Source organism: Acidovorax sp. 94 (assembly GCF_003634645.1).
Classification (GTDB): domain Bacteria; phylum Pseudomonadota; class Gammaproteobacteria; order Burkholderiales; family Burkholderiaceae_C; genus Acidovorax; species Acidovorax facilis.
In genome coordinates, this window is record NZ_RBJA01000001.1 from 1,742,826 (window position 1) to 1,797,936 (window position 55,111).

At 63.4% G+C, this 55,111-nt stretch carries 57 protein-coding genes, 1 tRNA gene and 1 other RNA gene (2 of these 59 only partly in view); 14 read left to right on the forward strand and 45 right to left on the reverse strand.

The window, feature by feature from the left end; all coding sequences use genetic code 11:
* From C8C94_RS08060 to C8C94_RS08140, 16 genes are all read right to left on the reverse strand, one after another.
* Positions 1-139 carry the start of an acyl-CoA dehydrogenase family protein gene (locus tag C8C94_RS08060; RefSeq protein WP_121420365.1) on the reverse strand. 1,532 nt of this gene lie to the left of the window's left edge, so only the first 139 of its 1,671 coding nucleotides appear in the window; it begins with the start codon at positions 137-139; its stop codon lies beyond the left edge, outside the window.
* 9 nt (positions 140-148) lie between these two features.
* Complete coding sequence (locus C8C94_RS08065) at positions 149-607, reverse strand: GNAT family N-acetyltransferase (protein WP_121420366.1); 459 nt, start codon at positions 605-607, stop codon at positions 149-151.
* Positions 608-875: 268 nt separating this feature from the next.
* Positions 876-1,892, reverse strand: a complete 1,017-nt coding sequence (locus tag C8C94_RS08070; RefSeq protein ID WP_121420367.1) for an NADP-dependent oxidoreductase — start codon at positions 1,890-1,892, stop codon at positions 876-878.
* Positions 1,893-1,987: 95 nt separating this feature from the next.
* Positions 1,988-2,419 (reverse strand): PaaI family thioesterase, encoded by a 432-nt coding sequence (locus tag C8C94_RS08075; RefSeq protein WP_121420368.1) that lies wholly within the window; start codon positions 2,417-2,419, stop codon positions 1,988-1,990.
* A gap of 146 nt (positions 2,420-2,565) precedes the next feature.
* Positions 2,566-3,357, reverse strand: coding sequence for an SDR family oxidoreductase (locus C8C94_RS08080; RefSeq protein ID WP_055394014.1), 792 nt, complete (start codon positions 3,355-3,357; stop codon positions 2,566-2,568).
* A gap of 387 nt (positions 3,358-3,744) precedes the next feature.
* Positions 3,745-3,954 (reverse strand): hypothetical protein, encoded by a 210-nt coding sequence (locus C8C94_RS08090; protein WP_121420369.1) that lies wholly within the window; start codon positions 3,952-3,954, stop codon positions 3,745-3,747.
* Positions 3,954-5,807, reverse strand: a complete 1,854-nt coding sequence (locus C8C94_RS08095; protein ID WP_121420370.1) for an acyl-CoA dehydrogenase — start codon at positions 5,805-5,807, stop codon at positions 3,954-3,956. The genes C8C94_RS08090 and C8C94_RS08095 overlap by 1 nt, the downstream gene beginning before the upstream one ends.
* A 55-nt stretch (positions 5,808-5,862) precedes the next feature.
* Positions 5,863-6,345, reverse strand: a complete 483-nt coding sequence (locus tag C8C94_RS08100; RefSeq protein WP_121420371.1) for a hypothetical protein — start codon at positions 6,343-6,345, stop codon at positions 5,863-5,865.
* Between the two features lie 343 nt (positions 6,346-6,688).
* Positions 6,689-7,864, reverse strand: coding sequence for an acetyl-CoA C-acyltransferase (locus C8C94_RS08105; RefSeq protein ID WP_055394022.1), 1,176 nt, complete (start codon positions 7,862-7,864; stop codon positions 6,689-6,691).
* A gap of 33 nt (positions 7,865-7,897) precedes the next feature.
* Positions 7,898-9,997, reverse strand: a complete 2,100-nt coding sequence (locus C8C94_RS08110) for a 3-hydroxyacyl-CoA dehydrogenase NAD-binding domain-containing protein (RefSeq protein WP_121420372.1) — start codon at positions 9,995-9,997, stop codon at positions 7,898-7,900.
* Between the two features lie 190 nt (positions 9,998-10,187).
* Positions 10,188-10,883: an ABC transporter ATP-binding protein gene (locus tag C8C94_RS08115; protein WP_121420373.1), complete on the reverse strand. Its 696-nt coding sequence runs from the start codon at positions 10,881-10,883 to the stop codon at positions 10,188-10,190.
* A gap of 1 nt (position 10,884) precedes the next feature.
* Positions 10,885-11,679: an ABC transporter ATP-binding protein gene (locus C8C94_RS08120; RefSeq protein WP_055394028.1), complete on the reverse strand. Its 795-nt coding sequence runs from the start codon at positions 11,677-11,679 to the stop codon at positions 10,885-10,887.
* Positions 11,680-11,681: 2 nt separating this feature from the next.
* Positions 11,682-13,010, reverse strand: coding sequence for a branched-chain amino acid ABC transporter permease (locus C8C94_RS08125; RefSeq protein WP_121420374.1), 1,329 nt, complete (start codon positions 13,008-13,010; stop codon positions 11,682-11,684).
* A gap of 4 nt (positions 13,011-13,014) precedes the next feature.
* Positions 13,015-13,968 (reverse strand): branched-chain amino acid ABC transporter permease, encoded by a 954-nt coding sequence (locus tag C8C94_RS08130; protein WP_055394032.1) that lies wholly within the window; start codon positions 13,966-13,968, stop codon positions 13,015-13,017.
* Positions 13,969-14,036: 68 nt separating this feature from the next.
* On the reverse strand, positions 14,037-15,269 hold the full coding sequence (locus tag C8C94_RS08135) for a branched-chain amino acid ABC transporter substrate-binding protein (RefSeq protein WP_055394034.1): 1,233 nt from the start codon (positions 15,267-15,269) through the stop codon (positions 14,037-14,039).
* 187 nt (positions 15,270-15,456) lie between these two features.
* Entirely contained in the window at positions 15,457-17,100 is a 1,644-nt protein-coding gene (locus C8C94_RS08140) for a 3-(methylthio)propionyl-CoA ligase (protein WP_121420375.1), read from the reverse strand.
* 216 nt (positions 17,101-17,316) lie between these two features.
* Between C8C94_RS08140 and C8C94_RS08145 the strand changes: the two genes are divergently transcribed.
* Positions 17,317-18,003: a Crp/Fnr family transcriptional regulator gene (locus C8C94_RS08145; protein WP_121420376.1), complete on the forward strand. Its 687-nt coding sequence runs from the start codon at positions 17,317-17,319 to the stop codon at positions 18,001-18,003.
* Between the two features lie 40 nt (positions 18,004-18,043).
* Here the strand turns inward: C8C94_RS08145 and C8C94_RS08150 are convergent, their stop codons facing one another.
* Entirely contained in the window at positions 18,044-19,750 is a 1,707-nt protein-coding gene (locus C8C94_RS08150) for a carboxylesterase/lipase family protein (protein ID WP_121420377.1), read from the reverse strand.
* 194 nt (positions 19,751-19,944) lie between these two features.
* Between C8C94_RS08150 and C8C94_RS08155 the strand changes: the two genes are divergently transcribed.
* From C8C94_RS08155 to C8C94_RS08180, 6 genes are all read left to right on the forward strand, one after another.
* A complete protein-coding gene (locus C8C94_RS08155) occupies positions 19,945-20,994 on the forward strand; it encodes an AraC family transcriptional regulator (protein WP_121420378.1) in 1,050 nt (349 codons plus the stop codon).
* Positions 20,995-21,056: 62 nt separating this feature from the next.
* Entirely contained in the window at positions 21,057-22,541 is a 1,485-nt protein-coding gene (locus tag C8C94_RS08160) for a YdiU family protein (RefSeq protein ID WP_121420379.1), read from the forward strand.
* Positions 22,538-22,951 carry a peptide-methionine (R)-S-oxide reductase MsrB gene (msrB, locus tag C8C94_RS08165; RefSeq protein ID WP_121420380.1) on the forward strand — a complete coding sequence of 138 codons (414 nt, stop codon included), beginning with the start codon at positions 22,538-22,540 and terminating at the stop codon, positions 22,949-22,951. Before C8C94_RS08160 ends, msrB begins: the two co-directional genes overlap by 4 nt.
* A gap of 25 nt (positions 22,952-22,976) precedes the next feature.
* On the forward strand, positions 22,977-23,525 hold the full coding sequence (locus C8C94_RS08170; RefSeq protein WP_055394047.1) for a septation protein A: 549 nt from the start codon (positions 22,977-22,979) through the stop codon (positions 23,523-23,525).
* Positions 23,526-23,538: 13 nt separating this feature from the next.
* A complete protein-coding gene (locus C8C94_RS08175) occupies positions 23,539-23,799 on the forward strand; it encodes a BolA family transcriptional regulator (protein WP_121420381.1) in 261 nt (86 codons plus the stop codon).
* Between the two features lie 67 nt (positions 23,800-23,866).
* Positions 23,867-24,652 carry a peptidylprolyl isomerase gene (locus tag C8C94_RS08180; protein ID WP_055394051.1) on the forward strand — a complete coding sequence of 262 codons (786 nt, stop codon included), beginning with the start codon at positions 23,867-23,869 and terminating at the stop codon, positions 24,650-24,652.
* Positions 24,653-24,803: 151 nt separating this feature from the next.
* Here the strand turns inward: C8C94_RS08180 and C8C94_RS08185 are convergent, their stop codons facing one another.
* From C8C94_RS08185 to C8C94_RS08200, 4 genes are all read right to left on the reverse strand, one after another.
* The gene (locus C8C94_RS08185; RefSeq protein ID WP_121420382.1) at positions 24,804-25,598 is read right to left on the reverse strand and encodes a DUF1624 domain-containing protein; all 795 of its coding nucleotides are present in this window, start codon (positions 25,596-25,598) and stop codon (positions 24,804-24,806) included.
* A 171-nt stretch (positions 25,599-25,769) separates the two neighbouring features.
* A tRNA-Pro gene (locus C8C94_RS08190) sits at positions 25,770-25,846 on the reverse strand.
* Between the two features lie 206 nt (positions 25,847-26,052).
* Positions 26,053-26,304, reverse strand: a complete 252-nt coding sequence (gene infA / locus C8C94_RS08195) for a translation initiation factor IF-1 (protein WP_010465645.1) — start codon at positions 26,302-26,304, stop codon at positions 26,053-26,055.
* Between the two features lie 226 nt (positions 26,305-26,530).
* Entirely contained in the window at positions 26,531-27,556 is a 1,026-nt protein-coding gene (locus tag C8C94_RS08200) for an HPP family protein (RefSeq protein ID WP_121422770.1), read from the reverse strand.
* A gap of 688 nt (positions 27,557-28,244) precedes the next feature.
* Here C8C94_RS08200 and C8C94_RS08205 point away from each other — a divergent pair.
* From C8C94_RS08205 to asd, 7 genes are all read left to right on the forward strand, one after another.
* Positions 28,245-29,432: an ABC transporter substrate-binding protein gene (locus C8C94_RS08205; RefSeq protein ID WP_121420383.1), complete on the forward strand. Its 1,188-nt coding sequence runs from the start codon at positions 28,245-28,247 to the stop codon at positions 29,430-29,432.
* Positions 29,433-29,587: 155 nt separating this feature from the next.
* Positions 29,588-30,229 carry a LysE family translocator gene (locus C8C94_RS08210; RefSeq protein WP_121420384.1) on the forward strand — a complete coding sequence of 214 codons (642 nt, stop codon included), beginning with the start codon at positions 29,588-29,590 and terminating at the stop codon, positions 30,227-30,229.
* Positions 30,230-30,250: 21 nt separating this feature from the next.
* Entirely contained in the window at positions 30,251-31,114 is an 864-nt protein-coding gene (locus tag C8C94_RS08215) for a branched-chain amino acid ABC transporter permease (RefSeq protein WP_121420385.1), read from the forward strand.
* Between the two features lie 73 nt (positions 31,115-31,187).
* Positions 31,188-32,186 carry a branched-chain amino acid ABC transporter permease gene (locus C8C94_RS08220; RefSeq protein ID WP_121420386.1) on the forward strand — a complete coding sequence of 333 codons (999 nt, stop codon included), beginning with the start codon at positions 31,188-31,190 and terminating at the stop codon, positions 32,184-32,186.
* Positions 32,179-32,952, forward strand: coding sequence for an ABC transporter ATP-binding protein (locus C8C94_RS08225; protein ID WP_121420387.1), 774 nt, complete (start codon positions 32,179-32,181; stop codon positions 32,950-32,952). Before C8C94_RS08220 ends, C8C94_RS08225 begins: the two co-directional genes overlap by 8 nt.
* Position 32,953: 1 nt before the next feature.
* On the forward strand, positions 32,954-33,667 hold the full coding sequence (locus C8C94_RS08230) for an ABC transporter ATP-binding protein (RefSeq protein WP_121420388.1): 714 nt from the start codon (positions 32,954-32,956) through the stop codon (positions 33,665-33,667).
* Between the two features lie 62 nt (positions 33,668-33,729).
* Positions 33,730-34,581 carry an archaetidylserine decarboxylase gene (gene asd, locus C8C94_RS08235; RefSeq protein ID WP_121420389.1) on the forward strand — a complete coding sequence of 284 codons (852 nt, stop codon included), beginning with the start codon at positions 33,730-33,732 and terminating at the stop codon, positions 34,579-34,581.
* Between the two features lie 60 nt (positions 34,582-34,641).
* Here asd and C8C94_RS08240 read toward each other — a convergent pair whose 3' ends face one another.
* The 24 genes from C8C94_RS08240 to ubiG form a co-directional block, all read right to left on the reverse strand.
* On the reverse strand, positions 34,642-34,851 hold the full coding sequence (locus C8C94_RS08240) for a hypothetical protein (protein ID WP_055394068.1): 210 nt from the start codon (positions 34,849-34,851) through the stop codon (positions 34,642-34,644).
* Between the two features lie 130 nt (positions 34,852-34,981).
* A complete protein-coding gene (gene hutG, locus C8C94_RS08245) occupies positions 34,982-35,800 on the reverse strand; it encodes an N-formylglutamate deformylase (protein WP_121420390.1) in 819 nt (272 codons plus the stop codon).
* A 21-nt stretch (positions 35,801-35,821) separates the two neighbouring features.
* Complete coding sequence (locus C8C94_RS08250) at positions 35,822-37,204, reverse strand: formimidoylglutamate deiminase (protein WP_121420391.1); 1,383 nt, start codon at positions 37,202-37,204, stop codon at positions 35,822-35,824.
* A 3-nt stretch (positions 37,205-37,207) separates the two neighbouring features.
* Entirely contained in the window at positions 37,208-38,047 is an 840-nt protein-coding gene (locus tag C8C94_RS08255) for an alpha/beta fold hydrolase (RefSeq protein ID WP_121420392.1), read from the reverse strand.
* Positions 38,044-39,327 (reverse strand): imidazolonepropionase, encoded by a 1,284-nt coding sequence (gene hutI, locus C8C94_RS08260; protein WP_121420393.1) that lies wholly within the window; start codon positions 39,325-39,327, stop codon positions 38,044-38,046. The genes C8C94_RS08255 and hutI overlap by 4 nt, the downstream gene beginning before the upstream one ends.
* An 89-nt stretch (positions 39,328-39,416) precedes the next feature.
* Positions 39,417-40,031, reverse strand: a complete 615-nt coding sequence (locus C8C94_RS08265) for a HutD family protein (RefSeq protein ID WP_199731221.1) — start codon at positions 40,029-40,031, stop codon at positions 39,417-39,419.
* A gap of 33 nt (positions 40,032-40,064) precedes the next feature.
* The gene (locus C8C94_RS08270; protein WP_121420394.1) at positions 40,065-40,946 is read right to left on the reverse strand and encodes a phytanoyl-CoA dioxygenase family protein; all 882 of its coding nucleotides are present in this window, start codon (positions 40,944-40,946) and stop codon (positions 40,065-40,067) included.
* Between the two features lie 58 nt (positions 40,947-41,004).
* The gene (gene hutU, locus C8C94_RS08275) at positions 41,005-42,729 is read right to left on the reverse strand and encodes a urocanate hydratase (RefSeq protein ID WP_121420395.1); all 1,725 of its coding nucleotides are present in this window, start codon (positions 42,727-42,729) and stop codon (positions 41,005-41,007) included.
* Between the two features lie 39 nt (positions 42,730-42,768).
* The gene (gene hutH / locus C8C94_RS08280; protein ID WP_121420396.1) at positions 42,769-44,310 is read right to left on the reverse strand and encodes a histidine ammonia-lyase; all 1,542 of its coding nucleotides are present in this window, start codon (positions 44,308-44,310) and stop codon (positions 42,769-42,771) included.
* A 65-nt stretch (positions 44,311-44,375) separates the two neighbouring features.
* Entirely contained in the window at positions 44,376-45,188 is an 813-nt protein-coding gene (gene hutC / locus C8C94_RS08285) for a histidine utilization repressor (protein WP_121420397.1), read from the reverse strand.
* An 18-nt stretch (positions 45,189-45,206) separates the two neighbouring features.
* Positions 45,207-45,986, reverse strand: coding sequence for an ABC transporter ATP-binding protein (locus tag C8C94_RS08290; RefSeq protein WP_121420398.1), 780 nt, complete (start codon positions 45,984-45,986; stop codon positions 45,207-45,209).
* Positions 45,983-46,819 (reverse strand): ABC transporter permease, encoded by an 837-nt coding sequence (locus C8C94_RS08295; protein WP_121420399.1) that lies wholly within the window; start codon positions 46,817-46,819, stop codon positions 45,983-45,985. The genes C8C94_RS08290 and C8C94_RS08295 overlap by 4 nt, the downstream gene beginning before the upstream one ends.
* A 22-nt stretch (positions 46,820-46,841) precedes the next feature.
* Positions 46,842-47,807: an ABC transporter substrate-binding protein gene (locus C8C94_RS08300; protein WP_121422772.1), complete on the reverse strand. Its 966-nt coding sequence runs from the start codon at positions 47,805-47,807 to the stop codon at positions 46,842-46,844.
* Positions 47,808-48,202: 395 nt separating this feature from the next.
* Entirely contained in the window at positions 48,203-49,615 is a 1,413-nt protein-coding gene (locus tag C8C94_RS08305; protein WP_121420400.1) for a HAMP domain-containing sensor histidine kinase, read from the reverse strand.
* Positions 49,612-50,340 (reverse strand): response regulator transcription factor, encoded by a 729-nt coding sequence (locus tag C8C94_RS08310; protein WP_121420401.1) that lies wholly within the window; start codon positions 50,338-50,340, stop codon positions 49,612-49,614. Before C8C94_RS08310 ends, C8C94_RS08305 begins: the two co-directional genes overlap by 4 nt.
* Positions 50,341-50,357: 17 nt before the next feature.
* Positions 50,358-50,684: a hypothetical protein gene (locus tag C8C94_RS08315; RefSeq protein WP_121420402.1), complete on the reverse strand. Its 327-nt coding sequence runs from the start codon at positions 50,682-50,684 to the stop codon at positions 50,358-50,360.
* Between the two features lie 17 nt (positions 50,685-50,701).
* Entirely contained in the window at positions 50,702-51,169 is a 468-nt protein-coding gene (locus tag C8C94_RS08320) for a Spy/CpxP family protein refolding chaperone (protein WP_121420403.1), read from the reverse strand.
* A gap of 151 nt (positions 51,170-51,320) precedes the next feature.
* On the reverse strand, positions 51,321-51,596 hold the full coding sequence (locus C8C94_RS08325) for a hypothetical protein (RefSeq protein ID WP_121420404.1): 276 nt from the start codon (positions 51,594-51,596) through the stop codon (positions 51,321-51,323).
* Positions 51,597-51,636: 40 nt separating this feature from the next.
* Positions 51,637-51,840, reverse strand: coding sequence for a hypothetical protein (locus C8C94_RS08330; RefSeq protein WP_121420405.1), 204 nt, complete (start codon positions 51,838-51,840; stop codon positions 51,637-51,639).
* Positions 51,841-52,005: 165 nt separating this feature from the next.
* On the reverse strand, positions 52,006-52,317 hold the full coding sequence (locus tag C8C94_RS08335; RefSeq protein ID WP_055394110.1) for a hypothetical protein: 312 nt from the start codon (positions 52,315-52,317) through the stop codon (positions 52,006-52,008).
* A 149-nt stretch (positions 52,318-52,466) separates the two neighbouring features.
* Positions 52,467-52,727 (reverse strand): hypothetical protein, encoded by a 261-nt coding sequence (locus tag C8C94_RS08340; protein ID WP_121420406.1) that lies wholly within the window; start codon positions 52,725-52,727, stop codon positions 52,467-52,469.
* 868 nt (positions 52,728-53,595) lie between these two features.
* Positions 53,596-53,982, reverse strand: a transfer-messenger RNA (tmRNA) gene (ssrA, locus tag C8C94_RS08345).
* Positions 53,983-53,994: 12 nt separating this feature from the next.
* Positions 53,995-54,660 carry an HAD-IA family hydrolase gene (locus C8C94_RS08350; RefSeq protein WP_055402499.1) on the reverse strand — a complete coding sequence of 222 codons (666 nt, stop codon included), beginning with the start codon at positions 54,658-54,660 and terminating at the stop codon, positions 53,995-53,997.
* Positions 54,661-54,670: 10 nt separating this feature from the next.
* Positions 54,671-55,111 carry the 3' portion of a bifunctional 2-polyprenyl-6-hydroxyphenol methylase/3-demethylubiquinol 3-O-methyltransferase UbiG gene (gene ubiG / locus C8C94_RS08355; protein ID WP_121420407.1) on the reverse strand. It continues 270 nt past the right edge of the window, so only the last 441 of its 711 coding nucleotides appear in the window; its start codon lies beyond the right edge, outside the window — the gene reads right to left on this strand; its stop codon occupies positions 54,671-54,673.

Here is a 55,111-nt window from a genome sequence, read left to right on the forward strand (position 1 = left end):
GGCCCGCCAGCGGCAGGCTGGGGGCATGCAGGCGCAGCGCGTCCTGCAAGGGCTGGTTGGCGGTGAAGAGGTTCACATCGGCCCAGGGCGTGCTCTGGTTGAACACCTCATGGGTGACGGCAGGGCTGGCAGCGGTCATGGCGGCTCCTCAGGCAGTGGGGCTGTCACCCCGTCTCAGCATTTCGATGTGGGGGATATCGTCTTCCAGGTACTCATCGGACACGGCCTCAAAACCCAGGCTGCCGTAGAAGCCCTGCAGATGGGCCTGCGCGCTGATGCGGATGCCCCGCCCCGGCCATGCCTGGCTGCAGCGAGCGATGCCCTCGGCCATCAGCGCCCTGCCCGTGCCGTTGCCCCGCGCTTCCTTGGCGGTGACCACGCGGCCGATGGAGGGCTCAGGGTAGTTCACGCCCGGGTCCACCACGCGCAGACAGGCTTGCAGCGCACCCGCCTCGTCGTAGCCCAGCAGGTGGTAGGACTGCTTGTCCGCCCCGTCCGGGTCCTGGTAAGGGCCCTGCTCCAGGATGAACACCTTGCAGCGCAGCGCCAGCGCATCGTGCAGGGCGTGCACGCCGAGGTCGTCGAAGCGGGCCCAGGTCCACCGCATTAGAACCTGCTCCCGGCCTTTTCATGGGGTGCGTTGCCCCACAAAGGCAGTGGATGCAAGGCGCCCACCGCAAGCCGCACCGATGTGCGGCGAGGATGGGCAACGCAGCAGACGCTGCCTTTGCGGGGCAACCCGGAGGGCATGGCAGCAAACAGCCACGCTCGTCGTTGCCCACCTTGCCCAGGCGGCCAGCATGGGCTGCGGTGGACGCCTAGATCGTGACTGTTTGCTGTCATGCGCACCCCATGAAAAGGCCGGGAGCAGGTTCTTAGATCAGCTTCACCAGCTGTTTGCCGAAGTTCTTGCCCTTGAGCAAGCCCAGGAAGGCCTCGGGCGCAGAGGCGATGCCCTGCGCAATGGTCTCGCGTGGGCGCAGCTTGCCGGTGCCGACCAGCGTGCCCAGTTCCTTGAGCGCATCAGGCCAGACTTCCATGTGCTCGCTCACAATGAAGCCTTCGACCTTCATGCGGTTGATGAGCATGAGCGCGGGGTTGGCCATGGGCAGCGGTGCGCCGTCGTAGCCAGCGATCATCCCGCACAGGGCAATGCGGCTGAAGGCGTTCATGCGCAGCATGACGGCGTCCATGATCCAGCCGCCCACGTTTTCGAAGTAGCCATCGATGCCGTTGGGGCACGCTTCCTTCAGGGCCTTGGACATGGCCTTCACGTCGCTGTGTTCCTTGTAGTCGATGCAGGCGTCAAAGCCCAGCTCTTCCACTGCGTACTTGCACTTGTCGGCGCCACCGGCAATACCCACCGCACGGCAGCCGCGCGCCTTGGCCAATGCGGCAAACGCGCTGCCCACCGCGCCGGTAGCGGCGCTTACCACCACGGTGTCGCCTTCCTTGGGCGCAATGATCTTGACCAGGCCGTACCAGGCGGTCACGCCAGGCATGCCCACGGCGCCCAGGTAGTGCGACAGCGGCACATGGGTCGTATCGACCTTGCGCAGCGCGCCGGGCTGGTCGGCATTGACCACGCTGTACTCCTGCCAGCCACCCATGCCCACCACCTTGTCGCCCACCGCGTACTTGGGGTGCTTGCTTTCGGCCACTTCGCCCACAGTGCCGCCGATCATGACTTCGCCCAGCGCCTGCGATGCGGCGTAGCTCTTGCTCTCGTTCATGCGGCCGCGCATATAGGGATCCAGGCTCAGAAAGTGGTGGCGTACCAGCACCTCGCCGTCCTTGAGCGCGGGCGTGTCGGTGGCCACCAGCTTGAAGTTGCTGACCACGGCTTCGCCTTGGGGGCGGTTGTCGAGAACGATTTGTTGGTTGCGTGGCATGAGAGGCTCCTTCAGAATGTCTATCACTATAAATTCAATAGCTGCCAGCGCTTATAGATAAAGCGCTAGAGGCCAATTTGACTTAAAAATCTGACTCAATCGGTGGAAATGACCTTGAGGTCATTCACATTGCGCCCATCGACTGGCAGGCGCCGCACGTACTTGAACGTGCCGGTGGCATGGCAACACACCTTGCCCTGCGCGTCATACACCGTGCCTTCGGTAAAAGCCATGGTGGCCGTGCGGTGAATGAGCCGCCCCTTGGCCACCAGCGGCCCGCGTGCGGGCTGCATGAAGCTGGTCTTCATCTCAATGGTGACCACGCCCATGTCGGGCGTCTCGCTGCGCGCCGCCGTGGCCATGGTCACGTCCAGCAGCGTCATCGACGCACCGCCGTGGGTCACGGCAAACGAGTTCAAGTGCTCGGGCTGGGCTTCGTAATGCAGCTCAGACTCGCCGCCTTCCATACGCTGCAGCGTGAAGCCCAGGTGGTGGACAAAGGGAATTTCGACACCGAAACTTTTCAAGGGATTTCCTCAGAACACAAACCTCAAATACTGGCGCGGCCCAGACCAGGGCAGCCGAGCAAGGGCCGCCCCGCAGCGAGGGCTGCGTTCTCCTTCCCGGCGAAGCCGAGAGAAGGGGGAAGGAGCGCAGCGCCTCAGGGGGATGCTCACCCGCCGGTGACGATACTCACGCCCCCGTCCACCGCCAGCCATTGGCCGGTGATGTGCTTGCCCGCATCCGACGCGTACAACGCGCACAGGCCCTTCAAATCTTCATCATCGCCGAGACGGCCCAGCGGGGCGTGGGCGGCCAGCGCTTCCTCGCCCATGGCCTTGAGCGTACCCACCGTCATTTTGCTCGGGAAGAAACCCGGGCAGATGGCATTGACGCGGATGTTGTACGCGCCCCATTCAGCGGCCAGCGCCCGTGTGAAGTTGATCACCGCGCCCTTGGAGGTGTTGTAAGCAATGGTGTTCATGCCCTTGGGGTTGCCGCCCAAGCCTGCGATGGACGCTACGTTGATGATGCTGCCGCTGCGGCGCGCGATCATGCTGTGCTTGGCGATGTGCTGACTCAAGATGAAGTAACCGCGCACGTTGAGGTTCATCACCTTGTCCCACGCGTCCACGGGATGGTCTTCGGCAGGGGCCCCCCAGGCTGCGCCTGCGTTGTTGACGAGGATGTCCACATGGCCCAGGCGCTCCAGGGTCTCGTCGGCCAGGCGCCGGATGTCGTCTTCCTTGGCGCAATCAGCGGCGATCCACCGTGCGTCGATACCCGCAGCCTGCAGGTCGGCGGCAGCCTCTTCCAGGTCAGACGCCTTGCGCGAGCTGAGCATGATCTTGGCACCCGCTTCGCCCAGCGCGTGGGCCAGTTGCAGTCCCAGGCCGCGCGAGCCGCCGGTGACCAGTGCGGTCTTGCCGGTGAGGTCAAACAGTTGTTGGATGGTACGGGTCATGCTGAAAGTCTCCTTCGGTTTTGGATGGATCTGTCGTTGGGTGTTTGCCCCACGCGCCCGAGGATTGTGCGATGCAATGCGGGCGCTTTGTGTCGCGGGGGTGTCGGGTGTTCAGCTAAGAGCCTGCTCAAAATTTTTCTGGAGCCGCACAAGTGCCTTGCCGGGATGGGATGCAAGGCGCGGTGCGCCGCCGATAGCCCGTGCTATCGGCAAGCGCCGCAACGCCGTAGACCGCCCGGCAAGGCACTTGCCCGAAGGGTTGGAGTGAAATCGGGCGATTGGACGCCCCGGCTGCTTGCATGGGCATGAGCCCATGCGGCGCATCCGAAGCATCCACTCATCCCGATTGCACTCCAATGCGGTCTCCAAAAAGACTTTGAGCAGGCTCTAAGGGCCGGGGTCGGTGTGCAACCGGGCCCGCACCGGGATCAGCACCACACCCACCACGGCCAGCACCCCGCCGCCCACGATGAGGCTCCAGCCCAGAGCCTCATCGGTGCGGGCGGTGGCGATGCCCAGTATCAGCGTGAGCAACCCGCCGTAAATCAGCAGCCAGATGAGCTTGTGCAGGCGTTGCAGGGTCAGTTGCGCCGCCATCAAAACGCCTCTTCAGGGAAGGCCGCGCAGGTGGCATCGCGCGTGCTCACCACCTGCAGCCAGGCACCGATCTTGGGCAGCTCGTAGTGGAAGAAAAAGCGCATGCCGCCCATGCGTCCCACGCTCGCGGGCTGGGCCAGATCGGCATCCCGGGCCAGCGTGGCCAGGGCCACGTCCAGCCAAACCCAGGCGAGCACCGTGTGGCCAAAGGCCTGCATGTAAGGCACGGCATTGGCCAGCGCATCGGCAGGCTGGCCCGTGGCCCAGGCGGCCTTGGTGGCGGCGCCCACGTCCTGCAGCGCCTTGCCCAGCGCGTTGGCATGTGCCGCCAGCGCGGGCACCTGGATCGCGCGCTCGATGGTGGCATTGATGCGCCCGGCCAGCAGTTGCAGGCCGCGGCCGCCTTCCATCAGCACCTTGCGGCCCAGCAGGTCCATGGCCTGGATGCCGTGCGTGCCCTCGTGGATCATGTTCAGGCGGTTGTCGCGCCAGTACTGCTCCACCGGGAAATCGCGCGTATAACCGTAGCCGCCATGGATCTGGATGGCCAATGAGTTGGCCTCCAGGCAGAACTCGCTGGGCCAGCTCTTGGCAATGGGGGTGAGCACCTCCAGCAGCAGGCGGGCTTCGTCGGCCGTCGCCGCGTCGCCCGTGTGCTGCTCGTCCACCAGCTTGGCGCAAAACAGGTTGAGCGCGAGCGCCCCTTCGCCATACGACTTCTGGGCCAGCAGCATGCGCTTGACGTCGGCGTGTTCGATGATGCGCACCTGGGGCTGGGCGGCGTCCTTGACCACGGCAGCGGCGCCATCCTTGGGGCCCTGCACCGGGCGCCCTTGGGGCCGGTTCTTGGCGTAGTCCAGGCTGGCGTAGTAGCCCGCCAGCCCCAGCATCGTGGCGGCCATGCCGATGCCGATGCGCGCCTCGTTCATCATGTGGAACATGCAGTGCAGGCCCTTGCCGGGCTGGCCCACCAGGTAGCCCACGGCCCCGGCCTTGCCCTCAACCGGGAACCTGCCTTCACCGAAATTAAGCAGCGTGTTGGTGGTACCGCGCCAGCCCAGCTTGTGGTTGAGGCCCGCCAGCGCCACGTCGTTGCGCACGCCGGTGAGCTTGCCTTCGGTGTCCACCAGTTTCTTGGGCACGATGAACAACGAGATGCCCTTGGTGCCCGGCACCAGCTTGCCGTCCGGCCCCGGGATCTTGGCCAGCACCAGGTGCACGATGTTTTCGGTCAGCTCATGGTCGCCCGAGCTGATCCACATCTTGTTGCCCGTGAGGCGATACCTTGCACCCAATGGGTCGGCCTCGAAGCCATCGCCATCAGGCACTGCGCGCGTGGCCACATCCGACAGCGAGGAGCCCGCCTGCGGCTCGGACAGACACATGGTGCCCGACCAACGCCCGTTGAATTCATTGAGTGCAAACACCTGCTTTTGCGCCTCGGTGCCATGCACCATGAGCAGGTTGGCGTTGCCCGAAGTCAGCAGGTTCGAGCCGATGCTGATGGACGCCACCGCAAAGAAGCTGTTGGCGGCCGCCTCGACGGCATAGGGCAGCTGCATGCCGCCGACCTCGTAGTCCTGCGCGGCCGACAACAGGCCGGATTCTGCGTAGGCCTTGCGCGCCTCGTAGGTCGCCTGGGGCAGGATGACCTTTTCACCGTCGAAGTGTGGCTCCTCGATGTCTACGGTGCGGTTGAAGGGCGCGTACTTCTCGCGAGCGATGCGCTCGCAGGTGTCGAGCACCGCATCGAAGGTTTCGCGCGAGTGGTCTGCAAAACGCGTGCGGACCGTGAGGGACTGGGCATCGAGCCAGTCATACAGCAGAAAGTCGAGCGTGGAACGCAGGGTCATCAGAAGGTCTCCTTGTGGCTGCGTGCATGCCCGATCTCCAATGGCCTGATAGGGCTCAGCGTGCAGGCAGCACGATGTTCTTGAAACACCAGTAGTCCATGTCCGAATCGGGCTTGGGCTGGCAATTGGCTTCTCCGAGCTGCAGGCGTGTGGCACCTGCAGGCAGTGGCGGGAACGTGATCTTGACGAGCTTGTTGCGGCCGGGCTTGACCACATCCATCTTCACGTTGCAGAAAGACAGGCCTCCAATCGACAGCTGCGGCAGCACAGTGCCGGTGCCCAGGTCCTTGAGCGTGAACGCATCGGGCGAGCCAGTGGGTTGCGCACAGGCCTCGAACGATTCATCGGTGGTGTTCTTGACGGCAAGCGTCACCCGCGTCTGTTTGGCGTCCACCACGATGTCCTGCAAAACCACGTCGGAGTCCGACTCCAGCGGCAGCTGGAGCTTGTAGGTCTGGCTCTGGGCATGGGCACCGCATGCAACGGCAAGGGCCGAGAGGGCGACACAGTGGCGAAAGGAAGGAAGCAGACAACGCATGGGAGGTACCGGGTTCGGGATGGAGAAAGGAGACAGGTTCAGTGCCACAGGCAAGCCGGTGGTCGCGCGGATTCTGCCCGCGCCAACCGCGCCGAGGGGCGCATCATGCCCCGGCAAAGCAACAATTTGTAGCCAGCGTCTCTTCACCCCCTCGGCCCTGGTGTCTTCCTCTCATCCCCTTCTACCGGCAGTTCAGGCATCCATCTGAAATTTGCTGGGCGGAAAGCCAACGCATGTGGTCCGCCCATGGGCCTCACCACCGCTGCTTGCGCCACCCACAAAGGGGCAAGCGCACAGCGAACCCGTGAACGTGTCGCCTGTTGCGCAGCCCCCAAGCCAAGTTTTACAGCACTTCGAAAATGCCCGCAGCGCCCATGCCGCCACCAATGCACATCGTCACGCACACCTTCTTCGCACCACGGCGCTTGCCTTCGATAAGCGCGTGGCCCGTGAGGCGCTGGCCCGACACACCGTAGGGGTGGCCCACGGCAATCGCGCCGCCGTTCACGTTCAGGCGGTCGGCCGGAATGCCCAGCTTGTCGCGGCAGTACAGCACCTGCACGGCAAAGGCTTCGTTCAGCTCCCACAGGTCGATGTCCTGCACGGTGAGGCCCAGCTTTTTCAGCACCTTGGGCACGGCAAACACGGGGCCGATGCCCATTTCGTCGGGCTCGCAGCCTGCCACCGCAAAGCCGAGGAAGCGGCCCAGGGGCTTGAGGCCCTTCTTGCTGGCGTACTCTTCGCTGGTCACCACGCAGGCGCCGGCGCCGTCGGAGAACTGGCTGGCGTTGCCGGCAGAGATCAAACCGCCAGGCAGCGCCGAGCGCAGGCCGCTGATGGCTTCTACCGTCGTGCCTTCGCGTGTGCCTTCATCCTTGCTCACGGTGACCTGCTTGGTGATCAGGCCCAGCGTTTTGTCGGCCACACCGGCGGTCACGGTGATGGGGGCGATTTCTGCGTCGAACAAGCCAGCGGCCTGCGCTGCGCAAGCCTTCTGCTGGCTGGCGGCACCGTATTCGTCCATGGCTTCGCGGCCGATGTTGTAGCGCTTGGCCACTTGCTCGGCGGTCTGCAGCATGCTCCAGTAGATCTCGGGCTTTTGCTTGGCCAAGGCCAGGTCCTGGATCATGTGCAGGTTCATCTCCTGCTGCACGCAGGAGATGCTTTCGACACCACCGGCCACGAACACATCGGCTTCGCCAGCGATGATGCGCTGGGCGGCCATGGCAATGGTCTGCAGGCCCGACGAGCAAAAGCGGTTGACGGTGACACCCGACGCCGTAATGGGCAGGCCCGCCTTGAGCGCGATCTGGCGGGCGATGTTGCTGCCGGTGGCACCTTCGGGCGTGGCGCAGCCCATGATGACGTCGTCCACGTCAGCGCCATCAATGCCTGCGCGCAACACGGCGTGCTGAACAGCGTGGCCGCCCAGGGTAGCGCCGTGCGTCATGTTGAAGGAACCCTTCCAGCTCTTGGCGAGCGGGGTGCGGGCGGTGGAAACAATCACTGCGGAGGTCATGTGGAATCCTTTGTTCGGTAAGAAGTTGCGCGCTTACTGGAAGGACTTGCCTTCAGCGGCCAGCTTGGCCAGCAGCGGAGCGGGCTTCCAGAACGCTGCGTCATCCAGCGGGTTCTTGGCGAAACGGTCCATGGCCTGCACCACGTTGAACAGACCCACTTCGCTGGCGTAGTGCATGGGGCCGCCACGGTGGATGGGGAAGCCGTAGCCGGTCAGGTACACCATGTCGATGTCGCCGGACTTGCTGGCAATGCCGTCTTCCAGGATGTGCGCGCCTTCGTTGACCAGTGCGAACACCAGGCGCTGCACGATTTCTTCATCCGAAATCTTGCGCGGCGTGATGCCCAGTTCCTTGCGATGGTCTTCGATCATCTTGTTGACCAGGTCGCTCGGGATCGCGTCACGCTTGCCGGCCTGGTAGTCGTACCAGCCTGCGCCGGTCTTCTGGCCGAAGCGGCCCAGTTCACACAGCTTGTCGGCCGTGCGGCTGTACTTCATGTCGGCACGTTCGACGGAGCGGCGCTTGCGGATGGCCCAGCCAATGTCGTTGCCCGCCAGGTCGCCCATGCGGAACGGGCCCATGGCAAAGCCAAACTTTTCAATGGCCTTGTCCACTTGCTGGGGCGTGCAGCCTTCGTCCAGCAGGAAGCCAGCCTGGCGGCTGTACTGCTCGATCATGCGGTTGCCGATGAAACCATCGCACACGCCCGAGACCACTGAAGTCTTCTTGATCTTCTTGCCGATGGCCATCACCGTGGCCAGCACGTCCTTGGCGGTCTCCTTGCCACGCACCACTTCCAGCAGCTTCATCACGTTGGCAGGGCTGAAGAAGTGCATGCCCACCACGTCCTGCGGACGCTTGGTAAACGCTGCGATCTTGTCCACGTTAAGCGTGGAGGTGTTGGAGGCCAGGATGGCGCCGGGCTTGGCCACGGCGTCGAGTTGCTTGAACACGGCTTCCTTGACGCCCATCTCTTCGAACACGGCTTCGATGATGAGGTCGCAGTCCTTGAGATCGTCGTAGCTCAGCGTGGTGCTCAGCAGGGCCATGCGCTGCTCGTACTTGTCCTGCTTGAGCTTGCCCTTCTTGACCTGGGCTTCGTAGTTCTTCTTGATCGTGGCCACGCCACGGTCCAGGGCTTCCTGCTTCATTTCCAGGATCTTGACGGGGATGCCTGCGTTCAGGAAGTTCATGGAAATGCCGCCGCCCATGGTGCCCGCGCCAATCACGCCCACCAGCTTGATGTCGCGCTTGGGGGTGTCGGATGCGACATCAGGGATCTTGCTCGCCGCACGCTCGGCCATGAACAGGTGGCGCAGTGCGCGCGACTCCGGCGTCCACATCAGGTTGATGAAGATCTCGCGCTCGACCAGCATGCCTTCTGCGAACTTCTTCTTGGTGGCGGCTTCAACAGCGTCCACGCACTTGGCGGGTGCGGGGAAGTTCTTGGCCATGCCCTTGACCATGTTGCGCGCGAACTGGAAGTACGCGTCGCCTTCGGGGTGCTTGCAGGGGAAGTTGCGCACCAGGGGCAGCGGGCGGGCATCGGCCACGCTCTGCGCGAATGCCAGGGCTTCTGCCGCCAGCGACTCGACCGACGCTGCCATCTTGTCAAACAGCTTCTGGCCGGGCACGGCACCAATCATTTCACTCTTGACGGGCTCGCCGCTCACGATGAGGTTGAGCGCGGCTTCAACACCGATCACGCGTGGCAGGCGCTGCGTGCCGCCCGCGCCGGGGATCAGGCCCAGCTTGACTTCTGGCAGTGCAATCGAGCAGCCAGGCGCCGCAATGCGGTAGTGGCAACCCAGGGCCAGCTCCAGCCCGCCGCCCATGGCGACGCTGTGCATGGCAGCCACGACGGGCTTGGCCGAGTTTTCAATGGCGGCAATCACCGACAGCAGGTTGGGTTCTTGCAGTGACTTGTCGGTGCCGAACTCCTTGATGTCGGCGCCGCCAGAGAACGCACCACCGGCACCGGTGATCACGATGGACGTGACCGCTGCATCGGCATTGGCACGGCCAAGGCCGTCCACGATGCCCTGGCGGGTCGCCAGACCGAGTCCGTTGACGGGAGGGTTGGCCATGGTGATCACGGCAACGGAGCCGTGGACTTTGTATTCAGCGGTCATGGTGCTGTTGTTCCTTGGAAAGTGAAAAAGAACGATCGTGCGTTTTTATTGTAGAGACTTCAAACCCATTTGGCGTGTCAATTTGTCCCGGGCGGGACAAGGGGGTTTGCAGTGCAACATTTGGCAAAGCAAAAAAAGAGGCGCCTTCAGCTATCGGGCGCCTCTTTTAGCCATGGTTCTTCAGAAATCGTCAGACTTCAAGCCATTCCTTGCGGATGTAGTTGTCGGCCCGCAGGCTGTCCGGCGTGCCCTGGAACACGATGGAGCCGTGGCCCATCACCAGTGCACGGTCTGAGATCTTCATGGCGATGGTCAGCTTCTGCTCGATCAGCAGCACCGAGATACCCCGCGCCTTGATGGTCTGCAGGTACTGCCCCACCAGCTCGACAATCTTGGGGGCCAAGCCTTCGGTGGGCTCGTCGATGATGATCAGGTCGGGGTCGCCCATAAGCGTGCGGCACAGCGTAAGCATCTGCTGCTCGCCGCCCGACATCACGCCCGCCTCGGTGTGCTGGCGCTCCTTGAGGCGCGGGAACATCTCGTACATGTCGTCAAACGACCAGCGGCTACCCTTGCCTTTGCCCTTCTGGCCCAGCAGCAAGTTCTGGTGCACGGTGAGGTTGGGGAACACATCGCGGCTTTCGGGCACGTAGCCCACCCCCAGGTGGGCGATCTCGTAAGCCTTCTTGCCGTTGAGGTCCTGCCCCTTCCAGTTCAGCGTGCCCTCCCAGTCCACCAGGCCCATGATGGCCTTGGCGGTGGTGGAGCGGCCCGAGCCGTTGCGCCCCAGCAGGGCCACGATTTCACCGGGTTGTACGTCGAAGGTCACGCCATGCAGCACATGGCTCTTGCCGTAATAGGCGTGGAGATTTTCGATTTTCAGCATGTCAATGTCCCGCCCCTTGCTCGTCCGCAACGACAGAGCCCAGATAGGCCTCCTGCACGCGCTGGTTGGCGCGCACCTTGTCGGGCGTGTCATAGGCAATGACCTCGCCATAGACCACCACAGCAATCTTGTCCGCCAGGCCAAAGACCACGCCCATGTCATGCTCCACCGTCAGCAGCGTGCGGCCTTCGGTCACTTCCTTGATGAGGTGGATGAAGCGCGTGGTCTCGGTCTTGCTCATGCCGGCCGTGGGCTCGTCGAGCAGGATCACGTTGGCACCACCCGCGATGGTGATGCCGATCTCCAGGGCGCGCTGCTCGGCATAGGTGAGGTTCATCGCCAGCGTGTCGCGCTTCTTGTCGAGCTTGATCATTTCCATGAGCTGCTTGGCGCGCTCATTGGCATCGTGCAGGTTCGACAGGAAACGCAGGAACGTGTACTTGTAGCCCATGCTCCAGAGCACACCGCAGCGCAGATTCTCGAACACCGAGAGCTTGGGAAAGATGTTCGTGATCTGGAAGCTGCGCGACAGCCCCTTGCGGTTGATCTCATACGGTGCCAGCCCGTTGATGCGCTGGCCGTTGAGAATCACATCCCCGCTTGTGGGCGCAAAACGCCCACTGATGAGGTTGAACAGCGTGGACTTGCCCGCGCCATTGGGGCCGATGATGGCCACGCGTTCGCCCGAGGCCACGGACAGGTTCACGCCACGGATAATTTCCGTCTTGCCAAAGCTCTTGCGCAGGTCGCGCAGTTCCAGGGCATAGGTGGTGTTGGTTGGGTTGTCAGCTGCCATGTTTACAGCGCCTCCCCACGCTTGATTTCATGTTCGATCTCTTCCTGGATCGTGCTCCACTGCCGCAGGAACTGGCGGCGGCAGAGTTCAAAAAGTCCAAAGCCCGTGACCATCACGAAAATGGCGCCAAACCAGCTCGTAAAGCCCGCGGCATTGAGCGTGGCCCCCAGGAACGTCAGTTCTGGCCCCAGGGCCGCGTTGAGCTGCAGGTGGTAGGTCATCTCGATCATGCAGGCTGCGCCCATCACCCCCACCAGCGCCGTGCCGCCCAGCGCCAGGTAAGAACTCCAGAGCTGGCGCAGCTTGCCGTACTTGGCCAGCCGCAGGTTCATCATGATCAGGCTGGCAATCCCTCCGGGCGCATACATCACCATGAACAGGAACACCAGGCCCAGGTACAACAACCATGCCTTGGACAGTTCGGACAGCAACACCGACGCCAGCACCAACAGCACCGCGCCGATGATGGGGCCGAAGAAGAACGTTGCCCCGCCGAGGAAGGTAAACAGCAGATAGCCGCCGGAGCGAATCACGCTCAGGCTGTCAGCTCCCGTGATGATCTCGAAGTTGATGGTGGCCAGCCCACCTCCGATGCCAGCAAAAAAGCCCGCGATGATGAACGCGAAGTAGCGCACACGCTGCGTGTTGTAGCCGATGAACTCGACGCGCTCGGGGTTGTCGCGCACAGCGTTCAGGATGCGGCCCAGCGGCGTGCCGGTGAATGCAAACATGGCGGCAGTGCAGACAAAGCAGTACGCTGCAATCAGGTAGTACACCTGAATCGCAGGCCCGAAACTGATGCCAAAGAAGGCTTTGCCATACACCCGGTCCGTGGTGATGCCGCCTTCTCCGCCGAAGAACTCGGGGAACATCAGCGCCATGGAAGCCACCAGTTCGCCAATACCCAGCGTGATCATGGCGAAGGTGGTGCCCGACTTCTTGGTAGTGACAAAACCGAGCAGGATGGCAAAAAATGCCCCTGCCAGTCCGCCCACCAGTGGGATGAAAACCAGCGGAATGTGCACAGAGCCCTTGGTCGCCATGTTCATTGCATGAATGGCGATGAACGAACCCAGGCCCGTGTAGACCGCATGGCCAAAGCTCAGCATGCCGCCCTGCCCCAGCAGGATGTTGTAGGACAGGCAGATGATGATCAGGTAGCCGATCTGCGAGAGCATGGTCAGCGCCAGGCTGCTGCGAAACAGCATGGGCGCCACGATGAGCATGACCGCGAACAACGTCCAGATGATGAGGCGCCCGACGTTCCAGGGCTTGAACCGGTAGTGCGACGTGGCGCTGGAAGCGACAGTAGTGGTTGTAGTGGAATTCATGGCATCAGTCCTCCCGCGTGCCCAGCAAGCCCTTGGGGCGGAAGATCAGGATCAGCACGAGGAACAGGTAAGGCAAGATGGGCGCAACCTGGGAAATCGTGAGCTTGAGCAAGGGGTAGCCGAAGGTTTGGTCCGTCACCGCCACGCCCACGGCCTTGAAGACATGGATCAGAGAGTAGTCCAGCGCCACGGCAAAGGTCTGCACCAGACCGATGAGCAGCGATGCCAGGAAGGCCCCTGCCAGCGAGCCCATGCCACCCACCACCACCACGACAAAGATGATGGAACCCACTGAGGCCGCCATCGCAGGCTCGGTGACATAGGTGTTGCCACCGATCACCCCCGCCAGGCCGGCCAGCGCGGCACCACCGCCAAACACCAGCATGAAGACGCGCGGCACGTTGTGGCCCAGCGCCTCGACCATCTCAGGGTACTTGAGGGCGGCCTGGATGACGAGACCGATGCGCGTGCGTGTGAGCAGCAGCCACACCGACACCAGCATCAGCAGGGCCACGAGCATCACAAACGAGCGCGACTTGGGAAATTGCGTGCCATAGAGCGAAAACAGCGGACCCTGCAATTGCTCGGGCAGGCCATAAGGCACGGTGGAACGGCCCCAGACCAGTTGCACCACTTCCAGAATGAGGTAGGACAGGCCGAACGTGACCAGCAGTTCGGGCACGTGGCCGAACTTGTGCACCCGGCGCAGGCAATAGCGCTCGAACGCGGCCCCCAGCGCAAACACGACGAGGGGTGCCAGCACCAGCGCTGGCCAGAAGCCCACCACCCCGGAGATGGTGAACGCGAAGTAGGCACCCAGCATGTAGAAGCTGGTGTGTGCAAAGTTGAGCACGCCCATCATGCTGAAGATCAGCGTGAGGCCGGAACTCAGCATGAACAGCAGGAGCCCGTAGCTCACGCCGTTCAGCAAAGAGATCACGAAAAACTCAGGATTCATTGGAATTTTTCACTGCAGGGGTAAAAAAAAGGCCCGAGTGGTCGGGCCTCGAAGCGATTGCGCAAGGCTTACGGGCGCTTCATCTGGCACGACGTGGGCGTGCTCGCCACATAGGGCTCGTAGTACTTCACAGGCACAAAGGTGTAACCCGTGTTTTCAGAGTCGATCGGGAACTTGCCGCCAGCCTTCTCCCACTTGGAGATGAACAGGCCCTGCTGCAGTTGGTGATCGGTCTTGCGCATCTCGACTTCGCCATTGAAGCTCTTGAACTTCATGCCCTCGAACGCAGCAGCCACCTTGACCGGATCGGTCGACTTGGCCTTGGTAAAACCTTCGGACAGCATCGTGAACGCGTGGTAAACCGCGCCTGTGTACATGTCGTCGTTGAACTTCTTCTTGTAGTCCACCACGATCTGGTTCAGCGGCCCGGGCAGGTTCATGTGGGCATAGGCCACCATGTAGACGCGCCCTGCTGCGGCCGATCCCATAGCGGTGGGGCTGCCAGTGACCGAGCCGTAGTAGGTGTAGAAGTTGACGTTGTTCAGGCCCGCGTCGTTGGCGGCCTTGATCAGCAGCGCCAGATCAGAACCCCAGTTGCCGGTGATCACGCTGTCGGCGCCCGACTGCTTGATCTTGGCAATGTAGGGAGAGAAATCACGCACCTGAGCCAGCGGGTGCAGATCGTCGCCGACGAACTGCACGTCAGGGCGCTTGCGCTGCATCATTTCCTTGGCGAACTTGGAGACCTGGTGGCCGTGCGAGTAGTTCTGGTTGATCAGGTAGACCTTCTTGACCTCGGGCATGTCCTTCATGTACGTGGTCAGGGCTTCCATCTTCATGGAGGTGTCAGCGTCCAAGCGGAAGTGCCAGTAGCTGCACTTGCTGTTGGTGAGGTCGGGGTCCACGGCAGCGTAGTTCAGGAACAGGACTTCCTTGCCAGGGTTGCGCGCGTTGTGCTTTTCCAGCGCATCCATGATCGCCAGTGCGGGGCCGGAGCCGTTGCCCTGCACCACGTAGCGCGCACCCTGGTCCATGGCCGAGCGCAGGGCGCTGGTGGTTTCCTGGGGACTGAGTTTGTTGTCGATGCCGATGATTTCGAATTTGACGCCTGCAGGGTTCTTCTTGTTGAACTCTTCTGCGATGAACTGGAAGCTCTTGAGCTGGTTCGTTCCCACTGCCGCCATCAGGCCAGACAGGGGGTCGAGCCAGGCGATTTTCACCGTCTCGCCCTTTTGAGCGAAGGCCCCGCCAGCGCTTGCCAAGATTACCGAGGCTGCTACAGCCTTAATAGCGAACTTCATGCTTTTGTCTCCTTGTAAATCGACACAACGCAGCGTACCGCGTTGCAACAAAGCGATGCTCAGGGATTGCCCCTACCAGCGTCGCACACGTGACTGGCGCAGCACTCCCCCGAGCGCGCACCAGCCTGGGGCAATGCAAAAAATGGCGTTCGCAAGCGATGCGCGCATGTGCACTGCCCCACCCTGATCACAGGCCTGGAAGCTTGTAATCCTTGAGCTGCTCACGCAGCTTGGTCTTGAGCATCTTGCCGGTGGCGCCCAATGGAATGGCATCGACGAACACCACGTCATCGGGGATCTGCCACTTGGCAGTCTTGCCTTCGTAGAAGGCCAGCAGCTCTTCGCGCGTCACCTCGGTGCCCGGCCGCTTGACCACGGCCACGATGGGGCGCTCGTCCCACTTGGGGTGGGGCATACCCACACAGGCCGCCATGGCAATTGCGGGGTGGGCCATCGCAATGTTCTCGATGTCGATGGAACTGATCCACTCGCCACCGGACTTGATCACATCCTTGCTGCGGTCGGTGATCTGCATGAAGCCGTCAGCGTCGATGGTGGCCACATCGCCCGTGGGGAACCAGCCCCGGCCCTGCGCGTCTTTGACGAGTGGATTGCCGCCCTCGCCCTTGAAATAGCTGCCGACGATCCACGGCCCCTTGACCAGCAAATCCCCGTAGGTCTTGCCATCCCAAGGCAACTCGCTGCCGTCGCCCCCCACGATCTTCATGTCCACACCGTAGATCGCGCGGCCCTGCTTTTGCAGGATCTTCATCTGGTCATCCTTGGACATGGCCAGGTGCTTGTTCTTCAAGGTGCACAGCGTGCCCAGCGGGCTCATCTCGGTCATGCCCCAGGCGTGCAGCACCTCCACGCCGTAGTCTTCCTTGAAGGCATGGATCATGGCGGGCGGGCAGGCTGAGCCACCGATGACAGTGCGGCGCAGCGTGGAGAACTTCAGACCCGCAGGCTTCATGTGGCCCAGCATCATCTGCCATACGGTGGGCACGCCAGCTGCGTAGGTGACCTTCTCGCCTTCGATCAGTTCGTAAATCGACTTGCCATCCATGGCGGGACCAGGGAACACCAGCTTGCAACCCGTGAGTGCCGCCGAGTAAGGAATGCCCCAGGCATTGACGTGGAACATGGGCACCACCGGCAGCACGGAGTCGCGTGCGGAAAGGCACATCACATCAGGCAGCGCTGCCGCATAGGCATGCAGCGTGGTCGAACGATGGCTGTACAGCGCGGCCTTGGGGTTACCTGTGGTGCCGCTCGTGTAGCACATGCTCGACGCGGAGTTCTCGTCAAACTCGGGCCAGGCGTAGTCGGGCGACTGCGCACCGATCCAGGCTTCGTAACTGGTGAGGCCAGGGATGCCTGAATCCGCAGGCAGCTTGTCGGCATCACACAGCGCCACCCACTTCTTCACCGTGGGGCACCTGGCATGCACGGCCTGCACGAGGGGCAGAAAGGTCACGTCAAAACACAGCACCTGGTCTTCGGCATGGTTCATGATCCACGCAATCTGGTCGGGGTGCAGGCGCGGGTTCACGGTGTGCAGCACACGGCCCGAGCCGCTCACACCGAAGTACATCTCCATGTGGCGGTAGCCGTTCCAGGCCAGCGTGGCTACGCGGTCGCTGAACTGCAGCTTCATTTCATCCAGCGCATTGGCCAGGCGGCGTGCGCGGACAGCCAGGTCGCGGTAGGTGTAGCGATGGATGTCGCCCTCGACCCGGCGGGACACGATTTCGGCGTCGCCATGGTGGCGCTCGGCGAACTCGATCAGCGACGAAATCAGCAACGGTTGGCTCTGCATCAGGCCCAGCATGTGTGCTCCTTGGATGTTGTAGTGAAGGGAACGATCATCGTAGCGCGGGGGTTCTCATGGCGGTGTCGCCCAGGCAAGCGGCCCCGCCAGACCGACACCCCCAACAGGGGTTCAGTGTGCGCGTGTCCAGCGTGCCTGCCAACACCTGTCGTCCCGTTGACAAAGGGCAAGGGAATACCCTGAACGTACGGCCCCCGAACAACGACAATCACGCCCATGCTCAGCTCCGCGCCGTCCGCACAGCGATTCATCGAAGCCCAGCCCTGGTTTGCAGGTGTCCCCGTGGCCCTGCAGGAGAGGCTGCGCGACGAGGTGTCCGTGCAGCACGCCGACAAGGGCACAGTGATGATGCCGGCCGGCAGCGCGGTGCAAGGCTGGCACGCAGTGTTGTCAGGCTTGGTGATGCTGCAAAGCCCCGCCAGCCAGGGCCGCGCCTCTGCGTTCATCGGAGTACCCGATGGCGAGTGGTTTGGCGAAGGCTCAGCCATGAAACCCGAGCCCCGCCGGTACCACGTGGTGGCGTTGCGGCCCACCACGCTGCTGTGCCTGCCTCTGCCACTGTTTGTCACGCTGCGCGAGACCAGCCTGGGCTTCAACCAGTTTCTGGTGCAGCACCTGAACATGCGGCTGGGCCAGGCCATGACGATCATCGAGGCAGGGCGCACGCAATCCCCCGAACACCGCGTGGCGCTGTACCTGAGCCGCCTGTTCTGGCGCAGCACACGTCGGCTGAACCTCACGCAGGAAGAGCTCGGCCAACTGGTGGGCCTGTCACGCCAGACGGTGAACAAGGTACTGCGTGTGCTGGAAGGCCGGGGCATCGTGTCGCTGGACTTCGGCCGTGTGGCTATCGTGGACGACGAGGCGCTGAACGCGTACCTCGCCGCCACCGCGGCCCGCTGACGCATTGCAAAGTGCACAGGCACGTTCACCCTCATCCCTCTCACTGCACGCTCAGGCGCACGGCCTTCTGGTCGGCGTCGAACACGAGCCGACTGGGCCACGGCGTCCAGTTTTGGTTGACCGTTGCGTTGTTCGGGTTGCCCGTGTGCACAAATGCACGCATGGTGTCCATCATCGCGCGCGACAGCGCCAGTCGGCCGGGCTGATTGGCCGTGCTGTTGGTGGCCTTGGCAAAGACCGAAGGTCCAAAGTTGCCGAACAGGAACGGCAGGTCAAACGCATGCGCCGCGCCGTACACATCGTTCCAGGGCGCGGGCTGCTGGGCCCAGTTGAACTGGTAGCTCCATACCGTGGATTGCTGACTGCGCAGGGTATTGAGCAGGTTGTCGCGGCTCGGATCGATGAACACACTGCCCAGCAGGCGGGTGCGCGCGTTGTAGCCCGTGCCGGGCGCCGTGACCGGCAGGTAAGAGGCATCCAGGATGTCGCCAGCCGTGAGCGTGGTAGGAGCATCGGGGTTGAAGTTCTGCATCATCACAAAGCGCTCGGCGTCGGAGATCTTCATGCCCGGCTTGCCGCCCAGCAGTGCCAGGAAAGGCGCAAACAGCTTGCCCTCCTCGCCCGTGTAGCCAGACAGCACGGGCACCTTGTGATAGCGGCCAGCGCCCATTTCTGCGATCGGGTCTGCGGGCACCACCACGCCATCAGGGATGGGGCCCGAGCCCGTGAGACCGTTCTTGAGCGCCGTCTGCAGCACTACCCGCGCGTCCTTGCCACGCAGGTAGCTGGCTACCTGCGCAGGGGGCCATCCCGCAACGAGCGCCTGTGCATCGGCAAGCGCAGGCGCCAGGCCATCAGCCAGCGCCAGATGCGCCAGCAGCATGCCCGCCTGCGCGGTGTACCGGGAGGCCGGGTTGAGCGTGGGAATCGAACCGGGCGGCAGGTTCGTCGCCAGCGAAATTCCGCCGCTGACCGGTACGAGCTTGTGGAACAACCCCGCGGCCTGGGGCGCGACCAGCAGCGCCAGCGCGTTGATGGCGCCCGCGGACTGCCCCATCAGCGTGACATTGCCAGCATTGCCGCCAAAGCTGGCAATATTGTTCTGGATGAAGCGAAGTGCCTGCACGTTGTCGAGCAGCGCGTAGTTGCCGGTGTAGGGCTGCGTGCCGGTGTGCAGTAGCGGCATCTGGAAGTAGCCCAGAACGTCGAGCCGGTAGTTGGCCGTGACCACCACGGCGTTGGCAGACCGTGCCAGCGCAGCGCCGTCGTAGACGGGATCTGCCGTATAGCCCGAGATGGCACTGCCGCCATGGAGGAACAGCAGCACAGGCAGCTTGTCTTGCGAGGTGGCTGGGCGCCAGATATTGAGGGTCAGGCAGTCCTCGCTGCCTACCGGCGTGCCCAGGGTCTCGCCAATCGTGTTGTCAAACCGGTTGTTGGCACCGGGGCCGTAGATGCGGCCCATTTGCAGGCAGGCACTGCCAAAACGTGTGGCGTCACGCTCTCCGGACCAGGCGGCCGGGGCTGCGGGCGGTTGCCAGCGCAGCTCGCCCACGGGTGGCTTGGCAAACGGAACACCTTTCCATGCGTAGGTGCCAGTCACCGCACTGTCGTCCACGCCGCGCAAGGTGCCGTACACCGTCTCGCGCACCTCGGGCGCAGAGCCGGAACCACCGCCGCAGCCCACCATTGCTGCGGCCGAAAACACCGCTCCCAACCATTGCAAACGCCAGCGCGAATCGACCATGTCTTGTCTCCTTGGGGGTTTTCAGGAATGGGTCGGACCTCTGTCTGCAGTCACACTACGGGCAGGGCACAACCTCGGAGGCGATTGTGGGAACCAGGTGGCGTTTGGCTACTATCGCAACCTTGCCAAAACACTGACTTCAGGCCACCACCGCGCGTAAACCCTGATCCGCCATTTCTTCTATTCGCCACCCCATGACTCCCCGCACAAGCTCTGCCGCCTGGGTGCGCGGCATCACCGACATGATGGCCGCCGAAGGCTTGCCTGCTGCCGAGTTATGCGCCGAAGCGGGCATCAATCTGGCGGCGCTGCAACTGCCACAAACCCGTGTGGACGTGGACAAGATCAGCCGCCTGTGGGAGCTGGCGGTGGCACGTTCGGGCAAGGTGGCGCTGGGGCTGTGCCCGCAGCTCACGGCGCGCTACGGCAATGTGGATGTGGTGGGCTACGCGCTGGCGTCCGGCCCCAACCTGCTGGTGGGTTTTCAGCACCTCACGCGCCATATGGCGGTGATCTCGGACTGCACCACCTTCGCGCTGGATCACGATGCACGCGGCTACTGGATCTCCATCGCGCACATCGGCGCCACCCGCCCCATTCCGCGCCAGCGTGTCGAATACGCCCTGCTCACACTGTTCACGCTGTGCTGCTGGCTCACACGCCGGGAGCTTCGCCCTCTGGCTGTGGAGCTGACCACGCCACAACCCGCCGCCACCGGTGAGGCGCCCTACCACGTGGCGTTTGGCATGCTGCCCCGCTTCGGGCAGGCAGCCAACCGGTTCCTGCTGGCCGAGGCCGATCTGCGGGCCGACATCCCCACGCACAACCCCAGCCTGTGGGCCCTGCACGAGCGGCTGGTAGAGACCGAACTGGACCACCTGGGCCAGTCTCTCACCAGCACACGCGTGCGTACCGAGGTAGCCCGCATCCTGCACCGGGGCGAGCCCCGCCGCGAAGACGTGGCCGCGCGCCTGCACCTGACGGACCGCACGCTGCAGCGGCGCCTGCAGGCCGAATCCGTGAGCTACCAGCAGTTGCTGGACGACACCCGCTGTGAACTGGCACGCCAGTACCTCTGCGACGAGCGCCGAAGCCTGGCCGAGGTGGCCGACCTGCTGGGCTTTGCCGACCAGAGCAACCTGTTTCGGGCCTGCAAGCGCTGGTTTGGCCTCCCGCCGGGCCAGTACCGCGCGCAGGTGCTGTACCCCGAGGCCGAAGGCCAAGACTCTACCCAGGCCGCATAGGCCGGGCCGTGGTCCAAGGCCCTGCAAGCGCCGGGGCATCCGGGGTGCGAGACAATCCACCCATGAACCTGCCTGCCGAAAGCGCGACCCCCACCGCCGATATCGGCCTGGCCTGGAAGCACGGATTTACCGCCCTGGGACCAGACTTTTTCACCGAACTGCGCCCCACTCCGCTGCCCGCCCCCCACTGGGTGGGCAGCAGCACTGCCGTTGCACAGCTGATCGGCCTGAACGCTGACTGGCTGCAGCGGGACGAAGCCCTGCAAGCCTTCACCGGCAATACGCTGCTTGCAGGCTCTCGGCCCCTGGCCAGCGTCTACAGCGGCCACCAGTTCGGCGTGTGGGCCGGCCAACTGGGTGATGGCCGGGCCATCTTGCTGGGAGAAACTGCGGCGGGCCTCGAAATCCAGCTCAAGGGCGCTGGCCGCACCCCCTACTCCCGCATGGGCGACGGGCGCGCTGTGCTGCGCTCCAGCATCCGCGAATTCCTGTGCAGCGAGGCCATGCATGGCCTGGGCATTCCGACATCGCGCGCACTGTGCATCACCGGTTCGCCCGCACCCGTGCGCCGCGAAGAGGTTGAGACGGCCTCCGTAGTGACGCGGGTGGCCCCCAGCTTTGTGCGTTTTGGCCATTTCGAGCACTTCGCGGCCAACGACCTGCAAGCACAGCTCAAGACCTTGGCCGACTACGTTATCGACCGCTACTACCCCGAATGCCGGGACACCCGCGACTTCGGCGGCAACGCGTATGCCGCCCTGCTACAGGCCGTGAGCGAACGCACCGCACACCTGATGGCACAGTGGCAGGGAGTGGGCTTTTGCCATGGGGTGATGAACACCGACAACATGAGCATCCTGGGGCTGACCATTGACTACGGTCCTTTCCAGTTTCTGGACGCCTTTGTGCCCGGCCATGTGTGCAACCACAGCGACAACCAGGGCCGCTATGCCTACAACCGCCAGCCCAATGTGGCGTACTGGAACCTGTTCTGCCTGGCGCAGGCTTTGTTGCCGCTGATCGGCGACCCGGAGCTGGCAAAAGGTGCCCTGGAGTCCTACAAAACCGTCTTCCCGGTAGCGTTCATGGCCCGCATGCGCAGCAAACTGGGGCTGGCCCAGGCACGCGAGAAAGATGCAGAACTGATCGACGGCATCTTGGTGCTGCTGGCCCAGAACGCCGTGGACTACACCATCTTCTGGCGCCGCCTGTCGCACGCGGTGCAGCAGAACGATTTTGAGCCGGTGCGCGACCTGTTCGCCGACCGAACCACCTTTGACGGCTGGTTGCTATCATATTCAGAGCTATTGGCGCTTAATAATCAAGCGCTGGCGGCCAATTTGATGCTAAAAACCAATCCCAAGTTTGTTTTGCGCAACCACCTGGGCGAGCAGGCCATCCGTGCCGCGAAACTTGGCGACTTCAGCGAACTCCAAACCCTGCAGCGGCTGCTGGAGCACCCCTTTGACGAGCACCCCGGGCACGACGCCTACGCAGCCTTCCCGCCCGACTGGGCCTCTTCCATCGAGATCAGCTGTTCATCATGACCTACCCCGTTCAGAAATCCGATGCCGAATGGCAAGCCATCCTCAAGGGCAAGGGCGCCGAGCCCGTCGCGTTGCAGGTGACGCGCCACGCCGCCACCGAGCGGCCATTCACCGGAAAATACGAAGCCCATTGGGCCGATGGCAGCTACCACTGCATCTGCTGCGATGCGAAACTGTTCGATTCCGTCACCAAGTTCGACGCCGGCTGCGGCTGGCCCAGCTTCTCGCAAGCCATCCCCGGCGCCATTACCGAGATCGTGGACCGCAGCCATGGCATGGTCCGCACGGAGACCGTGTGTGCACAATGCGGGGCCCACCTGGGCCATGTCTTTGAAGATGGCCCCACCCCCACCGGCCTGCGCTACTGCATGAACTCGGCCTCGCTGGATTTCGAATCCGGCAAGGACTGAGCCCCGAGACCCGCCCCCTGACCCCATGAAAATTCTGATCGACTTCTTCCCCATCCTGCTGTTCTTCGGGGCCTACAAGTTCTATGGCATCTATGTGGGCACTGCAGTGCTGATGGGTGCCACGGTCGCTCAAATGGCGCTGATCTACGCCATCGACCGGCGCCTGCAGACCATGCACAAGGTCACCCTGGTGCTGATCCTGCTGTTCGGCACGCTCACGCTGGTGCTGCAGGACGACCGCTTCATCAAGTGGAAGCCCACGGTGCTCTACGGCGCCATGTCCATCGCCCTCGCGGTGGCGGTGTGGGCCATGAAGAAGAACTTCCTCAAGATGCTGCTGGGCAGCCAGCTGACGCTGCCGGAGAGCGTGTGGCACCGGCTGAACGTCGCCTGGATCGTGTACTGCGCCTTCATGTCGGCCATCAACGCGTATGTCGTCGTCAACTTCAGCACCGAGGCCTGGGTGGATTTCAAGCTCTGGGGCTACGCCTTCCCGCTGGTCTTCCTGGTGGGCCAGGGCATCTATGTGGCGCCCCACATCAAGGGCGACGAAGGCGACGAGCCTGCTGCCTGAAGGACAACCTGCCATGACCACCCTCGCTCAGCAAATGCACCAGACCCTGGCGGACCGTCTTACACCCACCGCCCTGGAAGTGCTTGATGAAAGTGCCGCCCATGCAGGGCACGCGGGCGCCAACGGCACCGGCTTTGGCACCCATTTTCGGGTGCGCATTTCGTCACCTTCGTTTACAGGCAAGCCCCGCGTCGCACAGCATCGCCTTGTGTATGATGCGCTGCAAGAATTTATTGACCAAGGCGTTCACGCCGTCGCCATTGAAGTTCTCTGAACCGGCCCCCATATCCTCTGTTGCCGGAACTCAGCTGGCAAACAACCTCTCATTTTTTGGATTCCGCATGAAGAAACAGCTCCTGTCCGGCCTCGTGGCCGCTGCCGTGCTGGGCACGTTGGCCCTGCCCGTTTCCGCCCAGAATGTCGCCATCGTCAATGGCAAGGCCGTGCCAAAAGAGCGCGTTGAAGCCCTCAAGCAGCAGGTGGAACGCTCGGGCCGTCCTGTAACGCCTGACATCGAAGGCCAGATCAAGGAAGAAGTCATCACCCGCGAAATCTTCATGCAGGAAGCGCAAAAGCGCGGCCTGGAAGGCTCGGCAGACTACAAGGCACAAATGGATCTGGCCCGCCAGACCATCCTGATCCGCGAACTGTTCGCCGACTACCAGAAAAAGAACCCCGTGACCGACGCCGAGATCCAGGCCGAGTACGACAAGTTCGTGGCAGCCAACAGCGGCAAGGAATACAAGGCCAGCCACATCCTGGTGGAAAAGGAAGCGGATGCCAAGGCCATCATCGCCTCCATCAAGAAGGGCGCCAAGTTTGAAGACATCGCCAAGAAGCAGTCCAAGGACCCAGGTTCTGGCGCCAAGGGTGGCGACCTGGATTGGGCCAATCCTTCGAGCTACGTGAGCGAATTCACGGAAGCCCTGGTCAAGCTCCAAAAGGGCAAGATGACCGACGCTCCCGTGAAGAGCCAGTTCGGCTGGCACGTTATCCGCCTGGACGACGTGCGCCAGGCAGAACTGCCCAAGCTGGAAGAAGTGAAGCCCCAGGTGGCCCAGCAACTGCAACAGCAAAAGCTGGCCAAGTTCCAGGAAGACCTGCGCGCCAAGGCGAAGGTCGAGTAACTGGAAAGGCAACTGCGCATCTGCTTTGGCAATGCACTCAAAAAACGCGGCCCAGGCCGCGTTTTTTTATGGGCGGGTGGAAAACCGCCCCACGGTGACCGGAGCGGCAGCGGGGCCTATGGGTGCAGACCCCAGAGCGGTCCCCGGCCCACTAACCCTTCGTTATCCAGGCTACTGCCATCAGCAGCCCAATCATGACCGGCTGGTGCACCATGTAATAGCTCAGGCTCCACCGCCCCAGCAGTGCCAGCGGCTGCAAGCCTTGGGGAACCCGCCACCCCAGCCAGTGGCCCCGACCCGCAGCCATTGCCCATTGGCCGGCAGCCAGCCCCCACCACAACACCCCCAACCACGGCAGCACGGGTACGTAGTCTTCGGTAAAAGGCTTGCGCGACACCAGACCCAGCCAGTTGAGCGCGCGCCCATTGAACCAGGGCGCAGCGTCGGCCCAGGCACCCGCCAAAAGCTGGTGCGCTACCGATGGCAACGCCACAGCCACCAACCCGGCAAGCCACAGCCACCTCCCCCACCCTGCGGTACACCGGGCAATGAGCAGCATTACAGCCATACCGTGCAGCACGCCAAAATGAATGAAGCTGTGGGGAAACATCACGAACGACCCCGCAGACACCAGCAGCGCGCAGCCAGCGATCTGCAACCACCGCCGACCAAACCGAGCCCACCCCTGTCCCTGGTGCAGCGCAATGGCCTGCCCCAGCCCGGCGCAGAACAGGAACAAGCTCACGATCACCGTCCGCTGCGAGGTCCAGAATGGGTCGGCGCGGAAATTCTGCGGCCAGAAGCCCAGATGGCTCAGGTCAAAGCAAAAGTGGAAGACCGTCATCCACACCATTGCCAGGCCGCGCAATGCATCTACGCTGTCATAACGTGGTGACGGCTGGAGCGAGGAGAACGGGGCAGGCGGCAAGGGAAGCGCACGGTTCATGGCAATACCAGCGGAAGGTGTCGGTGCGGACACTTGCCCGCCCTATGGGCCAGATGGTACGCAAATCCAACTCCGTCTTGCCACGCGGGTCGAACCATACATTCCAACAAGCAAAAAGAATGCGGGCAAGAAAAAAGGCCTTGCAGCATGTGCTGCAAGGCCTTCAAACATTGGTCGGAGCGGCGGGATTCGAACTCGCGACCCTCTGCTCCCAAAGCAGATGCGCTACCAGGCTGCGCTACGCTCCGACAGCTCGTATTCTAACCCGGCAATTTCCCTGTTTTTGGTTCAACGCGTGCTTTTTGTGATTTTTTTTAAAAGCACGGTGCGAAGACCTGAACCGGGAAAGCACCGCCTCTGGGAGAAACAGTGCGCAGATGAAGGAACACAAGAAACCGTTTGCCCCAAGAGCCGGACCAAGCAAGCGTTAGTCCGTGCCTCCCTGGGCGGAAAATCAACGATTGCCCGAAGGGCCGGGACCGCGACCGGCCAGATGGCGGAACGTGATGCGTCCTTTGGACAAATCGTAGGGCGACATTTCCAGCGACACCTTGTCACCCGCCAGAATGCGGATGTGGTGCTTGCGCATCTTGCCGCCCGTGTAGGCGATCAGTTGGTGACCGTTGTCCAGCGTCACGCGAAAGCGCGAGTCGGGAAGGACTTCCGTCACGGAGCCTTGCATTTCAATGAGTTCTTCTTTGGCCATGTTCTATCTTTTCAAAACAAATATTCTGTGATCGGCACCTGACGCTTGTGCATCCACCACGGCAGCTACGGCGTGGTCGGTGCTCGACACACGGTGCATTGCGGGCGGTGGGAGTCGCTGCACCCGGGGCGCAGATCAGGCAGAGGGCCGGGGGAGACGGCTTCAATGGACAGGCATAAGCACTGTGCAAAGCCTGTCAATTGTACCGCGATGTACCGTGTCTTGCCTATGGGGAAGCTTGCTCTTCGGTCGGCGCACGCCCGCGCACCGAGGTGGGACCCGCAGAGCCTCCCTCGTCGCGCCCTTGCACAGCTGCTGCCAACGTCCGCACAAGGTCCGTCTGTGTGATCACCCCTACCAGACGGCCCTCGCTCTCCACAATGGGAATATGGTGGTGCCCGCCCTGGGAAAACAGAGGGACGAGATCCATGGCGTGCTGCCCCACGTGGGCCACCTGGACCGGGTGCGACATGATTTCGCCCACATTTTGGGGCTGCCCCGTACGCCCCATGACCAGTGTCCGCAAACGCTGCCCCAAACCTTCATGCATATCCAGGTTGGCCAGCCGCATGAAGTCCGCCACCGTCACGATACCTACCACCAGGCGTTGGGCATCCACCACGGGCAGCGCCTTGATCTGCTGGGCACGCATCAACGCCCAGGCGTCTTTAAGGGAAACCCCCGCCTCCACCGCAAACGGTGGCCTGGACATGATGTCCGAACAGCGAACCTCCCCCAGCGTCCGCTGGAAGGCTGCACGGCCCGCCAAGTGCAACAGCCCTTCCAGATCGGCACGGCTCACGTCCAGCACCTGGTTGTAGTGTGCCAACGCTGCATCCACATCCGAGGCGGTAAAAGCGCCCTGAGCAATATCGGTTCGGGCCGCCATCCGCTGAGGATGGGGGTACCGGCGCCCTGTCAGGCCGTTGTAGACCACGGCCGAGACCAAGAGAACGATCACATTGAACAGGATGGGAAATGCGGCCAGATGCCACCCGTCCCCCGCGGTCAACACGACATACAGCGCCATTGCTCCGCCCGGTGGATGCAGGCAACGCAGGGGCACCATCAGCGCAATAGCCAACCCCACCGCAACCGCCCCTGCAAGTGCCGGGTCCGGGATGAACGCGGAGCAAACGGCGCCCACCAGCGCAGACAAAGTACTTCCTCCCAGGACCGGCCAGGGCTGGGCCAGTGGACTGGACGGCATGCCAAACACCAGGACCGCACTCGCCCCCAGCGATGCCACCATCCAGGGACCTGCGCTGCTTCCCCCTGCCCACCAGCGGCTGAGCAATCCCGTCACCAGTACACCGATCACGGCGCCCACAATGAAGCGAAGCCTTTCGCGTCCGTCGATACCTAACGGTGCGGGCCAGAAATGGCGCAACCACCGGGCTAGACGCACCCGCATGGACTGGGAACTGGACGATGAAGATGGGGGTGATGAAAGGGGCATGAAGCAATCGGAAACATGCGGTTTGCCGCCTTCCGGCGAGACGGGGCGCACCCCCTTCAAGAGCTGGCAACACCGGTCTCCAGCGTCACCCATGCCTCCATTTTGCAGGGCATTGAAGCACTCCCACCCAGAGAGCCACTGCACTCGCGGCCAAACGACCCGTCACGGCTCTTAGAACCGTGCCTATGCTCGAAACTACTGATACCGGAGGCTCAAATAGCTGCCCACAGCAAAAATCACACGATCTATACTGCACAAAAAACACAAAACTGCACTTTAATTCATAAACTTGGTTCTATGTCCGTCAAGCAGCCCTTGGTAAACCCATCATCGGCGAGCCTCTGCCGCCGGGCCCGACTGCAGTCCTCGGGCACCTCGCAATGCGGGAGCCCCTTGCCCAACGGTACGGGTAACCCATAGGTATTCACCACCGAATGCTTGCAGTAAATTACTTTAAGCCTAAACAAAGGAGACAAGTCCAATGACCACCCGCCGCCTCGTCATCAGCCATAGCGCCGCCCTCGTGGGCGCCGCATCTACAGGGCTGTTGCTGCCCTCCATCGTGCGTGCGCAAAGCGGCAAGGTGCGCGTGGGCTTCATGCTGCCCTACACCGGTACCTTTGCACAACTGGGGGTCGCCATCGAGAACGGCGTGCGCCTGGCCATAGACCAGCAGGGTGGCAAGCTCGGCGGTCGCGAGATCGAATGGTTCAAGGTGGACGACGAGTCCGAGCCCAGCAAGGGTGTCGAGAACGCGAGCAAGCTGGTGCAGCGCGACAAGGTGGATGTGCTGATTGGCACCGTGCATTCAGGTGTGCAGATGGGCATTCAGAAGGTGGCGCGCGATACGGGGGTTCTCAACCTGATTCCCAACGCCGGCGTGCATGCCGCCACGCGCGCACTGTGTGCCCCCAACGTTTTCCGTACTTCGTTCAGCAATTCCCAGCCAACGCTGGCCCTGGGCAAAGCCATGGTCGAAAAGGGCCACAAGAAGGCTGTGTGGATCACCTGGAAATACGCGGCAGGGGACGAAGCCTTCGAAGGCTTCAAGCAAAGCTATACCGCAGCCGGCGGCACCATCGTGAAGGAACTGGGCCTGCCTTTCCCCAACGTGGAATTCCAGGCGCTGCTGACCGAAATCGCCGCCCTCAAGCCCGACGCCGTGGCCTGCTTCTTCGCGGGCGGCGGTGCTGCCAAGTTCATCAAGGACTATGCGGCCGCAGGCCTCAAGGACAAGATTCCGCTGTACGGCTCGGGCTTCCTCACCGAAGGCGTGCTGGACGCTGCCGGCCCCGCTGCCGACGGCATCATCACGACCATGCACTACAGCGACTCGCTGGACACACCGCGCAACAAGCAATTCCGCCTGGAATACGCCAAGGCCTTCCGCAGCCAGCCCGATGTGTACGCGGTACAGGGCTACGACACCGGCCTGCTGCTGGTGCAGGGCGCCAACGCCGTCAAGGGCGACCTGTCCGCCAAGGCTGCCGTCATCAAGGCGATGGAAAGCGCCACCATCGACAGCCCGCGCGGCAAGTGGACGATGAGCAAGGCACACAACCCCGTGCAGGACATCTACCTGCGCCGCGTCGAGAACAAGGAAAACAAGGTGATTGGCATTGCCGCCAAGGCCCTGGCCGACAGCGGTGCCGGCTGCCGCATGGGCTGACGCGCTCACCCCACTGCCCGGGGCACGGCGCGTGCTGGACTTCGGGTCCGGTCCGCCCCGCAGCTTTGACACAATGCATTGATGGACTGCCGCCATGGCAGGCCTGTCTGCTGTGCGCCCGGACTTTGCGGCCACCTTGCCTTCCACCCAATCCTATGTCGCTCAGTACCTACCTGCTCTACCTTGCCGCAGTGGCCCTGCTGGTTCTTTCGCCCGGCCCGACGATGCTCATGTGCATGACCAATTCTCTGCAGCACGGCCCGCGCAAGGCCCTCGCCGCTGCTGCAGGCAGCGTGACGGCAGTGCTGGGCACCATGTTGCTTTCGGCCCTGGGCCTTGGCGCATTGCTGGCGGCATCGGAAACCGCCTTCTGGGTGCTCAAGGCTGCCGGCGCGGCGTATCTGATCTGGCTTGGCATCAAGACGTTTCGCAGCCAGACAACGGTGTTTGACGAGATGCCCGCCAACGGCACGCAAACCAAGGCCGTGGTGCCCGCGCGCAAGCTCTACATCCAGGGTCTGATCGTGGGCGGCAGCAACCCCAAGGCCCTGCTGTTCTTCACGGCGTTCTTCCCCCAGTTTCTGGACCCGACCGCCGCATGGGCGCCGCAGTTTGCCGTGCTGGCAAGCACCTTTGTGGCTTTTGAATTCACGGTTCTCACGCTGTGTGCACTGGGTGTAGCACGGCTGGCACCCGTTTTGCGCTCTGGCGCACGCATGCGCTGGTTCAACCGCATTTCGGGCGGCCTGTTCACGTTGATGGGCACCCTTTTGCTGGCGACACGCCGCGCTACCTGATCCCCTGTCTGTTTGCCCACCATGGACTTCGCCACTTTCCTGATCCAGTTGCTCAACAGCGTGCAGTACGGGCTGCTGCTGTTCATGCTGGCCGCCGGCCTCACGCTGATTTTCGGAATCATGGGGGTGGTGAATCTGGCGCACGGCAGCTTTTACATGCTGGGGGCTTATCTCGGCTATTCGCTGTCGGGCCACTTTGGCAGCCTCACGCTGGCCATCCTGGGGGGTGCCGTGCTGGCCGTGTTGTTCGGCCTGGCGCTGGAGTGGCTGCTGTTTCGCCACTTCTACCACCGCGACCACTTGGACCAGGTGCTGCTGACCTTCGGCCTCATCTACATCTTTGAGGAACTGCGCTCCATCCTCTGGGGGGACGACGTGCACGGCGTCCCGATTCCAGCGATGCTGGACTGGTCCATTCCGCTCACCGACACCCTTTCCTACCCGGTCTACCGGCTGTTCATCTCCGGCGTGTGCATGGCGCTGGCGCTGGGCCTGTACCTGCTGATCTCCAAAACGCGGCTGGGCATGAAGATCCGCGCAGGCGCCTTCAACCGCGACATGGCCGAATCGCTGGGGGTGAACATCAAGCTGATCCACGCCATCGTCTTTGCGCTGGGCGTGGGCCTGGCGGCCGTCGCGGGCATGGTGGCCGCGCCGGTATCCAGCGTCTATCCCAACATGGGCTCGTCCGTTCTCATCATGTGTTTTGTGGTGGTGGTGATCGGCGGCATAGGTTCCGTGCGTGGCGCCCTGATCTCGGCCCTGCTTGTGGGGCTGGTGGACACCTTTGGCAAGGTGTTGCTGCCGTCGATGGCCGGGATGCTGGTCTACATGCTGATGGCGGCCGTGCTGCTGTGGAAACCCGAAGGCCTGTTCAAACAATGATGACCCCGATGCTTGCCACTGTCACTTCGCGCTCTTCCCACGCCATACACGCTTCACAGCCCGGTGGCTCCCTATGAGCACACCCCGCGCCCATATCGAAGTGCTGCCGCGCAGCGTGCAATTCGCCCTGGCACTGGGGCTGGCTGCGCTGCTGCTGTTCCCGGTTGTCGGCAGCGACTTCTACGTGCAGATGGTCACACGCATGATGATCATGGCCATCTTCGCAATGAGCCTGGATCTGCTGCAGGGCGTGACTGGCCTGGTGTCGCTGGGCCACGCCGCCTACTTTGGGGTGGCGGGCTATGCCCTCGCCTTTCTCACGCCCGCCGATACGCCGGTGAGCCTGTGGTGGTCGCTGCCCCTGGCGGTGGCGGGTGCCGGGCTGGTGGCGCTGATCATCGGCTTCTTCGTGGTGCGCACGCACGGCATCTACTTCATCATGGTCACCATGGCGTTCGCACAGATGGTGTTCTATCTGTTCTTCGACAACAAGGTGCTGGGCGGCTCGGATGGCGTGTACATCAACTTCCGACCCGACGCCTCCATCTTTGGCTGGCTGCCGTTCGACCTCGAAGGCCGCAAGACTTTCTACTACTTCACGCTGGCGTTGGTGTTGCTCGTCTACGTGCTGCTGCGCCGCCTGCTCTGGAGCCCGCTGGGCCGCGCACTTTCAGGTATCCGCATCAACGAGCACCGCATGCGTGCCATGGGCTTTGGCACTCAGGGCTACAAACTCACCGCCTTCACCGTGGCAGGTGCACTGGCCGGGCTGGCTGGCTACCTGTGGGGCGCGCAGACAGGCTATGTGAACCCGGAGCTGATGGGCTTTCACATGAGCGCCCACGCCATCATGATGATCATCCTGGGTGGCATGGGCAATTTTGCCGGGGCCATCGTGGGCGCCTTTGCCTTTGAGTATCTCCTGCATGTGTTCAAGGACATCACCAAACACTGGCAACTGCTGATGGGCAGCTTCATCGTGCTGGTGGTGGTGGCAGCACCGCGCGGGTTGCTGGGCATGCTGGGGCAGCGCCGGGCCGCCAAAGCGCAGGAGGATTCTCACCATGGCTGATGCTCTGCTCTCGGCCCGCCAGCTCACCAAACGCTTCGGAGGCCTGGCCGCTGTCAACGGCGTATCGCTGGACCTCTGGCGTGGTCAGATCCATGCCGTGATCGGCCCCAACGGCGCGGGCAAGTCCACACTGACCAACCTGCTCTCGGGCGACCTTCCACCGAGCGCGGGCCAAGTGCAACTTGGCAGCACCGATGTGACCGGCTGGGCGCCCGAGCGCATATCGCGCCAGGGCCTGGGGCGCAGCTACCAAAAAACCAACATCTTTTTGCCGCTCACAGTGCATGAAAACGTGCGCCTGGCCGCGCAGTCGCGCGATGCGCAGCAGCCCTGGAACCCGCTGCGCTGGTGGCAGGACACACGTGCAAACACTATCAAAAACAGAGCTACCAACGCCCGCCTGGAAAGCGCTATCGAGCTTTCTGGCTTGAAAGACCGGCGCATGGCGATTGCCGGTGCCATGAGCCACGGCGAGCAGCGCCAGTTGGAGATCGCCATGACCCTGGCCACGGAGCCCCAGGTGTTGCTGCTCGACGAGCCCCTGGCGGGCATGGGCGTGGCCGAAGCGGAACGCATGGTCGAGCTGCTGCAGCGCCTCAAGCCCGCCCACGCCATCATGCTGGTGGAGCACGACATGGATGCCGTGTTTGCGCTGGCCGACCACCTCACGGTGATGGTCAACGGCGAAGTGATCGCCCATGGCACACCGCCCGAGGTGCGAGCCGACCCCACAGTGCAAGCCGCTTACCTGGGGGAGGATCACTGAGATGAGCGCACCATGGATTGATGCCAAGGGCATCCACACCTTCTACGGCAGCAGCCACGTCCTGCACGGCATTGATTTCACCGTGGGCCAGGGCGAGACCATCGGCCTCATGGGCCGCAACGGCATGGGCAAGAGCACCCTGCTCAAGTCCCTGATGGGCCTGGTCAAGCCCCGCTCTGGCAGCGTGGCCGTGGCGGGCCGCGATATGACGGGCAAGCCACCCTATGAGGTGGCGCGCCTGGGAATCGCTTACGTGCCGGAAGGCCGTGGCATTTTTGGCAACCTGAGCGTGGTCGAGAACCTGCAGATGGCCGCGCGCGCCGGCACACGCGGCCAGCGCGATTGGACCTACGAGCGTGTGCTGGAGACCTTCCCGCGCCTGAAGGAGCGCCTCGGCCACGGCGGCCAGCAGCTCAGCGGGGGCGAGCAGCAGATGCTGACCATTGGCCGCGCGCTGATGACCAACCCCGACGTACTCATCCTCGACGAGGCCACCGAAGGCCTGGCCCCGCTGATCGCCCGCGAGATCTGGCGCATCTGCAGCCTGATCAAGGACAGCGGCATCAGCAGCGTCATCGTGGACAAGAACTGGAAACACGTCACGCAGATCACCGACCGCAACATCATCCTGGTCAAGGGCCAGGTGGTGTTCGAGGGCAGTTCGGACGCACTGCACGCGCAGCCGCAGTTGCTGGACCAGTACCTCGGGGTATGAGCATGCGGTCGATGGCGCCCCGCCGATAGAATCGTTCGCTTTCGTCTTCGAGGGGTTCGCCCGTGTCCGATCGCCTGGCAGTTCTGCCGCAATACCTCCTGCCCAAGCAGGCACTGACCACCCTGGCTGGCAAATTTGCGTCGGCCCAGCTGGGCGGACTGACCACCTCGGTGATCCGCCGCTTTGTGGCCCGCTACAACGTCAACATGGGCGAGGCCGCCAACCCCGACATCACCAGCTACGCATCGTTCAACGACTTCTTCACGCGTGCGTTGAAACCCGGGGCCCGCCCGCTGGCGGCGGCAGACCTGATCTGCCCCGTGGATGGCGCCATCAGCCAGTTTGGCCCCATTGCCAAGGACCAGATTTTCCAGGCCAAGGGGCACACCTACTCCACCACCGCCTTGGTGGGCGGCGATGCGGAAGCAGCAGCCCGTTTTGACAACGGCCACTTCGCCACGCTGTACCTCAGCCCGCGCGACTACCACCGCATCCACATGCCCTGCGCGGGCGAGCTGACGCGCATGGTGCATGTGCCGGGCGATCTGTTTTCGGTGAACCCGACCACGGCACGAGGTGTGCCCGGCCTGTTCGCGCGCAATGAACGCGTGGTGTGCTTTTTTGAGTCGGCCCAGGGGCCCTTTGTGCTGGTGCTGGTGGGCGCCACCATCGTGGGCAGCATGGCCACCGTGTGGCACGGGCAGGTCAACCCGCCACGCACGGGCACGCTACGGCAGTGGGACTACGCCAAAGGTCAGGTCAGCCTGCAGCAGGGTGAAGAAATGGGCCGCTTCCTGCTCGGCTCCACGGTGGTGATGTTGTTTCCCCGGGGGCCATTGCAATTCAACCCGCAGTGGGCTCCGATGCGGGCGATTCAGCTGGGCGAGGCCATGGCACAGCGCGGGGCAGTCTGAGCGACCGCAGCCTTGCGACAGACAAAGGGTGGTAAGCACCCTGCCCTGTGCACCAGCCCGTCAGATCCGGTCCGGGACGCGCGTCAGCTGAAACGCGGTGGGGGCCAGTTGCAGGGTGTCGGGGTGCACCGCAGTGTCGTTGCCCACCAGATAGATCATCAGCGCATTACGGCGGATGACCACATGGCTGACCGTTTCGCGCTGCTGCTTCCACTGGACGGAAGCGCCAGGCTTGAAATGGGGCATGTAGTAATAGGCGGTTGGATCCATGGGGTGCGGCTCCTTCCGCTTGAGTGGGCCAACAGGGAGCCCTCTCAGCGGCCAGATGTGGACCGCTGGCCCATGGTAGCACCGAACCCCCATCAACAGTGAGAGGGCTAGCTCACAAGCTTGAGCAAGCTCAAGCCTTTGATGCTGACGTGGCGAAGGCCAGCGCCGCAGTCAACATGCGCTGCAGATGGGGCTGGACGCGCGCCGCAACCTCCGGCAGATAGTCAAATGGCAAGGCCTCCTGCATGTAGCTGCACTGTGTCATTTCCAGCTGGATGGCATGCACGCCTTGCTCTGGCTGGCCGTAGTGGCGTGTGATGTGCCCGCCCTTGAAACGGCCGTTGAGTACGGCGGTGTAGCCAGTGGCTTGTTGTGCAATCGACAGCAGTTCTTGCGCCAGGGCGGGGTTGCAGCTTTCGCCATTGGCCGTGCCCAGGTTCAGGTCGGGCAGCTTGCCCTCAAAAAAGCGCGGCAGTACCGAGCGGATCGAGTGCGCATCCCATAGCACCGCCACGCCATGCCGGGCCTTGATGCGGTCCAGCTCGGCACGCAGTTGTGCGTGGTATGACACCCACACCGCATCGCGCCGCGCCGCCACCTCTGCATCATCCGGCACATCCCCTTGGGCGTAGATGGGCGTGTCATCAAAGGTATCGACCGGGCACAGGCCGGTGACGCTCTGGCCGGGATACAGGCTGGTGCCGTCGGGCGGGCGGTTCAGATCGACGACATACCGCGAATGCGTGGCTACGAGGATGGAAGCCCCCAGGTCTTTGGCAAACGCATACAGCCGCTCCATGTGCCAGTCGGTGTCGGGCACCTGGCGGGCCTCGTCGGTAAAGCGGGCCGCCAGCGCCGGGGGCACATAGGTGCCCGCGTGGGGCATGGACACCAGCAGCGGTGCGGTACCGGGGTAGAGAACAAAAGGTGGTGGAGAGGTATCAGTCATCACAAATCCAAAGGTATGGGTTCAATCTGGCGCGATGGTGGCGGAACGCGCGGTCACAAACGCATGGGCAGCACCATCGTGCAGTGCGTGCCGGCCAGCAGCGATGCGCCGCTGGCCCGCCACCCACACACTGTCAATGGCGGAGGTGCGGTGGCTGCCAAACACATGGGCCGACAGCATGCTGTGCGCGGGCAGATCGCGCAGCGCCACATGCTGCGCATTGAGAGCCACCAGGTCGGCCTGCTGCCCCACTGCGATGCCGCCAATGGCGCGCCCTGCGGCCTGCGACCCGCCTGCAACGGCCTGCAAGGTCATGGCCGTCGCAACTTCGGGCTGCGCTGCATTGGCAAGCACATTGCGCTGGCGCAGCGACAGGCGCTGGCCGTATTCGAGCATCAGCAGTTCCTCGGCCGCGTTCACGCAGGCATGGCTGTCAGAGCCCACGCCCCAACGGCCGCCGTGCTGCAGCCACAGCGGCATGTCGAAGATGCCGTCGCCCAGGTTGGCTTCCGTGGTGGGGCAGATGCCAGCCACAGCACCCGTGCGGGCAGCATCGGCGTATTCCTGCGGCGTCATGTGCGTGGCATGCACCAGGCACCAGCGCTCATCCACCGGCGCGTGCTCCAGCAGCCACTGCACAGGGCGCTGGCCACTCCAGGCAATGCAGTCGTCCACCTCCTGCGTCTGCTCAGCAATGTGGATGTGGATACGGGCCTCGGGGTTAAGCGCCGTGAGGCCCTGCACAGCAGCGGCCAGGCTGTCGGGCGGCACCGCACGCAGCGAGTGCGGTGCAAGACCCAAAACGGCCCCTTGCGCCTGTGCAGCGGGCGTGAGCCGCTCCAATAATGAGAGCATGTTGTCCGTGCTGCGGATGAACCGGGCCTGGTCTGCACGCGGCGGCTTGGCGCCAAACCCGCTGGTCTGGTACAGCACCGGCAGCAGCGTGATGCCCATGCCCGCGTTGCGCGCTGCGCGCAGCAATGCCTGCGACAGCGTGGCATCGTCGGCATACGGTGTGCCATCCTGGTCGTGGTGCACGTAATGGAACTCGCACACCGACGTGTAGCCTGCCTCCAGCATCTCCACATACAGCCAGGTGGCGATGGCCTCCAGAGACTCGGGCGTGATGCGTGCGGCAAAGCGGTACATCAGGTTGCGCCAGCTCCAGAAGCTGTCCTGACTTTCCCCCCTGTACTCGGTGAGGCCCGCAAACGCGCGCTGGAAGGCGTGCGAATGCAGGTTGGGCATACCAGGCAGCACAGGCCCTGGGGCCACGGGAGTGCCCTGTGGCACAGCGGCTTCCGGTGTGACGGTGCAAAGGCGCCCAGCCCCATCCCATTGCAGCAGTACATTGCGCGCCCAGCCGGTGGGCAGCAGGGCGTTCGGGACAAACAGCTCATTCATGGATCACGCTCCAGAAGGGTAGGCGCTGCGCCAGAAGGCTTCCAGTGCGTCGCAAAAAGCCTGCGGCGCCTCGTCAGGCCACATATGGGTGGCCTGATGCACCACCAGATGGCGCGCCTGCGGCATGGCACGCGCCGCAGCGCTGGCGACTTCGCCAAAGACGGGGCGTGTGTCACCGCCCTGGGCAATGCACACAGGCAGCGTGATGGCCGCCAGGTCGGTGGCAGACAGCGGCAGCGGCGGCGTCTGCGACATGATGCGCGGCAGCGTGTGCGCGTTGTCCAGTTGCAGGGCACGCCGCTCTGCAGGCTGGCGGTCAAAGTACCCCGGCGACTGGCCTGAGGCATCCATGAGGGCACGGGTAGCAGCGGCCAGATCGCCCTGCAAAACGGCCTCGGCCAGCGGGCCGTACATGAGCTGTGCATCGGCCTGAAAGCGTGCCAGCGCTTCCGGCTCCTGCAGATAGGTCGGAAAGCCTGGCTCGTACACGAACACGCTGCGCAGCCGCGTGGCGTGGTGCCGCGCCATGTACAAAGCGGCATGTGCTGAATACGACCAGGCCACCAGATGCACCGGGCCCTGGCCCCATGCGTCGATGGCACGCACCAGGTCATCCAGATGCGCGGCCAATCCAAAGGGCGGGCCATCGTCGGGCCAAGCCTCCGTACCAAAGTAGCGCAGCGTGACGGCCAGTGTGTTCCAGCGCGCAGCCAGATGGCTCTGGTGGGCCGACCACATCCGCGCATCGGCCAGCGCACCGTGCACCAGCAGCACGGGCGCCCCCTGCCCTTGCTGGCGCCCGGGCATGGGGCCCAAGCGCAGTTCCGATACAGCCATGCTCATGCCTCACTCCTTGCCCTTGCAATACGCCCTTGCCGCACGATGGTGCAGTCGGGCTTTTGGCCCAGCCAGTAGGCCAGCTCGGCCGCCTCGCCCACAGGCCACAGCACAAAATTGGCGGGCCTGCCAGATGCGATGAGGCCGTGGGAATCTTGCAAGCCCAGCGCGCGCGCGGCATGGGTGGTGATACCAGCCAGCGCCTCGGGCACCGTCAGGCGGAACAGCGTGCAGGCCATGTTGGCCATCAGCAGCAGGCTGAGCGCGGGCGAGGTTCCGGGGTTGTGGTCGGTGGAGACGGCCATGGGCACGCCCGCTGCGCGCAGCTGCGCGATGGGCGGCAGGTGCGTGTCGCGCAGCGTGTAGTAGGCACCGGGCAGCAGCACGGCCACGGTGCCTGCGGCCTTCATAGCAGCGATGCCGTCGGCCGAAAGGTGCTCGATGTGGTCGCATGACAGCGCGCCGTAGCGTGCTGCCAGCGCCGAGCCGCCCATGTCCGACAGCTGCTCGGCATGCAGCTTGACGGGAATACCCAGCTTTTGCGCAGCCCGGAAGACTTGGCTTGTCTCGGCCAGCGTGAAGGCGATGCGTTCGCAGAACACATCCACCGCATCCACCAGGCCCTCGGCGGCCAGCGCGGGCAGCATCTCCTTGCAGACTAGATCGACATAGGCTTGGCTGCGGCCTGCGTACTCGGGCGGCAGCGCGTGCGCGCCCAGGAAGGTGGTGCAGACAGTCACGCCAAACACCTCCCCCAGGCGGCGGGCCACGCGCAGCTGTTTGCGCTCATGTTCCAGCGCCAGGCCGTAGCCCGATTTGATCTCGACGGCGCACACGCCTTCATCGAGCAAAGCCTGCAGGCGCGGAGCAGCCTGGGCAAAAAGTTCGTCTTCTGACGCCGCACGCATGGCCTTGACCGACGACACAATGCCCCCACCCGCCTTGGCCACTTCTTCATAGGTGGCACCGGCCAGGCGCATGGCGAATTCGTTGGCACGCTGGCCACCATAGACCAGGTGCGTGTGGCAGTCCACCAGCCCGGGGGTGGCGAGTGCGCCCCGCGCATCACGGCGCGGCAATGCCTGGTAGGCGGCAGGCAACTGCGCCTCGGGCCCCACCCAGGCCATCTGGCCTTGCTGCACCACCACGCAGGCGGGCTGGCCCTCGGGCACGGGCACATCGGCCACCCACAGGCCGGGCGCGGGTTTCAGGTTCTGCCACACGCCATCGGCGTTCTGGCTGGCGGCCCATCCATTGGGGTGACTGGGGTTGTCGTTGTGTTGCATCTGCCTGCCCACCCGTGGGCTCCGTGTTGAATGCTATATAAATAATAGCTACCAGCGCTTATCCATCAAGCGATGGCGGTCATTTTTATTCAAATTTTGGGGGCTGCACCGCGCTGCAAGGCGATCCAGACCAGTGCGGGCGCATCGGCGTCGGCCCCAGCATGCAGCGGCTCCAGTTGGCCCGGCGTTGCACCACCCTCGCCCGCCCACCAAAAGCCCTGCCCTGCCGCCAGCCCGCGCGGCCCGGCGCCCTGCGCCACCCATTGCCAATCGCCCTGCAGCACCAGGCACAGGCCTGCGGGCGTGTCGCCGGGCGACTGCGCATCGCTTACCACCTGCAGCGGGCCCTGCCACAGGCCCCGCCGTTGCATGAGGTTGAAGTCCTTGGAAGTGCCGCCCAGCATGGCGCCATCCACCGCGTCATCGCCCGAAAAAGCAAACGGCTTCCAGCGCTGCTCCAGCCGGTGCTCCCAGCCCGGGCTGCGCAGGTGCAGGCCGTCACCGCCCAGCAGCATGATCTGGCGATCAATGGCCGGGAAGACCGAGAACGGCCCGGGCCGGTCCACCGTGGCCAGGCTCACGCGCCACTCAAAGCTGTTCATGTCGGCGCCCGGGGGCCAGCATGCCAGCTCCTGCGTGCTGCCGCCGCCGTTTTTCCAGGGCATGCTGGGCGTGGTGGCCAGGTCAAAAAAGTGCATTGCCATCGGTGTCGTTGTCGTTGTTGTCGTGTTCATCAATCAGGATGTTGCGGTGGTCGGCTCTGCGCCCGTGACCAGCAGCGGGAACAGCGGATGGTCCATCTCCGCGCCAGCGGGCAACTCGTCGGCCAGGCCCGGAAACTCGGGCGAGGTCTTCCACGGCCGGGGCGAATGGCGCGTATCGTCGCCGAGGAACCGCACCGAAAACACGCGGCGGCGGTTAGTGCCCTCTACCCCACCCGCCGCATGCAGCGTGAGCATGTGAAAACACACCACGTCACCGGGCTCGATCTCCCAGCCCACGATGGGGAAGGCATCGCGGTCAGCCTCGACATCAGGCAGATCCTGCAGGCTGCCTTCGGGGAACCACTTCGCCTGGTTGTCCATGAAGGTGCGCGGCATGAGCCACGGCCCCTTGTGCGAACCGGCCACAAACTCCAGCGTGGCCGCACGCGACACCGGGTCCACCGGTATCCACATGCTGATGTTCTGCATGCCTTCGATGTTGTAGTACGGCTGGTCTTGGTGCCAGGGCGTCCTCTGGCGGGTGCCCGGCTCCTTCACCAGCACATGGTCGTGGTACAGCCGCACGGTGCGCGACTGCATCAGGCGCTGCGCAGCCAGCGCCAGCGGTGTCTCGTGCACAAAGCGGCCAAACTGCGGGATGTCCTGCCAGTTGCAGAAGTCCTCGAAGAAGCGGCCCGGGTCATCCGGCCTGCTGGCCACTTTGGCGCGTGGGCTGGGTGCGGCCAGGTTGGCATCGATGCCATCGCGCAGCAGTGCCACCTCATCGCGCGTGAGCAACTGCTTGATGCAGATGGCGCCGTCGCGAGCGAAATCAGCGACCTGCTGGTCGCTCAATCGCTCGCGCAGGCGTGCCTGCCACGGTCGCGGCAAAACCCCAGACGAAACATCGGACATGGCACCTCACCTCCAGATCAAACGTACAGACAAACATATCCCGCGAGTATCGACGGGCTTACTTGATCATCGGCAGCTTCAGGCCCTGCTTCTTCGCCGTCTCCACGGCCAGTTCGTAGCCTGCATCGGCATGGCGCATCACACCGCTGCCGCAGTCGTTAACCAGCACATTGGCAAGGCGTTGAGCCGCCGCTTCGGTGCCGTCGGCCACGATGACCATGCCCGAGTGCTGCGAGTAGCCCATGCCCACGCCGCCGCCGTGGTGCAAGCTGACCCAGGTGGCGCCGCCTGCGGTGTTGAGCAGCGCGTTGAGCAGCGGCCAATCGCTCACTGCGTCGGTGCCGTCCTTCATGCCTTCGGTCTCGCGGTTGGGGCTGGCCACGCTGCCGGTGTCCAGGTGGTCGCGGCCGATCACGATGGGGGCCTTGAGTTCGCCGTTCTTCACCATCTCGTTGAAGGCCAGGCCTGCGATGTGGCGCTCGCCCAGGCCCAGCCAGCAGATGCGGGCGGGCAGGCCCTGGAAGGCGATGCGCTCGCCCGCCATGTCGAGCCAGCGGTGCACGTGCTTGTTCTCGGGGAACAGCTCCTTGATCTTGGCGTCGGTCTTGCAGATGTCTTCCGGGTCACCCGACAGCGCCACCCAGCGGAACGGTCCCTTGCCTTCGCAGAACAGCGGGCGGATGTAAGCGGGCACGAAGCCAGGGAAGTCGAACGCGTCCTTCACGCCTTCGTCAAACGCCACCTGGCGAATGTTGTTGCCGTAGTCCACCACCGGAATGCCCATGTGCTGGAAGTCGAGCATGGCCTGCACGTGCACGGCGCAGGACTTGGCAGCGGCCTTTTTCAGCACCTCGTGCTGGGTCACGTCCTGCTGCGCGGCACGCCACTGGGCCACCGACCAGCCTGCAGGCAGGTAGCCGTTGACGAGGTCGTGGGCCGACGTTTGATCGGTCACCAGGTCGGGCTTCAAGCCACCGGCCTTGGCGCGGAGCACCAGCTCGGGCAGAATTTCTGCGGCATTGCCCAGCAGCGCAATCGACACGGCCTCTTTGGCTGCGGTGTGCTGCTGGATCAGCTCAAACGCATGGTCGATGTCGCGCGCCTGCTTGTCCACGTAGCGCGTGCGCAGGCGGAAGTCGATGCTGCTTTGCTGGCATTCAATGTTGAGCGACACCGCGCCCGCAAAGGTGGCGGCCAGCGGCTGTGCACCACCCATGCCGCCCAGGCCTGCGGTCAGGATCCACTTGCCTTCGAGCGAGCCGCCGTAGTGCTTGCGGCCCGCCTCGGCAAAGGTCTCGTACGTGCCCTGCACGATGCCTTGCGTGCCGATGTAGATCCAGCTGCCGGCGGTCATCTGGCCGTACATGAACAGGCCCTTCTGGTCCAGTTCGCTGAAGTGCTCCCAGTTAGCCCACTTGGGCACGAGGTTGGAGTTGGCCAGCAGCACACGCGGCGCGTTGGCGTGGGTCTTGAACACGCCCACGGGCTTGCCGGACTGGATGAGCAGGGTCTCGTCGTCGTTCAGGTCCTTGAGCGAAGCGAGGATCTGGTCATAACACTCCCAGTTGCGTGCAGCACGGCCAATGCCGCCGTACACCACCAGGTCCTGCGGGCGCTCGGCCACTTCGGCGTCCAGGTTGTTCTGGATCATGCGGTAGGCCGCTTCGGTGAGCCAGCTCTTGCACGTGAGTTCTGTGCCGCGCGGCGCGCGGATCACGCGGCTGGCGTCGTGGCGGGGGTCGGTGTTGGAGGCGGCGGCGATGATGGCGTCGTTGGCGTTCATGGTGTGCTCCTGTGAATCAGTGGGTGTGCGTGGAAAAAATCAGGCGAAGCTGGGCAGGCACTGCGTGAGCGCTTCAGGCCATGCAGATTGCTGGGCCCATGCGCGCATGGCTTCGATGTCGGTGGCAAGGTAGCGGTCTTGCTCCAGGTAGGCCACACGCTCGCGGATGGCGGCGAACTGTGCTTCGACGAGCGGGGAGGATTTCAAGCTGCGGTCGAACTCCATGCCCTGCGCAGCGGCCATGGCCTCGATGCCCACCATCACGGCCGCGTTGCGCACCATGTCGCCCAGTCGGCGTGCGCCGTAGGTGGCCATGGAGACATGGTCCTCCTGGTTGGCCGAGGTGGGCAAACTGGTCACGCTGCTGGGGTTGGCCAGGCACTGGTTCTCGGCCGCCAGCGCGGCGGCGGTGACCTGGGCGATCATGAAGCCCGAATTGACACCGCTGTCGCGGATCAGGAAGGCAGGCAAGCCCGAGAGGCCGGGGTCCAGCAGCAGCGACAGGCGGCGTTCGGAAATCGCGCCGATCTCGGCGACGGCCAACGCAATGATGTCGGCCACAAAGGCCACGGGCTCGGCGTGAAAGTTGCCGCCAGAAATCACGTCACCGTTGTCGAAAACCAGGGGGTTATCCGACGCGGCGTTCGCCTCGATGGTCAGCACGCGCGCGGCATGGTGCAGGTTGTCCAGGCACGCGCCCATCACCTGCGGCACGCAGCGGATGGAGTACGGGTCTTGCACGCGGCCGCAGTTCGGGTGCGAAGGGTCGATGGCGCTGCCGTCCAGCAGCGCGCGCACGGCGGCCGCCACGGCGATTTGTCCGGACTGACCGCGTGCCTCATGGATGCGTGCATCAAAGGGTTTGACCGAACCCTTGATGGCTTCGAGCGACAGGCAGCCCGCGACCAGCGCGGCGGCAAACACGCTCTCCGCGCCGAACAGCCCGGCCAGTGCGAGTGAGGTAGACACCTGCGTGCCGTTGAGCAGCGCCAGCCCTTCCTTGGGACCCAGCACAAACGGCTGCAAACCGATGGAGCGCATGGCCTCGGCACCGGGCACCACCTTGCCATCCACCTTGGCCTGCCCTTCCCCGATTAGCACACAGGCCAGGTGGGCGAGCGGCGCCAGGTCACCCGATGCTCCGACGGAACCCTTGGCCGGAATAACAGGAAGCACATTGGCGTTGGCCATGGCCAGCAGCGCATCCACGATCTCGGGCCGGATACCCGAATGGCCACGCGCCAGGCTGATGGCCTTGGTCGCAAGGATGAGGCGCACCACATCGTCCGCAAGCGCATCGCCCGTGCCCACGCTGTGCGACAGCACCAGGTTGCGCTGCAGCTCGGCCAGGCGCTCGTGCGCAATCTTGGTGCTGGCGAGCTTGCCAAAGCCGGTGTTGATGCCATAGACGACCTGGTCTTCATCAACGATACGCTGCACCGTGGCCAGCGACGCCTGCATGAGGGCCCGCGCGGACGGGTCCAGCGACAATTGCACGGGCGCGGCATAGATGCTGCGCAGCGCGGCCAACGACACATGGCAGGGGAGCAGGGTCAGGGAGGAAGTGGTGGCTTTTGTCATGGCGTTGATCCTGTATATACAAGTAGGTACAAGCGAAAAAATTCTGAGCTTTTGGCGAAAAACTTTCAACCGGCGACGGGGTTGCCGTCGGCTCGGAAACGGCTGCCCAAACGGTAGCGGGTAGCGGGGTGCAGGCAGCGCACCACGGTGATGGGTACGCCGCGCGACCAGGTGCGGCGGGTGAGCAGCAGGCAGGGCTCCTGCGGCGACATCTCCAGCAGCGTGGCCTGCTCCGCGGTGGGCATGACGGCATCGACCACATGCTCGATCTGGTCGAAGGGCACGTTGCGCACCAGGTACTCGGAGGGTTGCAGCAGCGTGAAGTCCTGCGCGGCGAACTGAGGCACCTGGCGCGGGTTCACATGGCGGTCTTCGAGCTGCACGGGCAGGCCATCTTCGCGGTGGATGCACAGCGAGTGGAACACCGACTCGCCGGTGCGCAGGTCCAGCGCGGCGGCCACTTCGAGCGTTGCCGAGATGCGCTCTACCGCCAGCACGTCGCAGCGGTAGTCGTGCCCGCGCTGGCGGATCTCGCTCGCGAGGTTGGCGATCTGCAGCAGCGTGGACTGCGGCTTGTCTTCGGCCACAAAGCTGCCCACGCCCGCCACGCGCACGATGCGGCCCTGCTCTACCAGCTCGCGCAGCGCGCGGTTCACGGTCATGCGCGAGATGCCGAACTGGGTGACCAGCTCGTTCTCGGAGGGCAGGCGGTCGCCCGCTCGCCAGATGCCTTCCTGGATCTTGCGCGAGATGTGGTCCTTGACCTGCTCGTACAGCGCCATGGCCTGCGCGGGCGCAGCCACTGCGGCCACGGCCTTGGCGGGCGTGGCACTGCGGGGTGCAGTGGCGGCGGTGCGGGGGGAAGGACGGGCGCTCATGGGGTGTGCGGGTTCAGGTCAGTGCAGGTCCGCCGCAATGGATTCGGCGCGGATCTCTTCGGTGAGGCGCGCCTTGAGGTCCATGAACTCGGGACTGGTCTTGATCGTGTAATGGCGCGGGTGAGGCAGGTCCACCGCCAGCTCGGTCTTGATGCGGCCGGGCCGGGCACTGAACACGGCCACGCGGTTGGCCATGAAGATGGCTTCGTCGATGTCGTGGGTGACGAAAAGCACCGTCTTGCGCTCGGCCTCCCAGATGCCCAGCAGCAGCTCTTGCATGAGCACGCGGGTCTGGTTGTCGAGCGCACCGAAGGGCTCATCCATCAGCAAGATCTTGGGGTCGTTGGCCAGCGCGCGCGCAATGGCGGTGCGCTGCTGCATGCCACCCGACAGCTGCTTGGGAAAGTGCTGCTCGAAGCCACGCAGACCCACCTTGGCGATGAAGTACGCGGCGCGTTCCTTTTGCTGTGCCTCGGGCATGCCGCGTTCGCGCAGGCCAAAGCGGATGTTCTGCTCGATGGTGAGCCAGGGGAACAGCGTGTAGCTCTGGAAGACCATGCCGCGCTCGGGCCCGGGGCCTTCGACCGGTGCGCCATCGAGCAGCACGCGGCCGCTGGTGGCATGGTCCAGCCCCGCGACGATCCGCAGCAACGTGGACTTGCCGCAGCCCGAGGGACCGAGGATGGTCACAAAGTCGTTGTCCCGCACTTCAAAGTCCACCGGTTGCAGCGCCTGCGTGCGCTGGCCCTTGGCAGTCTCGAAAACGCGCGAGACGGCTTGAATGGAAACAGAGCTCATCGCACGAAACTCCAGGCAAACAGCCGGTGGTTGAGGGCCTTGAAGGCGAAGTCGGACACCAGCCCGATAAGGCCGATGACGATGATGCCGAAGATGATCTGGCCGGTGTTGAGCAGCGACTGGCTGTCGGTGATCATGTGGCCGATGCCGCTCGACGATCCGATCAACTCGGCCACGATCACATACGTCCAGGCCCAGCCCAGTACCAGGCGCAGGGTTTCCGCAATGTCGGGGGCAGCACCGGGGATGAGCACCCGCGTGACGATGCCCTTGTGGCCCGCACCCAGGGTGTAGGCAGCCTCCACCAGGTCGCGCCGCGCGCCGCCTACGGTCACGGCCACCATCAGCGTGATCTGGAAGACCGAGCCGATGAAGATGACGAGGATCTTCTGCGCCTCGCCAATGCCCGCCCACAGGATCAGCAGCGGAATGAAGGCCGACGCGGGCAGGTAGCGGCAGAACGAAACGAAGGGCTCGAAGAACGCCTCGATGCCCTTGTAAGCACCCATGGCAATGCCCAGCGGCACGGCGATGACAGCGGCCAGGATGAAGCCGCCGAACACACGCCACACCGTCATGCCGATGTCCTTGTGAAAGCCATACTCTGCAAACAGCAGCCAGCCCTCCTTGGCCATGGTGACGGGGCTGGCCAAAAACGTGGGCGACACATAGCCGCCCAGCGTGAAAAACGCCCACACCAGCACAAACAACACAAAAAAACCAAAGCCCAGCAACCAACGGGCGCGGGCACTCACAGGCTCCAGTGGAGCCAGTGAACGCCGCCGCACAGGGGCTTTTGGCGCGGTAACGGACAGGGGTTGCACGGCAGACATGGCGCGTTCTTCTTCCAGTTTCTTACTTGATGAAGCTCGCGTCGAAGGTGACCGCCAGGTCTTCATTCGCCTTGCGAATGATGCCGGCCTCCAGCAGGATGGCCGTGGCGTCCTTCATAAAAGCCTGCAGTTCGCCCGCAAAGAACTTCTGGTTGGCAGCCTTGTCCTGCCAGCGCAGGAAGGACGACGACTTGGCGAACTGCTCGCCCGTCTGCTTGACCGCAGCGCCCATGATCTCGTTGGACTTGGTCGGGTCGGCCTTGATCATGTCGAGCGCCTGGAAGTACGAGTTGGCGAGCGCCTGCGCGGCCTTGCCGTTGGCCTTGAGCCAGGTGGGGTCGCAGCCCACGGTGTCCATCACCATGGGGTAGTCGAGCGTGGTGGCCAAAATCTTGCCCGAGGCGGGGTTGTCGCGCACGGTGGACAGGTAGGGCTCATACGTCATGGCGGCGTCGTTCTGGCCCGCCACGAAGGCCTGCGCGGCCGCCTGGGGCGACAGCGTGGTGGTCTTCACGTCCTTGAGGCTCATGCCGTTCTTGCTCAGCATCCAGGCCAGGCCGAAGTAAGGCGCGGTGCCGGGCGCATCCACGCCGATGGTCTTGCCTTTGAGATCTGCAAAGCTCTTGATATCGCCACGCACCGCAATGCCGTCGGCACCGTAGGACTTGTCCATCTGGAAGATCTGCACGATGGGCACGCCGTTGGCGTTCCAGGCCACATGCGTCTCGACCGTAGTGGCAGCGCACTGGATGGACTTGGAGGCCAGGGCCAGGTGGCGGTCCTTCTGCGGGATCATCTTGATCTCCACATCCAGGCCGTTCTTCTTGAAGATGCCCGCCTTGTCGGCGAGGGTGAGCGGCGCAAAGCCCGTCCAGCCGGACATGCCCAGCACAATCTTGGTGTCCTGCGCCTGGGCCGGTGCGGCCAGTGCCATCACGCATGCCGTTGCCGCTGCCAGCGACGTCCATTTCGCAACCGATCGAGTCATCATCTGCTCCTGTGTGAAGAAAGTTCGTTGGCCCACCCAGCCGGGACGCCTGCGTGCCGGTTGCCATGATGACAGCCGGAGCATACCTGTATATACAGGGTAAACGCTAGGCCCTCACCATGTGCGGAGGTAGTGCCAGAGTTGAGCAAGATCGGGGCCAGCTGATCTGGCTTGGCGGCTTGGGTCTCCATGGGCCTGGCAATTTCACTATTAAAATAATAGCTATTAGCGCTTACCCATAAAGCGCTAGCAGCCATTTCAGGCATTATTTTGACACCTACCGCAAAGCACAGGGCTGCCAGGGCGGGTTGGAGCAGCACCCGTTGCGCCATCTCGATGCAGGCCACAAGCGCACCACCCGTGTGCGCCAGATATCGGCGTGGACTGCGCCGCGCTCAGCCTGGCGCGCCAGCAGTTGCCTGTGCCGCACCGTCAGGACACGGCAAGCGCGCCGTGACTCTCAGGCCCGGTTCCGCATTGCGCACCAGCAGGGTGCCGCCGTGGGCCTGCGTGACCAGGCGGCACAGATACAGCCCCAGCCCTACCCCCCCTGTGGTGCGCTGGCGCGCCGTGTCGGGGCGGTAGAACGCCTGGGCCAGATGCGGCAGATGCGCAGGCGGCACGCCGGGGCCGTGGTCCCGCACTTCGATCTCCACCACGCCTTCGTTCATTCGCAGTTCGATCTGCGGCGGCTGGGCTGCGGGGTCGTTGTGGCGCAGGCTGTTGTCCAGCAGATTGCGCATCAGCAGGCGCACACGGGACCGGTCGAGCATGCAGGTGGGCAAAGTGCCGGGCACCAGCAGCGTGATCGCTGTTGCCCCAGGGTGGCGCACTTCCAGTTCCGCCACCACCTCACGCGCCAGCTCGGCCAGGTCAGTGGGCTCGCGGTGCAGGGCCGCATGACGCCCGGCCAGGCGCTCGCTTTCGAGCAAGTCGGTAATGAGCCGTGCCATTTCACCCAGGTCGCGCATCAGGGCTGCGCGCTGGGCAAGCACATCGGGCGATTCGGGCAACAGCTCGGTGTTCAAGCGCGCCCGTGTGAGGGGGCTGCGCAGCTCGTGGCTCATGGCCAGCAGCAGCGCCCGCTTGGCCTCCAGCATCTGGTGGATGTCTTCGCCCATGGTGTTGATGGTGCCCGCCAGCTGTCCCAGCTCATCGGGCCGGTGCGCATGGCGCACCGGAATAGGTTCACCAAAGTCGCCATTGCCAAAGCGCCGCGCACCATGCCGGATGTCGTCCAGGGGCCGCAACAGGTGGCGCACATACACAAAGGCCAGCGCTGTGAGCAGCAGCAACACCGTGAGCGTGCCCCATGCGATGCGCGGGCGCTTGTCCCACGACAGCGCGTTCAGCCCGAATTCGATGTGGTGGCCATCGGCTGTGGTGCGCTGCAGAAGGCGGTAGCCGGTGTCATCGCGGCTCCAGTGGTCCTGGCGCTGGACCTTGTCGCTCATCCAGTCCGGGCGCGGCCGATCGGGGTGCGAATCCCAGTGGATCTGCGGCCCGTCGATGCGCAGCGTCACCGGAAGCCGGTCGGCTATGGCCTGTGCCCGCTCGATGCTGGGCGGGCTGCCAATCTCAGCGGTGAGGCGGTCCACATAGTCCATCAGCAGCGGACGTGCGGCCTCCTTCCAGCCCAGAGCAACCACCTTCTGCATGCCACCCATGAAGACCACGGCCACGGTCACGGCGAGTGCCATGAACACCAGCACCAGGCGGATGCGCAGCGAATACCCGACGGCATCGCGCGCACGTCGGTGCCATGGGCAGGCGGGATCGTGCCCGAGCTGTGAATCGGAGGGCTTCATGGCCAGGTCGATGCCGAAGAAGGGGCGCCAGGCGGAGCACTGACCGCCCTGCGCAGTGCCAGCGAATAGCCCGCGTTGCGCAGCGTCTTGATGCAGTCCAGCGGCTCCAGCTTCTTGCGCAGGCGGCTGACCACAATATCGACCGCGCGCGTGTACAGCTCGGCCTCATGCCCGCGCAGCTGGTTGAGGATGTCGTCGCGGCTGAACACCTTGCCAGGCTCCCGGGCCAACAGGTGCAGCAGGTCGAATTCGGTGCCCGTCAGCTCCAACGCCACCCCCTGGCGCAACACGCTGCGGCGGGCTGCATCAATGCTCAGGCCTTCAAACTCCAACGTGGCACCCGAGCCGTTCCCGGGCGCGCTGGCCCGGCGGCGGCGCAGCACGGTCTGCAGTCGGGCCACCAATTCACGCGGCTCAAAAGGCTTGGGCAGGTAGTCATCGGCTCCCAGCTCCAGCCCCACCACCCGGTCCATCACCTCGCCTCGGGCGGTCAGCATCACGATGGGCAGATCGCCCTGCTTGCGAATGGTGCGGCACAGCTCAAACCCGTCCATTTCGGGCAGCATGACATCCAGGATGGCGGCATCAAATCCGCCTGTCGCCAGCTGGGCGAGCCCGTCGCTCGGTTTGAGGGCATGGATCAACTCCAGCTCGAACCGTTGGAAGTAGGTGGCCAGTGGCGGGCCCAGCTGCGCGTCGTCGTCAATAAGCAGGATGCGGTGCATGCGCAATTCTCACACCGTCAGGCATCCGCTCCGTGGGCGGGCCCCCGAGCGGTGTCCACCACACGCAATGCGCGGTGTCGCACGATAAGTTTGCGCAGGCGGCCCTGGGCGCCGGAATGCAGCGTGTCAAAGTGGTCTGCGGCGGCCAGCAGCGCCGGCAGGGTCTGCGCTGCGGCCGCAGGCTGGCGAGCGACCAGGCCCAGGGCATGTTCGCGGTCAAAACGCGGCCCCCAGACCAGCGACATCAACTCGTCGTGGGGGTCGGGCATGCCCGCCAGCAGCGCAGGCCCATGTTTGCGCACGCCCTGTGCCAGGCGGTGGATGGGTTCCAGCGTAGGAGACATGTGAACGCCCCCCGCCATCAGCCGCGCGCCATCCAGCCCTTGCGCCTCTGCATCATCTCGCGCACTTTCTGCTGCTGGTCGGGGTTCAGGCTGTCGTAGAAATCGGCCAGTGCGCTGATGACTTCGGGGCTGTTGGCCTGGACCGCGCGGGTTTTCTCATCCAGCAAGGTCTGCGCCCGCGCGCGGTCAAACTTGGCGCCCGCCACAATGGCCTGCATTTCGGTGCGCGGGTCCGCAGTCTTGCCGATGAAAGCTGCCCGCTGGGCTTCCATCTTGTCGGCCAGCACATTGAGCTTGAGCTTTTGCGCCTCGTTCAGGTCCAGCTTGCTGCTGACGCGCTCCACTACTTTGCCACGCACCTCGGCCATCTTCTCGGGGCTTATCGGGCCGCGGTGATGGTGGCTGCTGGAGCAGGCCGTCAAGCCGCCCACGGCAATGGAGGCGCCGAAGATGCCCATCAGGGTTTTCTTGATCCAGGGTTTCATGGTGCAGTCCTTTCATGGACGGTGTTGAACATGACCCTGATGGTGCCGACAGACCCAGTCGATGGGGTCTCGACGCAGTTTCGGTTTATTTCATTTTGTTTCACCCCCGTGCTATGCCACCCACCAGCCTGCAACATAGCTGCGAGTGCCCTTAACGGACCACGGCGGAAAGCACAACAAGGCGATTTGCCAACTCGGCAGCCTCAGTCCGCATCCGGTCGAGTGGTATGGTGCCGACGCTCCAGCCGCCATACCAGATATGGAAGGCAATCACCCCCGCGAAGCCTTGGCCCAAGCCATACGCCTCTATCGCCTCCTTGATGCCGGGGTGCAAGGTCGGAACACCGACCAGAATTTTTCCGTCGAACACCCTTGCCAGATACTGCTGGGCACCTTCCGGGCGGATGTGCAGTGTCAGCACCGACATCGCTTTGCTCCGCAACCACCCATTTGCAGGCGAAAAGTCATCAGCCCATCGCCTGCGGCTCTTGACAGTCCAGATCGGCAAACTGCAACTCCCGCTCCAGGCCGTGACTATCGCTGCGGCCCAGAGGCAGGTTGTCGGTTTGCTGGCGTTGCAAGAGCCTGTCTGCGGGCTGGCCCATCTGCAGAGAGGGAGCCTCTGGGCAAGCTTCCAGGTGGTGAGAAAGCGTGGGATCGTAGGACAACATTTTTACTCCTCAGGCCGCTCCGATAACGGCCGGTAAAAAGATTGGCACATGCCCATGCACGAGCGCATGTCAGAGCCCAGAGAACACGGATGTGGGACAGCGCATACACGCCAAGTGCGTAAGACCAAGAGGCCGGCTTTGCAAGTGCCCTTGTCCGGAAGAGGACTACGCCGCCTTTTTCAGCAAAGGAGACTCCCCCATTCCGAGCGCATCGCCTTCACCGGCCAGCAGACCAATGCAGTCCAGTGCTGTCGGGGAATCACACGGCTGTGCATACACACGCAATGCGATGTCCTGCGCTGCCGGGGAAAAGTACAGCCAGAGGTTGTCGTTCGCCTTGTCGTAGCAAGAAAAAAGTGCCCTGCCAGAACCTGGAGGACACATCAAGAACTTCGACATGAACATCTGCTGGATTCGCAAGGCAGGCTCAAAGGCCTCATCGTCGTTGCCAAGCGCCAATTTGTACCAACTGCTCATATGCACCTTTCGTCTGGCCGTGCCAGCAATACAGATGCTTCATCGTATTTTTGGCCTGCGACTATGGCCCTTCTGGTGCAGCGCAACACTCTGTAGGACGATTTCTCCCGGTGCCTGGAGTTTTTCCAGGAATCCCCCCACCAGGGACCTCAGTCGTAGGAAGACTCCAGATCGCAATGCGATTCCCGGTGGTGTATCTTGACGCGGGCTCCACAGGCTCGCAGGGTCGCACAACCGAGGCCGGTGACATACAGCACCTGGGCTTTCTGATGGGGTGAATCGACGGGCGGAAGCTGCACCTCCACCATTCCAGCCGCTCGCAGGATGCGCAGCTTGTCGATGTTGACGACATCCGATTCAATCAGGGGAAGCGCGTCGCGCTCCAGCGCCCTCAAGTACTCCATTGGCATGGTGGCCTCCGGCGTGAACGAGCGTGCATTGTGCGGCGTGAGCCCCTGAGGCTCAAGAATTGATACACGAAGCTACAACCTCGCGATCTAATCAGGCTGCGTCGTCCAGTGACAACCTGCGCCGCTTGGCGATACGGTCCGTAGACCCAAAACCCATCTTCACAACGCTGCGATTGCGATGTATGAAACAAGCGGCACTGCAGCCAAGAGCGGCGAACAAAACCTAGCGCAGCGGCCCGGGCTAAGCGTTCCTTCGCAGGCAGTACAAGCCGTACAACAAGACGGGCGGCCGCCAGGGGAGTTTTGTTCGTCGCGCTAAAACCTTCAAACCCTGCTGACACGTCGGAGGCCCATGTAAACCGGACATATTTCACGATTTACTGACCGGCCCATCGCACACCAATCGGAACCGGACTTAGGATGCACCTACCGTCAAATCTGGCGGTTCGCCCCTCCCCTGTGCGAGTGATGCAGTGATTTAGCCCGCCTCGTGCGGGCTATTTTTTTTGAACCTCGCGGCTCTCGCCGCAGGCAAACAGCCCCTGCCGACCAATCTATCGCACCCAATTGCCAATATTTCCCAGGGCATCGACGGTCAGCACACCAGCCCCTCGGAGGCAAACAAGGATCTTTCGATGCAGCAGTTTCTGGAAAGAGTCTTGGAATGCAAGGATGCAATAGCCCACGAAGGAAACGGGGGAACAACTGGGCGCAGGCGGTGATTTTTCAGGTTTGTTCCCCCATCCGTTCCCCGGTTTAGCTCTGGCTACCAGCGAACTACAGCGCATGTCCATGCACCGTAAGTACCTGTTTTACCAATGAAAAAGGGCGTTCGCTGGAGGTCAGCGAACGCCCTTTGACGTTATGGTGGTGGAGCTGGCGGGAATTGAACCCGCGTCCGCAAGCCTTCATCGGGCAGATCTACATGTTTAGCGATCTGATTTGAGTCTCGCCGCCTGTGTCGCGCAGTCGCACGCTACACAGGCCGCCAGCACCCTATTTTCTCGCTCCAAGCCAAGGTACCCGGATCAGAGCCAGCCCATGTAATTATCCTTGCAGCCGGGAGGCACTGATTGCTCAGAACCCCCTTGCCCAGCCCATCGGCCAACTGTTGCAAGGCTCACTGGCAATTAAGCAGCGAGTGCGAAACGTTCGTCGTTTGCAGTTAGTTTTTTAAATCGAGATTTACGAGCGTGACTCAAGCTCGACATGCACCACACCGATTCCGAACCCACGTCGAAACCAGGACAGCCCCAGACCCTCTATTTTAGGTGCGTACAAGCAATTGCAAGAGCTCGACCGGAGATTTAATTGCAGCATGGGCGCCCCACTCCGTCGGATTGGTCTTGGCCCCCAGGTATCCGTAGGTTGCTGCGACAGTTCCCATGCCCGCAGCGAGGCCTGCAAGAATGTCGCGCTCATCGTCCCCCACATAGATGCACTGCCCCGGCTCCAGTTTCAAGCGCGACGCCGCTTCGAGCAAAGGGGCTGGATGGGGTTTTGCATGGGGAGTGGTATCTCCGCTGATCACCGCTCCTGCGGTCGCAAACAGTGGAATGGCGCGGGTCAGAGGGTCCGTAAAGCGGGTCGCCTTGTTGGTCACCACGCCCCATGCCAGATTGCGGCGGAGGATCTGGGATACCAGCTCCGGCACCCCCTCAAAAATGCTGGTGCGTTCTGTCATGCACGACTCATAGTTCACGAAGAACTCCTCGCGCATGGTCAGAAAGTCAGGATGGTCGGGCGCCATGCCAAATGCCTCGCCCAACATGCCACGGGCGCCAGCACCGGCCATCGGACGATAGCGCTCCAACGGCAGGGAGGGCAAACCACGGTCCGTGCGCATCTTGTCGGCAGCAGCGCCTAAATCAGGGGCGCTGTCAATCAGTGTTCCATCCAGGTCAAACAGCACCGCGCGGATATTTTGAAACATAGGCGCGGCCTCAGGCTGCGCGCCGCGTGGCAAACAGGTAGTTCACACTGGTGTCGCTGCTCAACCAGTAACGTCGCGTAAGGGGGTTGTACTCCAGGCCTCGGGTGGTCTGCACGTCAAGGCCCGCACTGCGGCAGCTGGCGGCCAGTTCGCTGGGTCGAATCATCTTGGCGTATTCATGCGTTCCACGGGGCAGCATGTTCAATACATATTCAGCGCCCACAATGGCCAGCATGAAAGCCTTGGCACTTCGGTGTATGGTCGAAAAGAACACCCATCCGCCCGGTTTCACGAGCTCAGAGCAGGCTCGCACAACCGATGCAGGATCAGGCACATGCTCGAGCATTTCCATGCAGGTAACCACGTCAAAGCTGGCGGGTTGCTCTTTGGCGAGCGCCTCCACACTGACTTCTCGGTACTGGATATTGGTGGTCTGGGCCTCCAGCGCGTG

What these genes read in the sequence shown, in the direction of transcription:
- C8C94_RS08065 (WP_121420366.1), bottom strand. Translation starts at nt 607, where the DNA reads ATGCGGTGGACCTGGGCCCGCTTCGACGACCTCGGCGTGCACGCCCTG.
- C8C94_RS08070 (WP_121420367.1), bottom strand. Translation starts at nt 1,892, where the DNA reads ATGCCACGCAACCAACAAATCGTTCTCGACAACCGCCCCCAAGGCGAA.
- C8C94_RS08080 (WP_055394014.1), bottom strand. Translation starts at nt 3,357, where the DNA reads ATGACCCGTACCATCCAACAACTGTTTGACCTCACCGGCAAGACCGCA.
- C8C94_RS08090 (WP_121420369.1), bottom strand. Translation starts at nt 3,954, where the DNA reads ATGGCGGCGCAACTGACCCTGCAACGCCTGCACAAGCTCATCTGGCTG.
- C8C94_RS08095 (WP_121420370.1), bottom strand. Translation starts at nt 5,807, where the DNA reads ATGACCCTGCGTTCCACGCTCGACTTTCTGCTGTATGACTGGCTCGAT.
- C8C94_RS08100 (WP_121420371.1), bottom strand. Translation starts at nt 6,345, where the DNA reads ATGCGTTGTCTGCTTCCTTCCTTTCGCCACTGTGTCGCCCTCTCGGCC.
- C8C94_RS08105 (WP_055394022.1), bottom strand. Translation starts at nt 7,864, where the DNA reads ATGACCTCCGCAGTGATTGTTTCCACCGCCCGCACCCCGCTCGCCAAG.
- C8C94_RS08110 (WP_121420372.1), bottom strand. Translation starts at nt 9,997, where the DNA reads ATGACCGCTGAATACAAAGTCCACGGCTCCGTTGCCGTGATCACCATG.
- C8C94_RS08115 (WP_121420373.1), bottom strand. Translation starts at nt 10,883, where the DNA reads ATGCTGAAAATCGAAAATCTCCACGCCTATTACGGCAAGAGCCATGTG.
- C8C94_RS08120 (WP_055394028.1), bottom strand. Translation starts at nt 11,679, where the DNA reads ATGGCAGCTGACAACCCAACCAACACCACCTATGCCCTGGAACTGCGC.
- C8C94_RS08125 (WP_121420374.1), bottom strand. Translation starts at nt 13,010, where the DNA reads ATGAATTCCACTACAACCACTACTGTCGCTTCCAGCGCCACGTCGCAC.
- C8C94_RS08130 (WP_055394032.1), bottom strand. Translation starts at nt 13,968, where the DNA reads ATGAATCCTGAGTTTTTCGTGATCTCTTTGCTGAACGGCGTGAGCTAC.
- C8C94_RS08135 (WP_055394034.1), bottom strand. Translation starts at nt 15,269, where the DNA reads ATGAAGTTCGCTATTAAGGCTGTAGCAGCCTCGGTAATCTTGGCAAGC.
- C8C94_RS08140 (WP_121420375.1), bottom strand. Translation starts at nt 17,100, where the DNA reads ATGCTGGGCCTGATGCAGAGCCAACCGTTGCTGATTTCGTCGCTGATC.
- C8C94_RS08145 (WP_121420376.1), top strand. Translation starts at nt 17,317, where the DNA reads ATGCTCAGCTCCGCGCCGTCCGCACAGCGATTCATCGAAGCCCAGCCC.
- C8C94_RS08150 (WP_121420377.1), bottom strand. Translation starts at nt 19,750, where the DNA reads ATGGTCGATTCGCGCTGGCGTTTGCAATGGTTGGGAGCGGTGTTTTCG.
- C8C94_RS08155 (WP_121420378.1), top strand. Translation starts at nt 19,945, where the DNA reads ATGACTCCCCGCACAAGCTCTGCCGCCTGGGTGCGCGGCATCACCGAC.
- C8C94_RS08160 (WP_121420379.1), top strand. Translation starts at nt 21,057, where the DNA reads ATGAACCTGCCTGCCGAAAGCGCGACCCCCACCGCCGATATCGGCCTG.
- msrB (WP_121420380.1), top strand. Translation starts at nt 22,538, where the DNA reads ATGACCTACCCCGTTCAGAAATCCGATGCCGAATGGCAAGCCATCCTC.
- C8C94_RS08170 (WP_055394047.1), top strand. Translation starts at nt 22,977, where the DNA reads ATGAAAATTCTGATCGACTTCTTCCCCATCCTGCTGTTCTTCGGGGCC.
- C8C94_RS08175 (WP_121420381.1), top strand. Translation starts at nt 23,539, where the DNA reads ATGACCACCCTCGCTCAGCAAATGCACCAGACCCTGGCGGACCGTCTT.
- C8C94_RS08180 (WP_055394051.1), top strand. Translation starts at nt 23,867, where the DNA reads ATGAAGAAACAGCTCCTGTCCGGCCTCGTGGCCGCTGCCGTGCTGGGC.
- C8C94_RS08185 (WP_121420382.1), bottom strand. Translation starts at nt 25,598, where the DNA reads ATGAACCGTGCGCTTCCCTTGCCGCCTGCCCCGTTCTCCTCGCTCCAG.
- infA (WP_010465645.1), bottom strand. Translation starts at nt 26,304, where the DNA reads ATGGCCAAAGAAGAACTCATTGAAATGCAAGGCTCCGTGACGGAAGTC.
- C8C94_RS08200 (WP_121422770.1), bottom strand. Translation starts at nt 27,556, where the DNA reads ATGGTGGCATCGCTGGGGGCGAGTGCGGTCCTGGTGTTTGGCATGCCG.
- C8C94_RS08205 (WP_121420383.1), top strand. Translation starts at nt 28,245, where the DNA reads ATGACCACCCGCCGCCTCGTCATCAGCCATAGCGCCGCCCTCGTGGGC.
- C8C94_RS08210 (WP_121420384.1), top strand. Translation starts at nt 29,588, where the DNA reads ATGTCGCTCAGTACCTACCTGCTCTACCTTGCCGCAGTGGCCCTGCTG.
- C8C94_RS08215 (WP_121420385.1), top strand. Translation starts at nt 30,251, where the DNA reads ATGGACTTCGCCACTTTCCTGATCCAGTTGCTCAACAGCGTGCAGTAC.
- C8C94_RS08220 (WP_121420386.1), top strand. Translation starts at nt 31,188, where the DNA reads ATGAGCACACCCCGCGCCCATATCGAAGTGCTGCCGCGCAGCGTGCAA.
- C8C94_RS08225 (WP_121420387.1), top strand. Translation starts at nt 32,179, where the DNA reads ATGGCTGATGCTCTGCTCTCGGCCCGCCAGCTCACCAAACGCTTCGGA.
- C8C94_RS08230 (WP_121420388.1), top strand. Translation starts at nt 32,954, where the DNA reads ATGAGCGCACCATGGATTGATGCCAAGGGCATCCACACCTTCTACGGC.
- C8C94_RS08240 (WP_055394068.1), bottom strand. Translation starts at nt 34,851, where the DNA reads ATGGATCCAACCGCCTATTACTACATGCCCCATTTCAAGCCTGGCGCT.
- hutG (WP_121420390.1), bottom strand. Translation starts at nt 35,800, where the DNA reads ATGACTGATACCTCTCCACCACCTTTTGTTCTCTACCCCGGTACCGCA.
- C8C94_RS08250 (WP_121420391.1), bottom strand. Translation starts at nt 37,204, where the DNA reads ATGAATGAGCTGTTTGTCCCGAACGCCCTGCTGCCCACCGGCTGGGCG.
- C8C94_RS08255 (WP_121420392.1), bottom strand. Translation starts at nt 38,047, where the DNA reads ATGAGCATGGCTGTATCGGAACTGCGCTTGGGCCCCATGCCCGGGCGC.
- hutI (WP_121420393.1), bottom strand. Translation starts at nt 39,327, where the DNA reads ATGCAACACAACGACAACCCCAGTCACCCCAATGGATGGGCCGCCAGC.
- C8C94_RS08265 (WP_199731221.1), bottom strand. Translation starts at nt 40,031, where the DNA reads ATGGCAATGCACTTTTTTGACCTGGCCACCACGCCCAGCATGCCCTGG.
- C8C94_RS08270 (WP_121420394.1), bottom strand. Translation starts at nt 40,946, where the DNA reads ATGTCCGATGTTTCGTCTGGGGTTTTGCCGCGACCGTGGCAGGCACGC.
- hutU (WP_121420395.1), bottom strand. Translation starts at nt 42,729, where the DNA reads ATGAACGCCAACGACGCCATCATCGCCGCCGCCTCCAACACCGACCCC.
- hutH (WP_121420396.1), bottom strand. Translation starts at nt 44,310, where the DNA reads ATGACAAAAGCCACCACTTCCTCCCTGACCCTGCTCCCCTGCCATGTG.
- hutC (WP_121420397.1), bottom strand. Translation starts at nt 45,188, where the DNA reads ATGAGCGCCCGTCCTTCCCCCCGCACCGCCGCCACTGCACCCCGCAGT.
- C8C94_RS08290 (WP_121420398.1), bottom strand. Translation starts at nt 45,986, where the DNA reads ATGAGCTCTGTTTCCATTCAAGCCGTCTCGCGCGTTTTCGAGACTGCC.
- C8C94_RS08295 (WP_121420399.1), bottom strand. Translation starts at nt 46,819, where the DNA reads ATGTCTGCCGTGCAACCCCTGTCCGTTACCGCGCCAAAAGCCCCTGTG.
- C8C94_RS08300 (WP_121422772.1), bottom strand. Translation starts at nt 47,807, where the DNA reads ATGACTCGATCGGTTGCGAAATGGACGTCGCTGGCAGCGGCAACGGCA.
- C8C94_RS08305 (WP_121420400.1), bottom strand. Translation starts at nt 49,615, where the DNA reads ATGAAGCCCTCCGATTCACAGCTCGGGCACGATCCCGCCTGCCCATGG.
- C8C94_RS08310 (WP_121420401.1), bottom strand. Translation starts at nt 50,340, where the DNA reads ATGCACCGCATCCTGCTTATTGACGACGACGCGCAGCTGGGCCCGCCA.
- C8C94_RS08315 (WP_121420402.1), bottom strand. Translation starts at nt 50,684, where the DNA reads ATGTCTCCTACGCTGGAACCCATCCACCGCCTGGCACAGGGCGTGCGC.
- C8C94_RS08320 (WP_121420403.1), bottom strand. Translation starts at nt 51,169, where the DNA reads ATGAAACCCTGGATCAAGAAAACCCTGATGGGCATCTTCGGCGCCTCC.
- C8C94_RS08325 (WP_121420404.1), bottom strand. Translation starts at nt 51,596, where the DNA reads ATGTCGGTGCTGACACTGCACATCCGCCCGGAAGGTGCCCAGCAGTAT.
- C8C94_RS08330 (WP_121420405.1), bottom strand. Translation starts at nt 51,840, where the DNA reads ATGTTGTCCTACGATCCCACGCTTTCTCACCACCTGGAAGCTTGCCCA.
- C8C94_RS08335 (WP_055394110.1), bottom strand. Translation starts at nt 52,317, where the DNA reads ATGAGCAGTTGGTACAAATTGGCGCTTGGCAACGACGATGAGGCCTTT.
- C8C94_RS08340 (WP_121420406.1), bottom strand. Translation starts at nt 52,727, where the DNA reads ATGCCAATGGAGTACTTGAGGGCGCTGGAGCGCGACGCGCTTCCCCTG.
- C8C94_RS08350 (WP_055402499.1), bottom strand. Translation starts at nt 54,660, where the DNA reads ATGTTTCAAAATATCCGCGCGGTGCTGTTTGACCTGGATGGAACACTG.